The organism is Leifsonia tongyongensis (assembly GCF_010686705.1).
Taxonomy (GTDB): Bacteria; Actinomycetota; Actinomycetes; order Actinomycetales; family Microbacteriaceae; genus Diaminobutyricibacter; species Diaminobutyricibacter tongyongensis.
Map to the genome: position 1 here is coordinate 221639 of NZ_JAAGWY010000001.1, position 55924 is coordinate 277562.

Consider the following 55924-nt stretch of genomic DNA (forward strand, 5'->3'; position numbering starts at 1 on the left):
CCCTTTGCGCTGACACGGTAGTTGAAGACGGGCGGCGCCTCGTGCATGCTCCGGCCGATGCCATGGCCGACATAGTCGGTCAGGATGCCGTAGTCGCCTCGCGAGACGATGTAGTCCTCGATCGCTTCGCCGACCTCATTCAGGTGACGGGCGCTGACGAGCCGCGCGATGCCCCGCCAGAGCGACTGCTCGGTGACCTCCGAAAGAGTTCTGCGTTCGTCGAACACGTCCGGGCGCGACGGATCGGGCAGGACGAACGTGCGCGCGGCATCCCCGTTCCATCCGTCCACGACGGCGCCGCTGTCAACGGACAGGATGTCACCCGGCTGCAGGATTCGCTCACCAGGGATTCCGTGCACGACCTCGTCGTTGACCGACGTGCAGATCGTGTGGTGGTACCCGGGCTCGAGCTTGAAGTTGGAACGGCCACCGCGCTCGACGATGGCGTTCTCAGCCAGAACATCGAGGGCGATCGTGCTGACTCCCGGCGCGACCGCTCCGGCCACGACGTCGAGGGACGCGGCCGTCGCACGACCAGGCTGGACCATGAGCCGCAGCTGGGCAGGCGACTTGTAGATCGACCGTCGGAAGACCATCGGATGCGCTGGCTACGCGACCGACTCGGAGTCGCGCTCCGAGGCCGGAAGGATTCCGCGGCCGGCGAGAGCCTGCGTGATACGCGAACCGACCTCGTCGACGCCGCCCAGGCCGTCGACCTCGATCAGGAGGCCACGGTCGCGGTAGACGTCTATCAGCGGTGAGGTCTCGCGGAGGTAGACCTCCTGGCGGTGGCGGATCGCCTCCTCCGAGTCGTCGACACGACCCTGCTCCTGCGCGCGCTTCGTCAGCCGGGCGACGACCTCGTCACGGTCGGCCACCAGCTGGATGACGCCGTCGAGACTCTGGCCCTTCTCCGTGAGCAGGTCATCGAGAGAGGAGACCTGTTCGAGCGTGCGCGGGTAGCCGTCGAGGAGGAAGCCGTTTCGCGCGTCATCCTCTTCGAGCCTTTCAGCGACAAGCGCGTTGGTCAGGCTGTCGGGAACGTAGTCGCCCGCGTCGACGATCGATTTGACCTGGACACCGAGCGGCGTGCCGTTCTTGATGTTGGCGCGGAAGATGTCGCCGGTGGAGATGTCGGGGATGCCGTAGACCGAACTGATCCGTTTCGCCTGGGTTCCCTTGCCGGAGCCGGGGGGGCCCACGATCAGCAGGCGCGCCCCCTTCGCCGCAGAGGAGTCGTCAGCGGTACGGGTCATCGCAGCAGCCCTTCGTAGTGGCGCTGCTGGAGCTGCGAGTCGATCTGCTTGACCGTCTCCAGGCCCACGCCGACGATGATCAGGATGGACGTGCCACCGAACATGAAGTTCTGACTCGCCCCCAGCACCGAGAACGCTATGAGTGGGATCAGTGCGATCAACCCGAGGTAGATCGAGCCGGGAAGGGTCACACGGGTCAGCACGTAGTCGAGGTATTCGGCCGTGGGGCGCCCAGCACGGATGCCCGGGATGAACCCGCCGTACTTCTTCATGTTGTCGGCGACCTCTTCAGGGTTGAAGGTGATCGCGACGTAGAAGTAGGTGAACCCGACGATGAGCAGGAAGTACAGCAGCATGTAGAGCGGGTGGTCGCCCTTTGTCAGGTAGTTCGTGATCCAGACCACCCAGGGCGCCGGCGCCTGCCCGGCTTTGGGCTGATTGAACTGCGCGATGAGGGCAGGCAGGTACAGCAGCGACGAGGCGAAGATCACCGGAACGACACCGGCCATGTTCACCTTGATCGGGATGTACGTGTTGTTGCCGCCGTAGGTGCGACGGCCGACCATCCGCTTCGCGTACTGCACAGGGATGCGCCGCTGCGACTGCTCGACGAACACGACCGCCGCAACGATCAGCAGGCCGATGGCGAGCACGATGAGCAGGACCTCGACGCTCTGCGACTGCGCGATGGCGATCAGCGACGGCGGGAACTGCGCCGCGATCGAGGTGAAGATGAGCAGCGACATTCCGTTGCCGATGCCGCGCTCGGTCACGAGCTCGCCCATCCACATGATGAGGCCGGTGCCTGCGGTCATCGTCAGGACCATCAGCAGGATCGCGTACCACGAGTCATCCGTGATGAGCTGCGTGCACTGCGAGACGCTGGTGGTACCGAAGAGGGCGCCGCTGCGAGCCACCGTGATCAGCGTCGTCGACTGGAGGACGCCGAGCGCGATCGTCAGGTAACGCGTGTACTGCGTGAGCTTGCTCTGGCCGGCCTGGCCCTCCTTGTAGAGGGTCTCGAAGTGAGGGATGACCACGCGCAGCAGCTGCACGATGATCGACGCGGTGATGTACGGCATGATGCCGAGCGCGAAGATCGAGAGTTTGAGGAGCGCGCCACCACTGAAGAGGTTGACGAGCGAGTACAGCCCGGACGTGTCCTGGTTGGCTGCGAGGCAGGTCTGCACGTTCCCGAAGTCCACGAAGGGCGCGGGAATGAACGAGCCCAACCGGAACAGGGCGATGATGCCCAGGGTGAAGGCGATCTTCTTTCGAAGGTCTGGCGTACGGAAGATCCGCGCGACGGCGCTAAACAAAGTGCGTCCTGCTTTCCTGTAAGGAGTCAGCCGGGTGACCAGGAGAACTGATCACCCGACTGCACTACTTTACGGGGTCGACCGGAACGCTGCGTCCGGTCGATCCGGGTGACTACTTGACAGAGCCACCAGCGGCGACGATCTTCTGCTCAGCAGAGCCGGAGACCTTGTCGACCGCAACGTTCAGCTTAACTGCAATGTCACCATTGCCGAGAACCTTGACCTTCTCGTTCTTGCGAACGGCGCCCTTGGCCACGAGGTCGGTGATGGTCACATCGCCGCCCGAGGGGTAGAGCTCGGCGAGCTTCTCCAGGTTCACGACCTGGTACTCGACGCGGAACGGGTTCTTGAAGCCGCGAAGCTTCGGAGCCCGCATGTGAAGCGGCAGCTGGCCACCCTGGAAGCCGGGGCGGACCTGGTAGCGGGCCTTCGTACCCTTGGTACCGCGGCCTGCGGTCTTACCCTTCGAACCCTCACCGCGTCCGACGCGGGTCTTGTCCTTCTTGGCTCCGGCGGCGGGGCGCAGGTGGTGGACCTTGAGCACGTGCTCGCGGTTCTCCGTCTGCGCTGCCTTGGCAGCAGGCTTCTCGGCCTTCGCCGCAGGCTTGTCGGCCTTCGCCGCAGGCTTGTCAGCGGAGGCTGCAGCAGCCTTCGTCGACGAAGCCCTGGCGGGAGCCTTCTTCTCGGCGGCCGGCTTGGCAGCCGAAGTCGAGGCGGCCTTCGCAGGCGCCTTCTTCTCCGCAGCCTTGGGAGCCGCGGCCTTCTTCTCAGCGGCGGGCTTGTCAGCAGCCTTGGCGGCCTTCGCGGCCGTGGTTGCTTCCTTCTCGTCAGCCATTAGTCAATCTCCTCGACCTTCACCAGGTGAGCGACGGTGTTGACGTATCCGCGGTTCTGCGGGGTGTCCTCACGGACGACGACGTCACCGATGCGCTTCAGACCCAGGCTGCGAAGCGTGTCGCGCTGGTTCTGCTTTTCACTTACTTTGGACTTGATCTGGGTAACCTTCAGACGCGCGGCCATCATGCACCTGCCTTGGCTGTTGCAGCGGCCTCGGCAAGCGCTGCCTCGGTGCGAAGCAGTCGAGCAGGGGCCACCTGGTCGTAGTCGAGCCCACGACGGGCTGCGACCGCGCGCGGCTCTTCAAGCTGCCTCAGCGCAGCGACGGTCGCGTGCACGATGTTGATCGTGTTCGACGAACCGAGGGACTTGCTGAGCACATCGTGAATGCCGGCGCACTCCAGGACGGCGCGGACCGGGCCACCGGCGATAACACCGGTACCGGCAGATGCCGGGCGCAGCAGGACCACGCCTGCGGCCGCCTCTCCCTGGACGGGGTGCGGGATGGTGACGCCGACGCGGGGAACGCGGAAGAAGTTCTTCTTCGCCTCCTCGACGCCCTTCGAGATCGCCAGCGGCACCTCGCGGGCCTTGCCGTAGCCGACACCGACCAGCCCGTTGCCGTCGCCGACGACGACGAGCGCGGTGAAGCTGAATCGGCGTCCGCCCTTGACGACCTTCGAGACGCGGTTGATGGTCACAACGCGCTCGAGGAACTGGCTCTTCTCGGAGTCGCGGCTGCCGCGATCACGGTTGGGGTTGCGCTCACGACCACCACGACGGGCCTCGCGAGGCTCGTTCTGGGTGGCGATCGTGGATGCGGCGGTTTCCACCGGCGCCTCTGCGGCCACGGTCTGCTCCTTGTTGGTTTCTTCAGTGCTCACAGGTTCAATCCACCCTCTCGAGCTCCCTCGGCGACAGCTGCGACGCGTCCTGCGTACTTGCTGCCACCACGGTCGAATACGACGGCTTCGATACCGGCGGTCTTTGCACGCTCGGCGACGAGTTCGCCGACCTTGCGGGCCTTCGCGGTCTTGTCACCGTCGAAGGTGCGCAGGTCAGCCTCGAGGGTCGATGCCGACGCGAGGGTGTGACCCTTGCTGTCGTCGACGACCTGCACGAAGACGTGACGTGCGGAACGGGTGACCACCAGGCGCGGACGAACCGCGGTTCCCTCGATCTTCTTGCGAAGACGGGTGTGACGGCGGTCACGCGCTGCGGACTTGCTCTTTCCTCTGGTTCCGAGAGCCATGGTTACTTACCAGCCTTTCCGGCCTTGCGGCGGACAACCTCGCCGGCGTAACGCACACCCTTGCCCTTGTAGGGCTCGGGCTTGCGAATCTTGCGGATGTTGGCGGCGACCTCGCCGACGGTCTGCTTGTCGATGCCGCTGACCGTGAGCTTGTTGTTGCCCTCGACCGTCAGGCTGATGCCCGCCGGCGGCTCGACCGTGACCGGGTGCGAGAAGCCGAGCGCGAACTCGACCGCGCTGCCCTTCTGCGCGACGCGGTAACCGGTACCGACGATCTCGAGTCCCTTGGTGTAACCCTGGGTGACGCCGATGATCTGGTTGTTGATCAGGGTGCGGGTCAGGCCGTGCAGCGAACGCGAGTTGCGCTCGTCGTCGGGACGGGTGACGAGCACCTGGCCCTCTTCCAGCTTGACCTCGATGGGGCTCGCGACGGTGAGTGAGAGTTCACCCTTCGGGCCCTTGACGGTGACGGCCTGGCCGTCGATCTTCACATCGACCCCGGCAGGGATGTCGATGGGCAGTCTTCCGATACGCGACATGTCGAACTACCACACGTAGGCGAGGACTTCCCCACCCACGCCCTTCTTCTCAGCCTGACGGTCAGTCAGAAGACCGGAGGAGGTGGACAGGATGGCGACGCCGAGCCCTCCGAGAACCTTGGGGATCTCCGTGGACTTCGCGTAGACGCGAAGGCCGGGCTTCGAGACGCGCTTGATACCGGCGATGGAACGCTCACGGTTCGGGCCGAACTTGAGGCTCAGGGTCAGCGTCTTGCCGACGCGCGCATCCGTGACCTCCCAGCCGGAGATGTAACCCTCGGCCTTGAGAATGTCGGCGATGTGCGCCTTGAGCTTCGAGTGCGGCATCGACACGGTGTCGTGGTGTGCCGAGTTCGCGTTACGCAGTCTGGTCAGCATGTCTGCGACCGGATCTGTCATTGTCATTTGGGTGTTTCCTTTTGTTCACCAGGTTTCGTTCAGCCGTACACGACTGACGACCTGTGGTGGTCGCGGTCCCTCCAGGCCGGAGGGACCATCGGGTGGAGCTAGTTCGACGTCTCGTTGGAACGGAACGGGAAGCCGAGCTGCTTGAGCAGCGCGCGGCCTTCGTCGTCGTTCTTGGCGGTGGTCACCACAGTGATGTCCATACCGCGGACGCGGTCGATCTTGTCCTGGTCGATCTCGTGGAACATGGACTGCTCCGTGAGGCCGAACGTGTAGTTTCCGCTGCCGTCGAACTGCTTGTCCGAGAGGCCGCGGAAGTCGCGGATGCGGGGAAGCGCGAGCGACAGGAGCCGGTCGAGGAACTCCCACATGCGGTCGCCACGAAGCGTGACGTGTGCACCGATGGGCTGGCCCTCACGCAGCTTGAACTGCGCGATGGACTTGCGCGCCTTGGTGACCTGCGGCTTCTGACCGGTGATCTTGGTCAGGTCGGCAACAGCACCGTCGATGATCTTGCCATCGCGTGCGGCCTCGCCGACGCCCATGTTGACGACGATCTTCACGAGACCCGGCACCTGGTGCGGGTTGGTGAAGCCGAGGTCCTTGCTCAGCGTCGCAGAGATCTCGTTCTTGTACTTCTCTTTAAGACGCGGCTGGATTTTGCCAGCCACCGCTGTGGTGTCGCTCATTACAGGTCCTTACCTGACTTCTTGGCGTAACGAACACGGACCGTCTTGGAGACGCCGTCCTTCGTCACGGTTTCGCTGCGGAAGCCGACGCGGGTCGGCTTCTTGGTCTCGGGGTCGATGAGCGCCACGTTCGACACGTGGATCGGAGCCTCGTGCGTCTCGATGCCGCCGGTCTTCGTGCCACGCTGCGTCTGTCCGACACGAACGTGCTTGGTGACGAAGTTGACGCCTTCGACGATGACGCGGTTCTTCTCGACCTGCACCTCGATGACGCGACCCTGCTTGCCCTTGTCGCCTCCACGAGCCTGGCTCGCGCCGGAGATGACCTGGACCAGGTCGCCCTTCTTGATGTTCTTCGCCATGATTTAGATAACCTCCGGTGCCAGCGAGATGATCTTCATGAACTTCTTGTCGCGAAGCTCGCGACCGACCGGTCCGAAGATACGGGTACCGCGGGGGTCGCCGTCGTTCTTCAGGATCACTGCAGCGTTCTCATCGAACTTGATGTACGAGCCATCCGCGCGGCGGGTCTGCTTGACCACGCGCACGATGACAGCCTTGACGACGTCGCCCTTCTTGACGTTGCCGCCGGGAATCGCGTCCTTGACCGTGGCGACGATGACATCGCCGAGGCCTGCGTAACGACGACCCGAACCACCCAGCACGCGGATGGTCAGCAGCTCCTTGGCGCCCGTGTTGTCGGCGACCTTGAGCCGGGACTCCTGCTGAATCACTTGGCCTTCTCCAAAATCTCAACGAGGCGCCAACGCTTCGAGGCGCTCAGGGGACGGGTCTCGCTGATCAGGACGAGGTCGCCGATGCCGGCGGAGTTCGCCTCATCGTGCGCCTTCACCTTCGAGGTGCGGCGGATGACCTTGCCGTACAGCGGGTGCTTCACGCGGTCTTCGACCTCGACGACGATGGTCTTGTCCATCTTGTCGCTGACGACGTAACCGCGACGGGCCTTGCGGTAGCCGCGGACGAGAGCCTCGGCGGCCACCGTCTCGTCGGCCTTGGCCTTGGTGGTCTGTGCCATTAGTTGGCCTCCTCGGTTTCTGCGGCCTCGGCAGCCACCGGAGCGGCTTCCTTCTTGGCCTTGGTCTTCTTGTCGGCCTTCGCCACAACCTCGACCGGGGCCGGGGTTGCACGGATGCCGAGCTCACGCTCACGGATGACCGTGTAGATGCGCGCGATGTCGCGCTTGACGGCACGAAGGCGGCCGTGGCTCTCGAGCTGACCGGTGGCCGACTGGAAGCGCAGGTTGAACAGCTCTTCCTTGGCCTTCTTCAGCTCGTCGACGAGTCGCTCGTCTTCAAAGGTGTCGAGCTCGGTGGATGCGAGCTCCTTGGATCCGATCGCCATTATGCGTCGCCCTCCTCGCGCTTGATGATGCGTGCCTTGAGGGGCAGCTTGTGGATTGCACGGGTCATGGCCTCACGGGCGATGGTCTCGTTGACACCGCTCAGCTCGAAGAGCACGCGACCCGGCTTGACGTTTGCGACCCACCACTCCGGCGAACCCTTACCGGAACCCATGCGGGTTTCGGCCGGCTTCTTCGTGAGCGGACGGTCGGGGTAGATGTTGATCCACACCTTTCCACCACGCTTGATGTGACGCGTCATCGCGATACGAGCGGACTCGATCTGACGGTTGGTCACGTACGCGGGGGTGAGGGCCTGGATGCCGTACTCGCCGAAGGAGACCTTCGTGCCACCGGTCGCCTGGCCGCTACGGCCGGGGTGGTGCTGCTTGCGGTGCTTGACTCTGCGTGGGATCAACATGGTTATGCCTCAACTCCTGCTGCGACGGGCGCTGCCTCGGGCGCGTTGGTACGCGCACCGCGACGGGGACGGTCGCTGTTCCGCTCGGGGCGGACCGACTTGGTGTTGGCCTGCTCGCGAGCGAGTTCCTTGTTCGTGATGTCGCCCTTGTAGATCCACACCTTGACACCGATACGACCGAAGGTGGTCTTCGCCTCGTAGAAGCCGTAGTCGATGTTCGCGCGGAGCGTGTGCAGTGGCACGCGACCCTCGCGGTAGAACTCGGAGCGGCTCATCTCGGCGCCGCCGAGACGGCCCGAGACCTGGATGCGGACACCTTTGGCGCCGGCGCGCTGTGCACCCTGCAGACCCTTGCGCATCGCGCGGCGGAAGGCCACACGTGCGGAGAGCTGCTCGGCGATGCCCTGGGCGACGAGCTGGGCGTCGGCCTCGGGGTTCTTCACCTCGAGGATGTTCAGCTGGATCTGCTTCTTCGTGAGCTTCTCGAGGTCGGCACGGATGCGCTCGGCCTCGGCGCCACGACGACCGATCACGATGCCCGGGCGGGCGGTGTGGATGTCGACGCGGACGCGGTCACGGGTGCGCTCGATCTCGATGCGCGAGACTCCCGCGCGGTCGAGCGACGTCTGCAGCAGACGACGGATCTTGACGTCCTCGGCGACGAAGTCGCTGTAACGCTGACCCGGCTTGGTGCTGTCCGAGAACCAGCGAGACACGTGGTCCGTGGTGATTCCCAGACGGAAGCCGTATGGATTGACTTTCTGACCCATTACTTGCTCGCCTTCTTCGAAGCGTTCGCGGCTTCAACCTCGTCCGGCGTCGCGAGGACGACCGTGATGTGGCTGGTGCGCTTGTTGATACGGAAGGCCCGGCCCTGAGCTCGCGGCTGGAAACGCTTGAGGGTGGTTCCCTCATCCACGAATGCGCGGCTCACGTACAGGTCCTGCTCGTCCAGGTAGGTGTTCGAAGCATCGGCCTTGACCCGCGCGTTGGCGATCGCCGAAGCGACGAGCTTGTACACCGGCTCGCTCGCACCCTGCGGTGCGAACTTCAGGATGGCCAGGGCCTCCTGTGCCTGCTTGCCGCGGATCAGGTTGACGACGCGACGAGCCTTCTGGGGGGTCACGCGGATGTGACGCACGCGTGCGATCGACTCCACCATTTCTCTCCTCCTTTACGCCCCCGCTTAGCGGCGGCGACCCTTCTTGTCGTCCTTCACGTGTCCACGGAAGGTACGGGTTGGTGCAAACTCGCCGAGCTTGTGCCCGACCATGGTCTCGGTGACGAACACCGGGATGTGCTTGCGACCGTCGTGCACCGCGATGGTGTGACCCAGCATGGCCGGGATGATCATCGAGCGGCGCGACCAGGTCTTGATCACGTTCTTGCTGTTGGCTTCGTTCGCCGAGACAACCTTGCGGAGCAGGTGGTCGTCAACGAAGGGGCCCTTCTTGAGACTGCGTGGCATCTTCTACAACTCCTACTTACGCTTCTTGCCGGCGGTACGGCGACGAACGATGAGCTTGTCGCTTTCCTTGTTGGGGTGACGCGTGCGGCCCTCTTTCTGGCCCCACGGGCTGACGGGGTGACGTCCACCTGAGGTCTTGCCCTCACCACCACCGTGAGGGTGGTCGATCGGGTTCATGGCGACACCACGCACGGTCGGGCGGACGCCCTTCCAGCGCATGCGGCCGGCCTTGCCCCAGTTGATGTTCGACTGCTCGGCGTTGCCGACCTCGCCGACGGTCGCGCGGCAGCGCGCGTCGACGTTGCGGATCTCGCCCGAGGGGAGACGCAGCTGGGCATAGGGGCCGTCCTTGGCGACGAGACGCACCGAGACACCGGCGGAACGGGCGAGCTTTGCGCCACCGCCCGGCTTGAGCTCGATCGCGTGCACGACGGTACCGGTCGGGATGTTGCGCAGCGGCAGGTTGTTGCCCGGCTTGATGTCCGCGCCGGCACCCGACTCGACGATGTCACCCTGCGACAGCTTGTTGGGCGCCAGGATGTAGCGCTTCGTGCCGTCGACATAGTGCAGGAGCGCGATGCGCGCCGTGCGGTTGGGGTCGTACTCGATGTGGGCGACCTTGGCGTTGACGCCGTCCTTGTCGTTGCGACGGAAGTCGATCACGCGGTACTGGCGCTTGTGGCCACCACCGATGTGACGGGTCGTGATGCGACCCTGGTTGTTGCGGCCACCGGTCTTGGAGAGCGGGCGCAGCAGCGACTTCTCGGGGGTCGAGCGCGTGATCTCCGCGAAGTCCGCGACGCTCGATCCACGACGACCAGGGGTCGTGGGCTTGTACTTACGAATAGCCATTGTCTGTTTTCCTCTAGATCCCGGCCTTAGCCAACTGCCGTGAAGATGTCGATGGAACCGGACTTGAGCGTGACGATCGCACGCTTCGTGTCCTTGCGCTTGCCGAGACCGAACTTGGTGCGACGCGTCTTGCCGGTGCGGTTCAGGGTGTTGATCGAAGCGACCTCCACCTTGAAGATCTTCTCGATGGCGAGCTTGATCTCGGTCTTGTTCGAGCGCGGGTCCACGATGAACGTGTACTTGCCTTCGTCGATCAGGCCGTAGCTCTTCTCGGAGACGACCGGAGCGATGATGATGTCGCGCGGGTCCTTGTTGATAGCGGTCATGCGCTGACCTCCTCAGCTTCCTTCTGGCTGGCGACGGCCTTGACCGACTTGCCCTTGGCGGGCCCGGCGACGAAAGCATCGAAAGCGCCCTTGGTGAAGACGATGTCGTCGGAGACGAGCACGTCGTAGGCGTTCAGCTGGTCGTAGGGCAGAACGTGAACGGTCGGGATGTTGCGGACGCTCTTGAGGCTGATCTCGTCGTTGCGCTCCAGAACGATCAGGACGTGCTTCGACGAGGCGATGCCCGCGAGCAGCTCGACGACGGCCTTGGTCGACGGCGCGTCGCCCAGGGCGAGCGACTCGACGACGTGCAGGCGGTCACCGCGAGCCCGGTCGGAGAGGGCGCCGAGGAGTGCCGCGGCGATCATCTTCTTGGGGGTGCGCTGCGCGTAGCTGCGAGGGGTCGGTCCGTGGACGATGCCACCACCGGTCATCTGGGGCGCGCGGATCGAGCCCTGGCGAGCGCGACCGGTTCCCTTCTGCTTGAACGGCTTGCGGCCTGCGCCGGAAACCTCGCCACGACCCTTGGTCTTGTGCGTGCCCTGGCGCGCTGCTGCGAGCTGGGCGACGACGACCTGGTGGATCAGCGGGATGTTGGTCTGGACGTCGAACAGGTCGGCGGGCAGCTCCACGGAGCCGGCCTTCTTACCCTTCACGTCGACGACGTCAATCGAGGTAGCCATAGGACTAGGCCCCCTTCACTGCGTTGCGAACGAATACGATGCGGCCGCGCGCGCCGGGAACGGCGCCCTTGACCAGCAGCAGGCCCTTCTCGGCGTCGACGGCCTGGACCTTGAGGTTCAGGACGGTCACGCGCTCGCCACCCATGCGACCAGCCATGCGCATGCCCTTGAAGACACGGCTCGGGGTCGAGGAGGCGCCGATGGAACCCGGCTTGCGGTGGTTGCGGTGCGAACCGTGCGAAGCGGAGACACCCTTGAAGTTGTGGCGCTTCATGACACCGGCGAAGCCCTTGCCCTTCGAGGTGCCGACGACGTCGACCAGCTGGCCGGCCTCGAAGGTTCCCTCGACGGTGAGCTCCTGGCCGGCGCTGAAGTCAGCTGCATCGGCGGTGCGGACCTCGGTGAGGTGACGACGCGGCGTGACGCCTGCCTTGTCGAAGTGGCCGGTGGCCGGCTTGTTCACCTTGCGGGGGTCGATCTGGCCATACGCGATCTGCACGGCGTTGTAGCCGTCGACCTCGGGGGTGCGGATCTGGGTCACGACGTTGGGCGTGATCTCGATGACGGTGACGGGGATGAGCTTCTTGTTCTCGTCCCACACCTGGGTCATTCCGAGCTTCTTGCCGAGCAGACCCTTCACGGTCTTGGTCTCAGTGTTAGACATGGAGTTCTTCGTCCCTATCCAGCTCAGAGCTTGATCTCGATGTTGACGTCTGCCGGCAGGTCGAGTCGCATGAGCGAGTCGACGGCCTTGGGCGTCGGGTCGATGATGTCGATCAGACGCTTGTGGGTGCGCATTTCGAAGTGCTCCCGGCTGTCCTTGTACTTGTGGGGCGAACGGATGACGCACACCACGTTCTTCTCGGTCGGAAGCGGCACGGGGCCGACGACGGTCGCGCCCGCACGGGTCACGGTGTCGACGATCTTGCGCGCCGAGGTGTCGATGACCTCGTGGTCATACGACTTAAGCCGAATGCGGATCTTCTGTCCCGCCATGTCTGACTCACTCTCTTTCAAGGCGTCTTACGACCTTTCGGTCGCATTGGACGCGGTTGCGTACGAAAACGCTGGGCACTACTGCTGCGGCACCACTGTTCTTCTGTCAATTCCCCCGGCGCGACGAGAAACCGTGCGGTTTCGCGCCTCTCCGGGAGACCGACCCCCGCGCTCGGGCGTGTCGCCGAACCGAAGACATAGATGACCCATGTTTTCGTTGGAGGTCGATTAAGCTTTGTCCTGCTACCCGCGGCCTAACCTTCTCCCGCCGATCGAATGAACGACCTTGCGAGGGGCTATGCACTGCCTGGCAGTGATCCGTTCGGAGCGCGCGTTTGCACACTCGTCACGAAATGTTGAACTAGACGAGTTTGCCACAGTAACCCCCCACTCTGCAACCCGGGCGTGTCGCGCCCGGCGTGTCGCCCGCCCCGGTGGCGCGCCCGGCTCAGTCGCAGTCCGCTCAGCGGCCGCCCGCAGCCCGCCGGCGCTTGTCCCCGCCCCCTCCCTGCGTGTGCCCGCCAGCTGGGTACGTCCCCGCCACCTCGACATGGCGGGCACGTACCGAACTGGCGGACTCACCGCTTGGAGTGGCTCGGGAGACCGGCAGCGGACAGACGCGCGACGAGAAGGCGTGGCCTCATCGTTTCACGCCACCCCCAGCGCACGACCCGGTAGCCGAGGGCGCGGATGCGATCCTCCCGGTACTTCTCGTCGATCACGACCTGCTCAGCGCTACGGCCACTACGCAGCGCAGCGTCGAGATACTTGAGTTCGCCGTCAGCCTCGCCTACGACGCCGAGTTCGGGCCATGCGAAGTCGACTTCGCCTATGAGTCCGTCGACGTCTGAGAGTGCCAATTGCAGCGTCGGCGGAGGGAACCCGGCCTGATGGATTAGCAAGCGGCTGACGGACTCCAACGGACTCTCTGCGCGCGTATCGGCGAACTCGATAACCTCCCGAGCGCGGGCGTGACCACGGAATGGGAGCATGCGCTCCCAGACAGCGAAGAGTTCGTTCTTCGTCGTCAGAGGCGTCTGCGATCCGAAGCGATGGATACGGATCGCAGCGTCGGCGGCAGCCACGGCTACCTGAGGCGATCGCGTCGCAGCGAGATCCACCACGGTTCGGCTGACGGCCGTAGCGAGAAGGCCCCTGGACCGGACGACATCACCGGCGCGCGGTCGCTCGTGCTCGACGACTCCATTTCGCGACCGTCCCGACGCGCCTTCTGCGGCAAGCACGTGGACGAACACGGGCTCCTCGTGGAGAAGCGGCAGCCCGTGGATGACCGCCGCAGAGGAATGCGAGAAGACCGGGCTCGTTCCGCCTCGTCATCGCGACGGCGAGCACACGCTGGAGGTGCTGCTCCCTGGCACTCAGCGCGGCCCAGTCCTGTTCCGCGACGTAGATCCCGCGATGCAGCCGCCGCAAAGTGCCGGCGCGAACCGCGCGTGCAAAGTCGTGCCGCGATGGGCCGATCGATGCGAGTCCCGACACCGAGATGAGGTCGGTGCTGGCCCTGATGTCGTCTGGACTGGTCTTGTTCATCCCTCGAGAATGCCGTCGGCGACAGCACCCGGCGTGCGCGAGCATCCGTTCTCTGGATGAATTCGCGGAGGCGGCTCTTGTGAAGGGATGGCGTGCCCGCCCGATCAGGACAAGCCCGCCAGCTCGACGTGGCGGGATAAGCGCTAGCTGGCGGGAACTTCGTGGACTGGTGCGGGCGGGGGCATGAAGAACGGGGCCGGGCGATGCCCGACCCCGTCAGCTCCAGCGACCCCTCGCGCGGCCGCGAGCATTTCAATTAGTGCCGACGGACTGAACAGACGCTCTCGCGTACGCCATCGACAGGTCTACGAACGTGTCGCCCGAGAGACCTAGTCTTGTGCGCCCGACGCGGGGCTGAGGGATGATCCACTCGTGCCCTCCGCGTTATCGCTGCTGAAGTCCTTGGCCTGGTTTGCGAGGTAATCGGTACCCATACGCACTCCTCTCGTCGGCGACACCGTTCGATTGAGACGGTTCCCTACATTGTGCGACCATCACGGCGCAGGGTAAAGGGATCCGACGAAGTCACAGGAACAGTGTGCGCAGCCACAACGACGAAGGAGGGGCCGAGCCTTTCGGCTCGACCCCTCCCGATCAGTAAGCGGACTTACTTGATGATCTTCGTCACCGTACCGGCGCCGACCGTGCGGCCACCCTCACGGATCGCGAAGCCGAGGCCCTCTTCGAGAGCGATCGGCTGGATGAGCGCCACAGTCATGTCCGTGGTGTCGCCGGGCATGACCATCTCGGTGCCCTCAGGCAGCGTGATGACGCCGGTGACGTCCGTGGTACGGAAGTAGAACTGCGGACGGTAGTTCGCGTAGAACGGGTTGTGACGGCCACCCTCATCCTTGGACAGGATGTAGGCGGTGCCCTCGAAGTCGGTGTGCGGCGTAACCGAACCCGGCTTCACGACAACCTGGCCGCGCTCGACGTCTTCGCGCTTGGTGCCACGGAGGAGCAGACCACAGTTCTCGCCGGCCCATGCCTCGTCGAGCTGCTTGTGGAACATCTCGATACCCGTGACCGTGGTCTTCTGCGTCGGGCGGATGCCGACGATCTCGACCTCGGAGTTGATGGCGAGGGTTCCACGCTCGGCGCGGCCCGTGACGACGGTTCCACGACCGGTGATCGTGAAGACGTCTTCGATCGGCATCAGGAACGGCTTGTCCTTGTCGCGGATCGGGTCGGGGATGGACTCGTCGACGGCCTCCATGAGGTCGAGGATGCTCTGCGTCCACTTCTCGTCGCCCTCGAGAGCCTTGAGGCCCGAGACGCGCACGACGGGGGCGTTGTCGCCGTCGAAGTCCTGGCTGGAGAGCAGCTCGCGGACCTCGAGCTCGACGAGCTCCAGGATCTCCTCGTCGTCGACCATGTCGGCCTTGTTCAGCGCGACGAGCAGGTAGGGAACGCCGACCTGCTTGGCGAGCAGAACGTGCTCACGGGTCTGTGCCATCGGGCCGTCGGTGGCGGCGACCACGAGGATCGCGCCGTCCATCTGAGCGGCACCGGTGATCATGTTCTTGATGTAGTCGGCGTGCCCAGGGGCGTCAACGTGCGCGTAGTGGCGCTTCGGGGTCTCGTACTCGACGTGCGAGATGTTGATCGTGATACCGCGCTGACGCTCTTCCGGCGCGGAGTCGATCGACGCGAAGTCGCGCTGCACGTTGGTCTTCGACGGGTACTTGTCAGCAAGCACCTTCGAGATCGCCGCGGTGAGCGTGGTCTTGCCGTGGTCGACGTGACCGATCGTTCCGATGTTGACGTGCGGCTTGGTCCGCTCGAACTTGGCCTTAGCCACTGGGTCCTCCTCAGGACTCTCATGTAGAAACCCCGGTCGACGGTTTTCGACCGGCAGCGCTACGGGATTGTTTACCTATGTTACTTGGTTGATTTGTGGATTTGGCACGCGGGTGTGCCGCGCACCGAATCCCCAGATCAGAGGGTTATTCGCCCTTGTTCTTCTGGACGATCTCGTCGGCTACAGCCTTCGGGACCTCCGCGTAGCTCTCGAACGTCATCGAGTACACCGCACGACCGGAGGTCTTCGACCTCAGGTCACCGATGTAGCCGAACATCTCCGACAGCGGGACGTGAGCACGGATCACCTTGACACCGCTCGCATCCTCCATGGACTGGATCTGACCGCGGCGCGAGTTCAGGTCGCCGATGACGTCACCCATGTATTCCTCAGGGGTACGGACCTCGACGGACATGAGCGGCTCGAGCAGAACCGGGTTCGCCTTGCGAGCGGCCTCTTTGAAGCCCATCGATCCAGCGATCTTGAACGCCATCTCCGAAGAGTCGACGTCGTGCGAAGCACCATCGAGCAGGGTGGCCTTGACGCCCACCATCGGGTAGCCCGCGAGGACACCCACCTGGAGCGCATCCTGGATACCCGCGTCGACCGACGGGATGTACTCGCGCGGAACGCGACCACCGGTGACCTTGTTCTCGAACTCGTATGACTTCTCAGCCGTGACCTCCATCGGCTCGATGGAGATCTGGATCTTCGCGAACTGGCCGGAACCACCCGTCTGCTTCTTGTGCGTGTAGTCGTGCTTCTCGACGGCGCGGCGAATCGTCTCGCGGTAAGCCACCTGCGGCTTGCCGACGTTCGCCTCGACGTTGAACTCGCGCTTCATGCGGTCGACGAGGATGTCGAGGTGGAGCTCGCCCATTCCCTTGATGACCGTCTGGCCGGTCTCCTGGTTCTGCTCGGTGCGGAACGTCGGGTCCTCTTCGGCCAGCTTCTGGATCGCGGTGCCCAGCTTCTCCTGGTCGGCCTTCGTCTTCGGCTCGATTGCGACCTCGATGACGGGCTCGGGGAACGTCATCGACTCGAGGACGACCTGGTTGCTCGGGTCGCACAGCGTGTCACCCGTGGTCGTGTCCTTGAGCCCGATGACCGCGTAGATGTGGCCGGCGGTCACGGACTCGACCGGGTTCTCCTTGTTGGCGTGCATCTGGAAGATCTTGCCGATGCGCTCCTTCTTGCCCTTGGTCGAGTTGATGACCTGGGCACCCGAGTCGAGGTGACCCGAGTAGACGCGCACGTAGGTGAGGCGACCGAAGAACGGGTGCACCGCGACCTTGAACGCCAGGGCCGCGAACGGCTCGGTGGCGTCGGCGTGACGGAGGATGATCTTCTCTTCGTCGCGGACGTCGTGCGCCTCGATGGCGGGAACGTCGAGCGGCGACGGCAGGTAGTCGATGACCGCGTCGAGCATGGGCTGGACACCACGGTTCTTGAACGCGGAACCGCAGAGCACCGGGTAGAGCTCGCTGTTGACGGTCATCTTGCGGATGGCGCCCTTGATCTCTGCGACCGTGAGCTCCTCGCCCGAGAAGTACTTCTCGAGCAGCACGTCGTCGGACTCGGCGACGGTCTCGAGCAGCTTGTGGCGGTACTCCTCAGCCTTTTCGAGCATGTCGGCCGGGATCTCTTCGATGTCGTACTTGGCGCCCATCTGGACGTCACCCTTTGCGTCACCGCGCCAGGTCAGCGCACGCATCTCGACGAGGTCGACGACGCCCTCGAACGACGACTCGGCGCCGATCGGGAGCTGGATGACCAGCGGCTTCGCGCCGAGGCGGTTGATGATCGTGTCGACGGTGAAGTAGAAGTCGGCGCCCAGTTTGTCCATCTTGTTGACGAAGCAGATGCGGGGCACGTCGTACTTGTCGGCCTGACGCCAGACGGTCTCGGACTGGGGCTCGACGCCCTCCTTGCCGTCGAAGACGGCGACGGCACCGTCGAGGACGCGGAGCGAACGCTCCACCTCGACCGTGAAGTCGACGTGTCCGGGGGTGTCGATGATGTTGATCTGGTTCTTGTTCCAGAAACAGGTGGTCGCAGCAGACGTGATCGTGATGCCGCGCTCCTGCTCCTGCGCCATCCAGTCCATCGTCGCAGCGCCGTCGTGGACCTCACCGATCTTGTGGGTGATACCCGTGTAGAACAGGATGCGCTCTGTCGTGGTGGTCTTGCCGGCATCGATGTGCGCCATGATGCCGATGTTGCGGACCTTGTTCAGGTCGGTGAGCACGTCCTGTGCCACAGGTTTCCTCCGAAAAATAGATATTGGTACATGGCCGGCCGGATGGCGCGGAGCGAGTGCCCCGCACCATCCGATCGGTACGAGCTGCTACCAGCGGTAGTGCGCGAACGCCTTGTTCGACTCGGCCATCTTGTGCGTGTCTTCACGACGCTTGACGGCCGCACCGAGACCGTTGGACGCATCCAGGATCTCGTTGGTGAGGCGTTCGGTCATCGTCTTCTCACGACGGCCCTTGGCGTAGCTGGTCAGCCAGCGGAGCGCGAGGGTGTTGGCGCGGTGAGGCTTGACCTCGACCGGCACCTGGTAGGTCGAACCGCCGACGCGGCGGCTGCGGACCTCGAGGGTGGGGCGCACGTTGTCGAGCGCCTTCTTGAGCGTGGCGACCGCATCCTGACCGTTCTTGGCGGCAACGCCTTCGAGCGCGTCGTAGACGATGCGCTCAGCGAGGCCCTTCTTGCCGTCGAGCAGGATCTTGTTGACCAGCTGGCTGACGATCGGGGCGCCGTAGACGGGGTCGGCGACAACGGGACGCTTCGGGGCTGGACCCTTGCGAGGCATTACTTCTTCTCCATCTTCGCGCCGTAACGGCTGCGAGCCTGCTTGCGGTTCTTGACGGCCTGGGTGTCCAGCGCGCCACGGACGATCTTGTAACGAACACCCGGGAGGTCCTTCACACGACCGCCACGGACGAGCACCATCGAGTGCTCCTGCAGGTTGTGGCCCTCGCCCGGGATGTAGGCGGTGACCTCGGTGCCGTTGGACAGCTTCACACGGGCCACCTTGCGCAGAGCCGAGTTCGGCTTCTTCGGGGTGGTGGTGTACACGCGGGTGCACACGCCGCGCTGCTGGGGGTTGGACTTCAGGGCGGGAGCCTTGGTCTTTGTGACCTTGGGGCTGCGGCCCTTCCGAACCAACTGCTGAATGGTTGGCACTACGTTCTCCTTGTATATGAACTGCACGGTGACAGCTGTTGCTTTACTGCTTCGAACGACTTCACGCCGATGTTCTGGCGTGTCGGGGTTCTGTGGTCACCAACCGGCGGCGCAGAATGAATTCTGGTTCGGGGTTGATATGCCGTGGGGGCTTGATGTAGCCCAACATGGATGAGCACGAGCCAACCGCTCGGGGTTTCCGTCTCACCCGGTTCAGGACCGGATGTTTTCGGGCACCACACGAGCGCGTGACAAAGCACACACCCGAAAAATACTAGCTTGCGGGCGGGTCCCCGGTCAAATGACGGGCACCTCTGGGAACAACGCACAGGGGTCTCACGGCATTCCCGCGATGGGCGTTTTCACGCGCATCCGCCGCCTGCTACTCCTTGTCCTCGTCGTCGCGCTCCCACGGCCAGCGCGGCCGGCCCTTCTGCTGGAACCGGCCGACCAGGACCAGCTGGTAGACGAACGCCACCACCGCGGCGGCGATTCCGGTGGCCAGTGAGAACCACGACGCGAACATGTGGAAGGAGAAGGTGAGGAAGCCCAGGGGTTCGTCCCCGCCGATCGCGTAGGCGATCCCGCCGCTGAGCACGAAGACGACATAGGCGATCACGCCGATGAGGAGGGCGGCCAGCGGGGCGATGCGCTGCTCATCCGCCGGGACGCTCCGGCCGCGAACGACCAGGCTGACGAGGACCGCAACGGTCGCGCATCCGACCATCACCGGACCGACGAGAGGACCCGCGTCGGCGACGTCGATCACCTCGATGTTCGAATACAGGCTGATCAGGCCGAACGCCGCGACCAGGATGGCGAGGTACAGGAACGACGCGAAGAAGGCGACGACGGTCGCGTAGTTCCGGTCCTCACGCATGGCGCGCCGACATCATGGTGCTCAGGCTCCCGGCGCGTAACCGTTCTGCGTGCCTCGCGGACCGGCGGCGATCGCGCGGTCGTACTCGGCCTGGGCTTCGGCGTTCTTGACCCGCAGCCTGCGGCCACGGACGGCCAGCCAGAGCCCGGTCCAGATGGAGACCTCGCGGGCGACGACACCCGCCCAGATCGCGGGAGCCGTGAGCCAGATCACGTTCAGCAGCCGGCCCACCTCCTGCGGGGTGTGAGCCCAGGCCTGGACCTGCAGCAGCACTCCCCCGGCGTACGAGAAGTAGACGACCGCGGCCACGACGAAACCGCCGATGATGTACGCCCACCAGCCGGCGCGGTTGAGGATCTGGACCAGGATCACCATGGCGATGAAGAAGAAGATGACCGGGATCCAGAACACCCAGACGCCGAGGAACGACTTGACGAACTCGTCGAAGAAGCGCGCGGCCGGGTAGCCGATCGCCGCGATGACGGCGACGACGGCGGCGTAGACGAGCGCGAACACGACGGTTCCGGCGAGGGCGATCAGGATGCCGAAGCCGCGGTTGCTCTTCTTCCTGGGCGGATGCGGGGCCTGGACGTAGATCGGCGTGACCGTCTGGCCGGCCTGGCCGTACGGTGCGGCGGTCGTGGCGCCGGCGACTGCGGCGCCGCCGACGACGGGGGCCGCCGCTGCGGGTGCGGTGGTGTAGGCAGCGGTTGCTGCGGTGTCGTAGTGTTCGACGTTCTCGTCGGCGACGACGTTCTCGTCGCCGACGTTGCCGGTGTCGGCGGTGTCGGCTGTGTCGGCGGTGGAGCGGGCTACGGCGGCGCGGACGTCCTCGTCGCTCGCTGCGGCGGCGGGCTCAGGCTCGGAGACCGGGGCGGATGCGGATGCGGGCGGTGCGGCTTCAGCGGATGCGGGCTCCGCGCCCGGCACACTGCCGGCGGCCTCGGATTCGGGGACGTTCACGTGACCGCGTGCGGGGACCGGCTCGGACGGCGGGTTAGCGATGTCCGCGTCGCTGCCGTTCCGCTCGGCGGCGGCGATATCGCCGCCCTCCGGTTCAGCGGCATTCGGTGACTCAGGGGTCGTGTTGCTCATGGTGTGTCACTCCTCGATCAGCCCACCCGGGCATCCGTCACTCTGGTGCAACCATAGCAACGGGGTGCCCGGATGGGCCGGAGGGCCGTCCGTATGAGGCAAATGGAGATGCTGGTTCGGGGTTTATGGCTTCGGGGTCGAGGTCGGGGTGGGTGTTGAGGTGGGCGTGGAACTTGAGGCTGCAGCGCCCGGGGAGACCGTGCCCGCGTCGGTCGAGGCAAGCACATAGACATAGCCCCCGATCGTGTACAGCGACGCTGCGTTGCCGACTCCCGTGGGGGCGGTCGCTCCCCCGCCGTCGAAGCTCGTCACCAGGAACAGCCGCGAAGCCTTCTGGAGCTTTGCGAGAAAGGCGAGAGCGGTCGTGTCATTACCCTGGATTCCGAGCTTCACCGGGATCGCAACGAAATTCTGCGCGGTGACCAACGGGTCTGACTTCATGGTCGGTGCCACAGGCGCTGCCGGCGCGGCGGGTGCCGCACTCGGGGCAGGTGTAGGCGTTGGAGCCGGCGTCGCAGTCCCGGATGTCGCGCCGCTCGCCGGCGGTGCCGCAGCGGGAGCAGCCGGTGGCAGGTAAGCCACGGCGTCGCTCGGGGTGAAGGAGACCACGGTCGTACCCGTCGATGAGGCGAGCACATAGACATCGTCGAGGAAGGCGTCGAGCGCAGGCGACGACGGGACTGATGTCTGCAGTGTGGCCAATTGCCCTTTGAGTGTGTCCAGCTTCCCGTAATCGCTCTTGAGCTTGGCGATCGCCACCTCTGTGCTGGCGTTCTGATCGGCAATGGCGGATCGCTCCTGATCGGCGGCCGATGCCGTCGCGAGTTGCGGCTGCACGCCGAGAACATATCCGACGGCGGCGACGACGACTATCGCCAGGATCACTCCGATCATCAGGAGTCGGTTCTTGTCCACGTTACTTGCCTTCCTTCGTGTTGAACCGGTTGTCGAACGCACTCTCGTTGAGGTGGATCGTCGCCGTCGCTGTGTACTTCCCACCCTCTGAGAGGGTCACCGTGCCGGGCGCGGTGTCTGCGACACCCGGGAGCTTTGCCAGTGCCCTCAACCACAGGGGAAGGTCGGGCAGCGTTGCACTCGTCACGTTCAGCGTCACGGCGGCAACCCGCGTGCCCTGCAGCGGGACGGTGGACTGCTGGTAGGGAGCGAGCGGGGAGGCAGAGTCGATACTGATGGCGGTCAGAGTCACCCCGGGCGGCAGGGTCGCCTTCGCTTTGGCGAGGAACAGGTTCCAGTCGATCTCGGTCGACGCGCCGACCTGCTCGGCCGCCTGCGTCAGCTGGATCTGGCTCTGCACCTGCTTGACCACGCCGTACTTCTGCTGTTGTTGGGCGAGCTCAAGGGTCCGGGCCTGCTCGGCTGCGAGAGCCTGCTGTGACTGGATAGCCAGGAGTGAGCTCCCCCCGATGGCGGCGAGAATCAACACGATCACAACGACCAGGATGACCAGAAGTCGCCGGACCAAGGCGTCGCGTTTGCGGCTTGCACGGACCTCTGGAGGGAGAAGATCTACCCGCGGCTCGATACCGACGATGAGGGGTCCCATGGGTGTCGCGTCGACATCGGAGCCCTTGCGCGATGCAGCGCCTTTCGGCCGGAGTGAGCGTCCTTTGCGCTCTGCGCCTTCTTCATCGACGGCGCCTCGGCGTCCTGTGATAGTAGTCATGCTGACACGCTCCTCATCGCTAGTCCGAGTGCAACGGCTATTGAGGTTTGACGACCTCGGAGGTCGTCGGCGCTGAGGTTTCGAGATATGGCGACAGCACCGAACGGATCGCCCAAGTTCACAGGAATCCGCGTGAATTCGGCCAGGACGTTCGTGAATCCCGGCAGAAGGGACCCTCGGCCCGTGACGACGATATGAGTCACTGGATCAGTTGGCCGGGTATTGGAAAAGTACGAGATCGTGTTGCGGAGGCTGGTGAGCAGTTCACTGACGACCTCGTAGATCGTGGAGACGACGCGCTGCTCCTCCGCATTGGACACTGTGGTCGCAAGACCATACGCGCGCTTGAGCTTCTCGGCATCTTCGAAGGGAACCTCGAGTCGCGCAGCGAGTGCAGATGTGACTTCGGCACCGCCGGTCGGAATAATACGCACGAATTGGGGAATGCCGTTGCTGGCGACGATCACGCTCGTCGTGTTCGCGCCGACATCGACGAGGGCCACAGTGCCGCGAGACTTCGTGCGGCTAAGCAACACGCGGTCGAGAGCGAAGGGGATCAGGTCGACGTCGACCGGCGTGAGTCCGGCAAGCTGCGCGGCGCGCACATTCCCGAGGACGGCATCCTTGACTGCAGCGATCAGGAGTCCGTTCGTCATCGGGCCATGCTCGCCGATAGTTTCGGAAATGGGGTAGAAGTCGAGCAGCGCATCCTGCACGGGAACCGGCAGCATGTCCTGCACGATGAACGGAAGCGATTCGCGGATGCGTTCGCGAGGAGCGGAAGGAACGCTCAGGTCACGGGCGAGCACCCGCTGGTTGCCCATCCCCAGCACGACGCGCTTGCTCTTGAATCCCCCCGCGGACCAGAGCTGCTTCAGGAGGGTACCGACGGTATTGGGCTCGAGGACCTCACCTCGGCTGACTGCGCCGTCCGGCACATCGAGCTCGTGGTAGCGCAGGAGCGTGGGTCGAGCCTTGTCGGCGTCTGCGACCTCGACGGCGCGTAGTGTCGAGCTGCCGATGTCGACTCCGACGATTGTCTTCGCCATGGTCATTCTCCTTTCGCCAGTGCCGCGCTCATGCGACGCCGATCAGATTGAGGTAGGCCGACCACGCGGCGTTACCGAAAAAGATGCCGAACCAGGCGCCGGCGAGCATCCACGGTCCGAAGGGGATGCCGCCTGAGCGGTTCACACGTCGAGCCGCGAGCAGAACGAGCCCGTAGACACCGCCGAAAAGGAACGCGGCAAAGGCCCCGACGACGAGCGGGCCCCAACCCAGCCAGCCGAGGTAGAGCCCGAGCAGGCCGGCCAGCTTGACGTCCCCCATCCCCATTCCGCCAGGGCGTAGGAACGCGAGCAGGAAATAGAACGCGAAGAGTGTGGCGCCGCCGATGGCGGCCGAGGTGAGTTGCTGCCAATTCCCGACGAGGACTGACGACCCACCCAGCAACAAAGCGGCGACAAGGTAGCTCGGCAGGACGATCCGGTCGGGGAGTCGGTGGGTGTCGACATCGATGAGGCCGAGTGCGACACTTACCGCGGCGAAGTAGAGGAAGGCGCATAGCGCCAGCGCCGCCGAGACGATCGCTCCGGTCTGCTCACCTGCCAGGGCGTTGACGAACGGCACCAGGAAGACGGCAGCCACGACGGCGAACAGCAACGCGGTGCCGAACTCGACTAACGGGTAACGCACGGAGATTCGTGTCCCGCAGTCACGGCAGCGGCCCCGAAGCACAAGCCACGACAGTATCGGGATGTTGTCGTATGGGCGGATGTGCGCGTGGCACACGGGGCACGCGCTTGGCGGACTCACGATCGAGATACCCGCGGGCACGCGGTACACGACTACGTTGAGGAAGGAGCCGACGAGCGACCCGAACACTGCAGCGACAGCGACCATGGTGCCGATCCCTAGCCCGAGATGTTCCGGGTGGAGAAGAGGGTGCTGAGCTTGCCGGGCGTCGGAGGGGGCGGCGGAGTATACGTTCCATTGTCGAAGTTCACGCCGGGCAGGCCCATCTGCACGAAGTCCAGGACGAACGCGTTGTTAAACGTGATCGACGAGGTATACAGCTGACCCCACAGCTCACTGCCGGAGTTGGAGAGTCCGCAAGGCGTATAGATGAAGACGGCGACCGACTTGTCGAACTGCACTTGGTTGTCGATCTGCGACTGACTCTCAGGACTGTTGCACGTGGGCTGTCCGTCGGCGAGGACATCGGGAGTGATGATCCATAGCCGGCGCTGAGGACCCGACAGCCCGGCCGCCGACGTGATCGTCATGTTCTTGAGTTCAAAGCTGTTGGCTACGAGGACGGTGTCGGCCTGCAGGGAGAGAGTCGTGCCGGTCAGGTTGACCTGCCCCCCGCCGCACGGAGACGTGAGCGTGTTGACGATGGTCTCGGCAGCGGTGTTCAGGGCTGCCGCGATGGCCGCCGCAGTACATGTCGTCGGTTTGACCTCGACGAAAGGCACTCCGTTACCGTCGACCCAATCGGTTTTGACGTAATTGAAGTCGACCCAGCTCGGAACCGTGGGTGCGGTGGGCGCAGTGATACCGGTCTTGTTCTGGGTGATCCCGCCGGCGACGCTTCCGCCATTCGAGACCTTGACCGTTCCAGCTGAAACGACGGATCCGCCGACCGTCGCCGTGATGTTCGACTGCCCGCCGGTCGGGCCGGTGATGATGTTGCCGCCCACATTGCCGCCGATGCTGACAGGGCCCGCCGAATAGATGTTGCCGTTCACGGCAGCACCGCCCGCCACTGAAACGGTCGGATTCGCGGTTCCGGCTGCGTGAACACTCCCCGTGATGATGCTGTTGTTGCCGATCGCAACCGTCTGGGAGGCCCAGAGGTCACCATTGATCGTGCATCCGCTCGGTGAGTTGTACGCGCCGTTCCCGAGGATGACGTCGCCCTCGATGACACCACCGGTCTGGCACTTGGCGTTACCGGATTTGAACTCGATGCCGGGCTTGTCCGCCGAGCCCTGCTGGGTGATTTTCAGGTTGGTAATGGTTCCGTCAAGCTCGTTGTAGCCGTAGATCGCGGAACCGCTGGTCGTGATTCCCGGCGGTGTGACGGCGGGAATGTAGTTAAAGATGGACTCGACGGTTTTCTTCACAGGCTGGAACGCCGTTCCGGTACCAACCGCGACGATCTTTACCTTGGTTACGTCGGGTGCTGTCGACGGGCATCCGGGGATCCAAGTGGTCCCGCTCGCCGTGCGCTGATACGAGACGGTCACGCTGTAGACCGGTGTGGTGCTGTGGGTGTATGGAAGGGCGCACGTGCTCTTTGTCAGATCTGCCGCCACCACGGCGATCCCTGCCTGACCGGCAGCCTGTGCCTGGACGCTAGCTCGGGTGGTATCGCTGAAATGCAGGGCGCCGACGATAAGGGAGCCGGTGACCCCGACGAAGATCATGATGACGGCGGCGAGGCCGATGACTACGATCAGGGCTGCGCCATCGTCGTGTGTTTTTTTTGGCTTCAGAAACATGGTGCACTCACAGTCGTTGTGTTCGGGATGTGCGTTGTGGTTTCGATGTGTACCGGGCTATTGGTGCCGTTGGTCACGTCGAATTTGAGGTCGACGCGGGTACCGGATGGGGTGGCGAAGATCGCGGACGATGGTGATGCGCCGACCTTCACGCCGAGGCCATTGCCGATCAGAATCCACGAGTTATCCGGGACCCCGGTCGGCATCGGAATGGCGGCCGCCGGCGTGACCGTTTTCACATAAATCGCGCCGCCGGTCGCCGGCGAGTAGTACCACGCCTGACAGGAGACGCCTGAGGCCAAGCCCTGGGTCGGGTCGTTCGTCGGGCTCATGCTGTACACACGTGCCCTCAACATCTCGGCACCGGTGACGGAATCGGTGAGAACCGAGAGCGCCGTGGCATTGTTCGCGCCCTGGCTGACGGAACGGGCGATGAGCTGGCCGAGGTCTGCTGCTTGGGTGCTCGTGCGTACGGAGGTCTGGGTGCGTGCGGCACTCGCGAACAGCCCGGCGATGACGCCCATGACGATCAATCCGAGGAGCACAGCGATGAGCATCTCAACGAGGGTGAACCCGCCCTCGGCATCTCTCTCTGGCGTTCGTGGGGTGATCATGATGCCGCGGAGACGAAGATATAGGTGGTCGCCGAGGCGATTTTGAAGGTGCTGCCCGTCTTCGTGACGTAGACGTTGATCGTCACGACGCCAGGGTATGAGGGAGGGCACACGACGGTGGTCCTCTTCGGCTGGAGGCTGACTCCCCGGGCGTCCACGACCGGCGCGATCGTCTCGGCCTGGTATGCCTGGAGGGCAGTACACGTGGCCGCTCGGGATCGGGCATCATCGAGTTGCTGGCCGACGAGCTGGCTGGCTGTCGCGATTGTGGAGTTCAGTGCCGACATTTTAAGTGCGCCCACCAAGCCCGGGATGAGGCCAAGCGCGATGATGGCAAGGAGGAACATCGCGACGATGACCTCGATGAGGGTGAAGCCTTCGTCGCCTTCGCGAGCGCGACGCGCTGAGAGCTGGTCGTCCACTGTTCCACCTCCCGTTCGGGGTCTGGGTCGGCTGGGTGATACGAGTTGTGGGGCGCCGGCTAGCCGACGCCCCACTTGATCGCTGGAGCTAGTTAGCCGGCGGTCGAGGAGCAGGCACCTGAGGCGACGCCGCTGGAGGCGGAAATGTGGAAGGCGGTGCCGGTATCTGCGCTCTTTGCGTCGATGCAGAAGGTTGTCGTGTTCGAGCCCGTGAACGCGGTCGGTGCCTGACCGCCCGTGCCGTAGTTAGCGCTCGAGGTCGCGCCGAGAGATCCCAGGGTCGTCGCGGGCGTCGTCGTTGAGTCGACAACCGTGGCGGGTGCGAGCGCCGAGCCGGTGGGAAGCGTCCACGTGTTGTTGTTGGTGTAGGCCGCGACGACAGCGGTCTTGACGTTGGTCAGGTCGGACTTGACCGCACTGTCCTTCGCGTTGTTGCTGATGCCGATGTAGATCGGGATGGCGATCGCGGCGAGGATGCCGATGATGATCACGACGACGAGGAGCTCGATGAGGGTGAATCCCTTTTCTGCCTCTTCGCCCTGGAGAATAGCCTGACGGCGAGCGTTCAGCTTGCCCATGAGTCGGAAGTACATTGCAGTGTCCATTCGGTCGGGTGGATCGGTCGGTCGAACGGCTGAAGTTCCCGTCCGGTGGGTTGATGCTATTTGCCAGCAGATTCTCGGCAGAATCCCACGAGTGGGGGGTTTTTCGTTCAGGTGCTACCCCAGTTAGAGGGAGTCAACTGTCGACATACCCCCAGCTTTGGGGACTGCCTATTTGACGAGAGTGGCGATCTGGAAGATGGGCATGTAAAGGGCAACGACCATTCCGCCGATGACCACGCCGAGGAAACCGATAAGCAGCGGCTCGATGAGCGACGTCAGCGATTCAGTCATCGCCTCGACCTCCTGGTCGTAGAACGCGCCGATCTTCTCGAGCATCGTCTCAAGGGAGCCGGCGTCCTCACCGACTGCGATCATCTGCACGACCATCGGCGGGAACACAGCCTGCTCTGCCATCGGCTTGGCGATCGACTCGCCACGCCGAACCGATTCGCCGACGTCGTTCAGCGCGTTCTCGATCACCCAGTTGCCGGAGGTCTCCCCCACTATTCGAAGCGCCTGGAGGATCGGCACACCGGCGCCGATCATGTTCGAGAAGTTGCGCGCGAAACGAGCGATGGCGATCTTCTTCATGAGCGTGCCGAAGACAGGCAGACGGAACTTCCAGGGGTCGACGAACTTCCTGACCCGCTCTGTGTTCTTGTTCGTGCGCCACCACAGCCAGAAGCCGATGATCAGCACGGCCAGCAATGGCCCGAGCCACACCATCGAATGCGACACGTTGACCAAGATCTGGGTGGGCACCGGGAGTGAGCCACCCAGCCCCTCGAACATCTTCTGGAAGATCGGCACAATGAACACGAGCATGATGATCACAGCAAGGAGCGACATGATCAGCACCGCGATCGGGTAGGTCATCGCCGACTTGATCGTGGATCGGAGCTTGTTCTCCTTCTCGAAGTTCGTCGCGATCGCCTCGAGCGCGCTGTCGAGGAAGCCGCCGGTCTCACCTGCCCGGATCATGCTGATCATCAGTGGCGGGAAGTCGACAGGATGCTTCGCCATAGCGACGGAGAGCGACGTGCCGTCTTCGACGTCGTCACGCACGGCTTTCATGATCTCCGCGAGCTTCTTGCTCTCCGTCTGCTCGGAGAGGATATTGAGCGTGCGCAGCAACGAGAGACCAGACCCGATCATGGTCGCCATCTGGCGAGTCATGATGGACAGGTCCTTCAGCTTCACGACCTTCTGGAATCCGGGGATGCTCAGCTCGCGGTTCAACCCAGTTCCGGCGTTCGCCTGATCGATCGCGATCGGCGTCAGCCCCATCGTGCGAAGTCGGGAGACGACGGCGCCCTCGCTGGGCGCATCCAGCTGCCCCTTGACGACCTTCCCCGCTGAGGTGCGGCCAGAGTACGCGTAGGTCATCACGCCGGCCATCAGCGCACCTGACCAGAGTAGGAGTCACCGAAGTCGATGCCGCTCTCGGCGATCGCACGCGCCGACGCCTCGGTCGGCGATTCGACACGCTGCACGAGCCGGCCGAACCCTTCGGGATCATGGACTTTCTCCATCGCCGCCTTATGGGTAATACGGCCGCTGTTGACCAGGTCGGCCAGGTGCTGGTCCATCGTGTGCATGCCCTGGTCGCGGCCCGCCTGCATCATGGAGGCGATCTGGTAGGTCTTGCCTTCGCGGATGAGGTTGGCGATAGCCGGGGTCATGATGAGCACCTCGGTCGCGACGGCACGGCCGTTTCCGCTCGCCTTCTTGACGAGGGTCTGGCAGACGACGCCCTGGAGGGTAGCAGCGAGCTGTGCGCGCACCTGCCCCTGCTGGTGCGGGGGGAAGACGTCGATCACACGGTCGATGGTCTGGGGCGCATCCTGGGTGTGCAGCGTGGCGAACACGAGGTGGCCGGTCTCGGCAGCGGTCAGCGCGACCGAGATCGTCTCGAGGTCGCGGAGCTCACCGATGAGGATGACATCCGGGTCCTGGCGGAGGACGTGCTTGAGCGCGGCGCCGAAGCTGTGCGTGTCGTGGCCGACTTCGCGCTGGTTGACGATCGCCATCTTGTGGGTGTGCATGAACTCGATCGGGTCCTCGACCGTCACGATGTGGTCGGCACGCGTCGTGTTGACGAGGTCGATCATCGCGGCGAGGGTGGTCGACTTGCCCGAACCGGTCGGACCGGTCACGAGCACGAGGCCACGGGGCAGCTTGGAGAAGTTGCCCACGCTCTCGGGCACGCCCAGCTCTTTGAGCTGCTTGATCTCGGTCGGGATGAGACGGAAGGCGGCGCCGACCGACCCGCGCTGCTGGTAGAAGTTCACGCGGAAACGGGCGTTCGCGGAGATCGTGAAGGCGAAGTCGAGCTCGAGCTCCCGCTCGAACTGCTCGCGCTGGTTCGGCGTCAGGAGGCTCATGAGCGCCGACAGGACGTGCTCGCGATCCCAGGGGGTGGCGTCGCCGACGGGGCGGAGACCACCGTCGACGCGGACCATGGGTGCCGCGTTCACGGTCAGGTGAAGGTCGGATGCGCGCTGCAGGACGACCTGGTGGAGGGCGGCGACGAGATCGGGGTCCGCGTGGCGGAGGGCCTCGCGCTCCACCTCGGTGAGGGTTTCGGTGTCGGAGACCCCCGCGGTCGGGCCGGTGGTGGCCGCGCGGGCGGCTGCCGCTCGGCGGCCTTCGGGCACGACATCAGCGGGGACAGCGGGCGTGGGGGTTGTCGGGGGCTCGAGGGGCTGCACGATCGGCACGGTCCTGGTAGGGCCAGCCGGCGCGGGGAGCTGCGACAGGCCGGGAGCCGCGAATTTGGCCGACGCCGCGAGGGGCTCCGTGGTCGGAGCGGGAAGGCTCGCGGCGAGCGGCTCTGTTGTCGGAGCGGGAAGGCTCGCAGCTAACGGCTCCGTTGTCGGGGCAGAAAGGCTCGCAGCGAACGGCTCCGTCAGCGGGGCAGGAAGAGTCTCGGCGAAGGGATCGGTCGTCGGCGCAGGAACAGTCGAAGCGATAGGCGCCACAGGGGCGGGATAAACCGGTGCCGGCACCTGGGCTGCCGGCGCAGCATCGACGAACGGCACCACAGAGGGCGCGACGTAGGCGTCCGCGGGTGGAGCAGCCGGCGTAAGCGGCGGAGCCGTCGGTGCCGGGAATGGCGAAGGCACAGGCGCCCCCGCGTACGTCGTATCCACCGGCTCACCGAACGGCGCTGGCGCCGACAGCAGCGCGTCGAACGAGGGTAGCGCAGGCTCAGCACCCGGCACCGGGTTCCCGGGGTGCCATCCGTCGGCGTTCGAGCCGGGCGGCGTTACCGGAATCTCGTAGATCGGGTTACTCATGCGATCTCCCCACTCTGCTTGCGCGTCGGACATGTCAGGCCACCACTCTCAGAATCTCGTCGACGGAGGTGAGCCCGAGTTTCGCCTTCTCCCAGCCGTCTTCCCTCAGGGTGAGCATCCCCTGTTCGCGCGCGGCGCGGCCGATCTCGACACTGGATGCGCGCGCGACAGCCAACCGTTCGATCTCTTCGCTGACCGCCATCACCTCGTGAACAGCGATGCGACCGCGGTAGCCGGTGTTCGAGCAGCTTCCGCACCCGACCGGCGCGAAGACCTCGGGGAGCGGCCGGTCGGGGTCGAGCCCGAACCGGAGCCGCTGCAGGTCGTCGACGCTGTATTCGGCGGGCTGCTTGCACCGGTCGCAGAGGCGGCGCGCGAGACGCTGGGCGACCACGCAGTCGAGCGCCGAGCCGACGAGGAACGGCTCGATGTCCATCTCGGTGAGGCGGGTGACGGCGCTGGGCGCGTCGTTGGTGTGCAGTGTCGACAGCACGAGGTGACCGGTCAGCGAGGCCTCGATGGCGATCTGCGCGGTCTCGTGGTCACGGATCTCACCCAGCAGCACCACATCCGGGTCGCTTCGCAGAATGGAACGGAGCGCGCTCGCGAACGTCAGGCCGGCTTTCGGATTCACCTGCACCTGGTTGATGCCCTGCATGCGGTATTCGACGGGGTCTTCGACGGTGATGACGTTGATCTCGGGGCGGGCGACCGCGTTCAGCGTCGTGTAGAGGGTCGTCGACTTGCCCGAGCCAGTCGGACCGGTGACGAGGATCATCCCGTACGGCTTCGAATACGAGGTCTTGTACGTCTCGAAGTTGCGCTCCAGCAGGTTCAGGTCGCGCAGGGTCATGCCGGTGTTCGTGTTGTCGAGGATTCGCATGACGACCTTCTCGCCCCACACGGTGGGGAGGGTCGCGACGCGGAGGTCGATCTGGCGTCCGCCGTGGTTCACCGACATGCGGCCGTCCTGCGGCTTCCGCCGCTCGGCGATGTCGATATCGCTCATGATCTTGAGCCGCGAGATGACACCGTTCTGGATGCTCTTGGGCGCGCTCTGCATGGCATGAAGCACGCCGTCGATGCGGTACCGCACCCGCACATCGTGCTCAGCCGGCTCGATGTGGATGTCCGAGGCGTGGTCCTGGATGGCCTGGCTGACCAGCAGGTTGACGAAACGCACGATCGGCGCGTCGTCATCCCCCGCATCCGCGATGCTGAGCGTGCCCGTGTCCTCGGGCTGGGTCTCCTCTTCGAGGGTGTTCGTCAGGTCGCTGAGCTCGTCATCCGCGCGGATGAAACGGTCGATCGCGTTCTGCAGGTCGCCCGGCTCGGCCACGGCGACCTCGACCTGCATGCGGGCTGCGGCTCGGACGTCGTCGATGGCGAAGACGTTGCCGGGGTCGGCCATCGCCAACAGTACCGTGCCCTCGCTGATGGCGATCGGCAGCACCGAGTGCCGTCGGCAGATCGCACCGTTGACCAATGAGACGGCCGTCCGGTCGACGGGGTAGTCGAGGAGTTCGACGAACGGAACATTCGCCTGGGCGGCTCGGGCGCGCGCCAGCTGCACGTCGCTGATCGCCCCGCGCGCGAGAAGGTCCTGCACGGCGATCTCGTCTGCGGTCGGCTCCGAGGTCACACTGTCGAGGTACTCGATCGGCAGATGGCCGTGAAGGATCAGGATCTCTGTCATGGACGCCACGTGTACCTCCTTTAAAAGGACGATGCCGGGCGGGTCGGGAGTCTCGGCAGGGTGCGGGCGGATCGCGAGGGTAGAGCTTTGCCACCATATTCGGCGCGCCGACACGCACAACAGCCCCGCGATGTGGGGGTAGTGAGACGCGTGCGACTCGCGATACACGGGAGGGCGCGGATGTGGGCCTCGCGGCGCTCCGTGCAACGCCCCGAACTGGGGGCGGCTCAGCCCTGCCGGAACTCAGCGGGGCGGGCTCAGCGGGGCGGGCTCAGCGGGGCGGGCTCAGCGGTGGCGCTGGTCGGCGCGGCGGCTGGCGCCGTACACGAGAACGCCGGCGGCGACAGCGCAGACCATCGTCGTGATCCAGAACGGGAGGGTGGTGGATGCGAAACCGGTGGATGCGCGGATCACCCCGTACACGAACGACACCACCGCGATCGCGAGTAGGGTCCCGGCGACGGCGACCATCGTGCGGCCGACCTGGTCGGTGTGTTCAAGGAGTTGGCGCCACATGCTTCTATCCTCGCGCATCCGCGGTTCCTGCTTCGCCGAGATGACCTGTTCGCGCCGAGATGACCCGCTGCAACGGGTCACCTCGGCTGGACGGGTGACTCTCGGCGGACCGGGGAACGAGGAAGGGCCTCGGCGCATCGCGCCGAGGCCCTTCCTGGTACCGAGACCTAGTTGTAGGTGCCGGGGGTGTAGTCGTCCGAGCTGAAGCTGTCGAAGTCGACGAAGCTCAGGTCGTTCTCGCTGAACGACGAGTCGTCGGCGAAGATGCGGTTCGGGTAACGCTCCGCCTTCGCCTCCTCGGTGGCCTCGACCGTGACGTTGCGGTAGCGAGCCAGACCGGTACCGGCCGGGATCAGCTTTCCGATGATCACGTTCTCCTTGAGGCCGATCAGCGGGTCGGACTTGCCTTCCATGGCCGCCTGGGTCAGAACCCGGGTGGTCTCCTGGAACGACGCGGCCGACAGCCACGACTCGGTCGCGAGCGAGGCCTTGGTGATACCCATGACCTCCTGGCGAGCAGAAGCCGTCTTCTTGCCGGCGGTGAGCGCGGCACGGTTCAGCTCGTTGTACTTCGACCGGTCGACCAGCTCACCGGGCAGCAGGTCGGTGTCGCCGTGCTCGACGACGGTGACCTTGCGCAGCATCTGCCGCACGATGACCTCGATGTGCTTGTCGTGGATCGGAACACCCTGCGACCGGTACACACCCTGCACGCCACCGACGAGGTGCTTCTGCACCTCACGGACACCCTTGACGCGAAGAACTTCCTTCGGGTCGACGGTGCCGACGATGATCTGCTGGCCCAGCTCGACGTGCTGACCGTCCTCGACGAGGAGGGTCGAACGCTTGAGCACGGGGTAGATGTGAGCCTCGTCACCGCTGTCCGGGGTCAGGATGACCTTACGGCTGCGGTCCGTGTCCTCGATGGTGATGCGTCCGGCAGCTTCGGCGATCGGGGATGCACCCTTGGGGGTACGAGCCTCGAACAGCTCCTGCACGCGGGGAAGACCCTGCGTGATGTCGTCTGCGGATGCGGAACCACCGGTGTGGAAGGTACGCATGGTCAGCTGGGTTCCCGGCTCACCGATCGACTGGGCCGCGATGATGCCGACGGCCTCGCCGATGTCGACGAGCTTTCCGGTAGCGAGCGAGCGGCCATAGCAGGCTGCACACACACCGACGGCCGACTCGCAGGTGAGCACGGAGCGCACCTTGATGTCGGTGACGCCGGCAGCGACCAGGCGGTCGATGAGCACGTCTCCCACGTCTTCGCCGGCCTTCGCCACGACGGTGCCGTCAGCGGACACTGCCTCGGAGGCGAGGGTACGGGCGAACACCGAGTTCTCGACGTTGGCGTCGCGGACGAGCACACCGTCTGCACCCGGGGCTGCGATCGGAAGCTCGAGGCCCTTGGTGGTGCCGCAGTCGTCCTCACGGATGATGACGTCCTGCGACACGTCGACGAGACGACGGGTCAGGTAGCCCGAGTCGGCCGTACGGAGAGCCGTGTCGGCCAGACCCTTGCGGGCACCGTGCGTCGCGATGAAGTACTCCGCCACCGACAGCCCCTCGCGGTACGAGGAGATGATCGGACGAGGGATGATCTCACCCTTCGGGTTGTTCACCAGACCACGCATACCCGCGATGTTGCGGACCTGCAGCCAGTTACCACGGGCGCCCGACGTGACCATGCGGTTGATGGTGTTGTCGGCCGGGAAGTTGGCGCGCATGGCCTCGGCGACCTCGTTGGTCGCTTCGGTCCAGATCTTCACCAGTTCCTGGCGACGCTCGAGGTCGGTCGTGAGACCCTTCTCGAACTCGGCGGTGACCTTGGCGGCCTTCTTCTCGTAGCCGGCCACGATCTGCGGCTTGTTCGGCGGGGTGAGGATGTCGCTCAGCGCCACCGTCACACCGGAACGCGTCGCCCAGTAGAAGCCGGCGTCCTTGATGCGGTCGAGTGCTGCTGCGACCTCCACCTTCGGGTACCGCTCCGCCAGGGCGTTGACGATGCCCGAGATGACGCCCTTGTCGGCGACTTCCTCCACGTAGGGGTAGTCGGCCGGGAGCGTCTCGTTGAACAGCGCGCGACCCAGGGTGGTCTCGACGATCGCCGTCACTCCGACGACGCCCTTGTCTGCAGCGTCGCTCGGAACGTAGTCGTTGAGACGGATGCGGACCTTGGCGTTCAGGTCGAGCGAGTGCTGGTCCTTCGCGAGGATCGCCTCGGCGACGGATGAGAACGCACGGCCTTCGCCGACGGCGCCTTCCCTGAGCGTGGTCAGGTGGTGCAGACCGATGATCATGTCCTGCGAGGGCAGGGTCACCGGGCGGCCGTCCGACGGCTTCAGGATGTTGTTCGAGGCGAGCATCAGGATGCGGGCCTCGGCCTGGGCCTCGACCGACAGCGGAAGATGCACGGCCATCTGGTCACCGTCGAAGTCGGCGTTGAACGCCGCACACACGAGCGGGTGGAGCTGGATGGCCTTGCCCTCGACGAGCTGAGGCTCGAAGGCCTGGATGCCGAGGCGGTGCAGCGTCGGTGCGCGGTTCAGCAGCACGGGGCGCTCGCGGATGATCTCCTCGAGCACGTCCCAGACCTGCGGACGGCTGCGCTCGACCATGCGCTTCGCGGCCTTGATGTTCTGAGCGTGGCTCAGGTCGATCAGGCGCTTGATCACGAACGGCTTGAAGAGCTCCAGCGCCATCTGCTTGGGCAGACCACACTGGTGCAGCTTCAGCTGCGGACCGACGATGATGACCGAACGACCGGAGTAGTCGACGCGCTTTCCGAGCAGGTTCTGGCGGAAACGACCCTGCTTTCCCTTGAGCATGTCGCTCAGGGACTTCAGGGCGCGGTTGCCGGTGCCCGTGACGGGACGACCGCGGCGGCCGTTGTCGAACAGTGCGTCGACGGCCTCCTGCAGCATGCGCTTCTCGTTGTTCACGATGATCTCGGGAGCACCGAGGTCGAGCAGGCGACGCAGGCGGTTGTTGCGGTTGATGACGCGGCGGTACAGGTCGTTCAGGTCGCTGGTGGCGAAACGGCCACCGTCGAGCTGGACCATCGGGCGCAGCTCCGGCGGGATCACCGGGACGACGTCGAGGACCATCGCGGCCGGCGAGTTGCCGGTCGCCAGGAACGAGCTGACCACGCGCAGGCGCTTGATCGCACGGATCTTCTTCTGGCCCTTGCCATTGGCGATCTGGTCGCGGAGAAGCTCGGCTTCTGCGGCCAGGTCGAACGCCAGCAGGCGACGCTTGATCGCCTCGGCGCCCATGTAGGCCTCGAAGTACAGACCGAAGCGGTCCATGAGCTCGTTGAAGTCGGCGTCCTCAGGCTTGAGGTCGCCCACCTTGAGGTTGCGGAAGCTGTCCCACACGCGCTCCAGACGAGCGATGTCCTCGTCGTAGCCCTTGCGGATCTGGCCCATCTCCTTCTCGGCGGTGTCCTTGACGCGACGCTTCTGGTCGGCCTTGGCACCCTCCTCCTCCAGCGCGGCGAGGTCGACCTCGAGGCGCTGCAGACGGTCGGCGATGCGCGAGTCGCGCTGGTCGGACAGGGTCTTGATCTCGAGGCGGAGCTCGTTCTCAAGTCCGGGCATGTCGGCGTGACGGCCCTCTTCGTCGACCTCGATCACCATGTAGGCGGCGAAGTAGATGACCTTCTCGAGGTCCTTCGGAGCCATGTCGAGCAGGTAGCCGAGACGGCTCGGGACACCCTTGAAGTACCAGATGTGGGTCACGGGAGCGGCGAGCTCGATGTGGCCCATGCGCTCACGGCGCACGGACGACTTCGTGACCTCGACACCACAGCGCTCACACACGATGCCCTTGAAGCGGACACGCTTGTACTTACCGCACGAGCATTCCCAGTCGCGGCTCGGGCCGAAGATCTGCTCACCGAACAGACCATCCTTCTCGGGCTTCAGGGTGCGGTAGTTGATGGTTTCGGGCTTCTTGACCTCACCATGCGACCAGCGACGGATGTCGTCGGCGGTGGCCAGGCCAATGCGCAGCTCGTCAAAAGTTGTTGCGTCGAGCAATTTTCCTTCTCTCCTGGAAAAAGTGTTTCGTCAGTTGGGTCTTGGCCGGCTTCAGATCTCGTCGATCGACGAAGATTCGAAGCGGGAGGAAATGTTGATGCCGAGCTCTTCGGCGGCACGGAACGCTTCGTCGTCCGTGTCGCGCAGGCTGACCGCCGTGCCGTCGGCCGAGAGCACCTCGACGTTCAGGCAGAGCGACTGCATTTCCTTGATGAGGACCTTGAAGGACTCCGGGATGCCCGGCTCCTGGATGTTCTCACCCTTGACGATGGCCTCGTAGACCTTGACACGGCCGAGGATGTCATCCGACTTGATGGTCAGGAGCTCCTGCAGGGCGTACGCGGCACCGTATGCCTCGAGCGCCCACACCTCCATCTCACCGAATCGCTGTCCACCGAACTGCGCCTTACCACCGAGCGGCTGCTGGGTGATCATCGAGTACGGACCGGTCGAACGCGCGTGGATCTTGTCGTCGACCAGGTGGTGCAGCTTCAGGATGTACATGTAGCCGACCGACACGGGCTCCGGGTACGGCTCGCCGGAGCGGCCGTCGAAGAGCTGCGTCTTGCCGGAGGAGCCGATCAGGCGCTCTCCGTCACGCGTGGGAAGCGTCGAGTCGAGCAGACCTGCGATCTCCTCCTCCAGCGCACCGTCGAACACGGGGGTCGCGACCTTGGTGTTCGGAGCGGCGCTGTGCGCTGCCTCGGGAAGGCGTCCAGCCCACTTCGGCTTGCCCTTGACTTCCCAGCCCTGCTTGGCCACCCATCCGAGGTGGGTCTCCAGGACCTGGCCGAAGTTCATTCGACCGGGGATGCCGAGCGGGTTGAGGATGATGTCGACGGGCGTTCCGTCGGCGAGGAACGGCATGTCCTCGACCGGGAGGATCTTCGAGATGACGCCCTTGTTGCCGTGACGGCCGGCGAGCTTGTCACCTTCGGTGATCTTGCGCTTCTGGGCGATGTAGACCACGACGCGCTGGTTGACGCCGGAGCCGAGCTCGTCGTCGCCGTCCTGCGAGTCGAAGACCTTGACGCCGATGATCGTTCCCTCTTCACCGTGGGGCACCTTGAGGCTGGTGTCGCGCACCTCGCGGCTCTTCTCGTTGAAGATCGCGCGGAGCAGGCGCTCCTCGGCCGAGAGCTCGGTCTCGCCCTTCGGCGTGACCTTTCCGACGAGGATGTCGCCGGGGCGCACCTCAGCACCGATGCGGATGATGCCGCGCTCGTCGAGATCGGCCAGGAGGTCCGGGCTGACGTTCGGCAGGTCGCGGGTGATCTCTTCTTTACCCAGCTTGGTGTCGCGGGCGTCGACCTCGTACTCCTCGATGTGGATCGAGGAGAGCACGTCGTCCTTCACCAGGTTCTGGCTGAGGATGATCGCGTCTTCGAAGTTGTGGCCCTCCCACGGCATGAACGCGACGAGCAGGTTCTTGCCGAGCGCGAGCTCGCCGTTCTCGGTGGCGGGGCCGTCGGCGATGACCTCGCCGGCTTCGATCCGCTCGCCCTCGTTGACGATCACGCGGTGGTTGTACGACGTGCCCTGGTTGGAGCGGTCGAACTTGCGCAGGTAGTAGGTCTGCGTGCCACCCTCGTCGAGCTGGACGGTCACGGCGTCGGCGGACACCTCGGTGACCACACCGGCCTTGTCGTTGATGAGCACGTCACCGGCGTCGATGGCTGCGTAGCCCTCCATACCGGTTCCGACCAGCGGGCTCTCGCTGCGGACGAGCGGCACCGCCTGGCGCTGCATGTTCGCACCCATGAGCGCGCGGTTCGCGTCGTCGTGCTCGAGGAACGGGATGAGCGACGTCGCGACCGACACCATCTGGCGCGGGGAGACATCCATGTAGCCGATCTCATCGGCGGGGATCAGGTCGACCTCGCCGCCCTTCTTACGTGCGAGGACGCGGTCCTCGGCGAAGTGGGAGTCGGCGGTCAGCGGAGCGTTCGCCTGGGCGACGATGAAGTCGTCCTCTTCGCTTGCGGTCAGGTAGTCGATCGTCTCGGTGACCTTGCCGCCGACGACGCGACGGTAAGGGGTCTCGATGAAACCGAACGAGTTGATCCGCGCGAACGATGCGAGCGAACCGATCAGGCCGATGTTCGGGCCTTCCGGGGTCTCGATCGGGCACATGCGGCCGTAGTGCGACGGGTGGACGTCACGGACCTCGACGCCTGCGCGCTCACGGGACAGACCACCGGGGCCGAGGGCCGAGAGGCGGCGCTTGTGGGTCAGGCCCGCGAGCGGGTTGTTCTGGTCCATGAACTGCGACAGCTGGCTCGTTCCGAAGAACTCCTTGATCGCGGCGACGACGGGGCGCACGTTGATCAGGGTCTGCGGCGTGATGGCCTCGATGTCCTGCGTGGTCATGCGCTCGCGGACGACGCGCTCCATGCGGGACAGACCGGTGCGGACCTGGTTCTGGATGAGCTCGCCGACAGCGCGGATACGACGGTTGCCGAAGTGGTCGATGTCGTCGACGTCGAGACGGATCTCGACGGGCTTGCCGTCGCGCACACCGTTGAACGTGGTCTGGTTGTCGTGCAGTGCGACCAGGTACTTGATGGTGGCGATGATGTCCTGGACGGTGAGCACCGAGTCGGACAGCGGAGCGTCGATACCGAGCTTGCGGTTGATCTTGTACCGACCGACCTTCGCCAGGTCGTAGCGCTTCGGGTTGAAGTAGAAGTTGTCGAGGAGCGCGCGTGCGGCCTCGGCTGCGACCTGCTCACCCGGGCGGAGCTTGCGGTAGATGTCCTTGAGGGCCTCCTCCTTGGTGAGGATGGCGTCCTTCTCGAGGGTCAGCTCGATGGACTGGTATCCCTTGAACTCCGAGAGGATCTCGTCGCTGCTGAGGCCGAGGGCCTTGAGGAAGACCGTGACCGACTGCTTGCGCTTGCGGTCGATGCGGACACCGACCTGGTCGCGCTTGTCGATCTCGAACTCGAGCCATGCACCGCGGCTCGGGATGATGCGTGCGGAGTAGATGTCCTTGTCGGACGTCTTCTCCTGGGCACGCTCGAAGTACACGCCGGGCGAGCGCACCAGCTGCGACACGACGACACGCTCGGTGCCGTTGATGACGAAGGTGCCCTTCTCGGTCATGAGGGGGAAGTCGCCCATGAAGACGGTCTGCGTCTTGATCTCACCGGTGAGGTGGTTCATGAACTCGGCCTCGACGTAGAGAGGAGCGGAGTAGGTCTTGCCCTTCTCCTTGCACTCGTCGATCGAGTACTTCTTCTCTTCGAGGAAGGGGTTCGTGAACGAGAGCTGCATGGTCTCGCCGAGGTCTTCGATCGGGGAGATCTCCTCGAAGATCTCTTCCAGACCGGTGTGGCTGGGCAGATCCTGTCGACCCTGCGCCTCAGCCTCCGCGACGCGCGTCTTCCACGCGTCGTTTCCGACGAGCCAGTCGAAGCTCTCGGTCTGCAGTGCCAGCAGGTCCGGGACGGTGAGGGTGTCTGTGATCTTTGCGAACGAGAGACGAGATGCGTTTCGTCCGTTCTTGGGTGATGAATTCGTGGTGGTTGCGTTGCGCGCAGCAGCCAAGGAAATAACCTCCGTGGGCCCCGTCGGGCCTCAGTTACTGTCGGTCAGGTGTGTGGTGTTGTGGACGAGAACTCCCAGGACATCTGTATGCTGGTGCCGATATCTGACCTGTGGTCACAGGCCCGGGCACACGAACAAAATTCGGAGCCGACCGCAATATGAAGGCAGATTTCTGTCTGGGAGCGCAAAGAACAACTATATGTCAAATTGACGCGCCGTGTCCACTTAATTCTTGACCGGTTGTCGATTCTCCGGTATAACCCCGGACGCGTACTAGATGTAACGCCTCGTACTCCCTTGTATTCCCGCGGGTTTGCGAGGATTCTCGCGGTGGCGGGCGATCTCAGGAGCGCACAAGAGCGATGGCCTGTGCCCGGTCTCGCACGGCCAATTTGGCGAAGATCGCATTGATGTGGGTCTTCACTGTCGCGATGCTGACGAAGAGCCGAGCTGCTATTTCCCCGTTGCTCAGGCCGTCCGCGATGAGGGCGAGGACATCGGCTTCGCGAGCGGTGAGCGACGGGAACCGCGTGAGCACCGCATCCGCCGACGTCGCGCCGCCGCCCGGCACAGCAGGCGCCGCAGAAGCACCGGTCAGCGTGCTCACGAGGAGCGCGCCCACGGCCGGCGCGAAGGTCGACTGGCCGCGGGCGACGGCACGGATGGCCGCGGCCACCTCCGCGCGCCCCGCATCCTTGGTGAGGTAGCCTTTCGCGCCCGCCCGGAGCGCCGCCAGGATCGAGTCGTCGTCCGCGAACGTCGTCAGCACGATGATCGCCGAGCCGGGGACCTCGCGCACGATGCGCTCGGTTGCGCCGACGCCGTCGAGGACGGGCATCCGGAGATCCATGAGCACGACGTCCGGATGCCACTCGACGGCCAGCCGGGCCGCCTGCTCGCCGTCGGCGGCCTCTCCGACGATCTCGACATCGGGAAGGAGCGACAGGACGGTCACGAGCCCGTCGCGGATGATCGCCTGGTCGTCGGCGACGAGCACGCGGATGACGTCATGCGCGGGCACGGCCCCTGAACCGACCGCATCCGTCATGCGAGGCGCGCCTCTGCGGTCACGATGAAACGGCCGTCGTCGACTCCGGCGGTCGCGCGGCCGCCCGCCGGAAGGGCGGCGAACCGCTCACGCATGCCCTCGAGTCCATGGCTGCCGCCCGACCGGGCGAGGAACCCCCGCGAGCCGTCGGAATCCGGATGCGCGCCCAGCGGGTTGGACACGGTCAGTCGCACCCCGTGATCCGACCAGGCGAGGACGGCCTGGACGGGCTCCCCCGGTGCGTGCTTGCGCGCATTGCTCAACGCCTCCTGGAGCGCTCGCTCGAGTGCGCCGGCCAGGTCCGCGTCCAGTTTCCCCGGCGTTCCCGACGTGATCAGCTCGGCCGCGCCGCCGAGTGACCGGTGGGCGGCGAGCAGGTCGGAGATGGCGTCGTCGAAGGAGCCGTCGCCGGGGTGGTCGGCCCGTTGCGCATCCGGATCGCGAAGAGCATCGACCGCACGCCTGGCCTCACCCAGTCCGTCGGCCGCGAGGGCGCGGGCGTCGGCCACCCGGGACCGCGCCCCGCCGACATCGCCCGTCTCGAGGAGTGCTTCGACAGCATCGAGCTGGATGACGAGGCCGCCCAGGCTGTGGGCGAGCACGTCATGGATGTCGCGGGCCACGCTCTGGCGCTGGGCGAGCAGTTCGACCTGCGCCCTCTCTTCGCGTACGGCCAGCTCGCGTTCGCGCAGCAAGGCCGCCTGTGCCTCCGACTCGCGGAACTGGCGACGGCTGATGCCGGCGAGCACGGCGATGGCGATGCCAGCGACGAGCCCGAGCTCTGCGACGACCGCGGTGTCGAACGGAACGGCGCCGAGCACCACGAGCAGGACACTGATAACGGCCACGGCCAGCCCGAGCCGGATCGGCCAGGACGGGTCAGAGACCACCAGCATCACGCCCACGATGACAGGGACGATCCCGACGCCGTTCGTAGAGCCGGCGACGATCGAACCGGCGAACGCCATCACCATCGCGAGGGCGAGACCGACAGCGGCCGGGACGGTACGGAATGCCAGGATCAGGCGCACCAGCCAGGCGGCGAGCGCCGTGAGCGCCAGCACCAGCACCCAGGTCGGCCGCTGCGCCGAGTGCGAAGTCACGATCGAATACCCGACCACGGCGATGCCGAACAGGTTGAGCCCGAAGCTCAGCCAGGTCGGCCGCCTCAACGTATCCGTCACGAGACCATCATGCTGCGACAGCGGGCATCCGATCGAGACGGTAGGCGAACACGGCGGTTCGGGCGGCCCGGTTCGCAGCGACCAGCAGCACGATGATGCCTGTGGAGGTGGCGAGGTGCGAGCCCGCCCGGGCTGCGATCACGTCGATGCCGATCCGGATGACGATGACCAGCACCCACAGGGCGAGCCCCCACCAGCCCGTGCGACTTTCCACGCTGGAGCTGTGAAGGATCGCATCGGGATCTTCGCGTGGACCACTCAGAGGCCGGAACACCGCGATTGCGCCCATCCAGGCGCCGATGCCGAGCGAGACCGCGATCTCGACCAGCAGCACGGCGAAATCGAGAGCGGTCAGGTGGGTCGCATCCGTCGCCTGCACCAGCAGGACCACGCCGACGATCGCCATGATCGCGGGCACGCGCCACATACGCGCGATGGAGACCGGGCGCCAGGTCAGCTGGCGGAAGCCGATCCAGCCGATGAGGACGACGATGAGAAGGGCGTTGCCGATGGTCTGGAGTGTCATGGATCCAGCGTCGCGGGGTTCGTCGCGCCGGGACACCATCCCTGGGTGGAGGTTCGGGTGGAGAAATCGTGGCGTTATGGTTGACGCGTGCCCGAGAACCCCTCTGTGATCCTGAAGGAGAGCGGCTACCGGGCGGTCATCGAGGCCGATCGCTTCGTGCCCGGCTCCTACCAGCTCGTGGTCGACGGAACCCCGCAGTCGCACGTCAACCTGGACGACCCGACCCAGCTCTTCTTCGAATACGTGCAGCGGATGGGCAACGTCATCGACCTGATCGGCGAGCCGGGCCAGCCCATCACGGCTGTCCACCTCGGCGCCGGGGCGCTGACGCTCCCCCGCTACATCGCGTACACCCGGCCGGGATCACGGCAGCAGGTCGTCGAACTGGAGAGCAACCTCGTCGACCTCGTGCGCGAACACCTGCCGCTGCCGCGCTATGCGCAGATCCGCGTGCGGCACGGTGACGCCCGCGAGGTCGTCGCGAAGCTCCCGGGCGGCCTGCGCGGCGCGGTCGACCTGCTGGTCATCGACATCTTCAGTGGCGCCCGCACACCGGCGCACGTCACGAGCCTCGAGTTCTACCGTTCGGCTGTCGAGCTTCTCGCACCGGCCGGCATCGTGCTGGTGAATGTCGCCGACGGGCCCCCGCTGGCGTTCGCGCGCAGTCAGGTCGCGACGCTCGGCGCCGCCGTGGCGAATGTCGCCGCGCTCGCCGAGACCCAGGTGCTCAAGGGACGCCGGTTCGGCAACGTCGTGCTGGTGGGCTCGAATGCCCCGCTCCCGCTGGACTGGCTGCCGCGCCTGCTCGCCAGCGGACCGCATCCGGCCAAAGCGGTGGCCGGCGCCGAGCTGGCCGCGTTCGCCGCCGGTGCGCCCGTGGTGACGGATGCGACGAGCGTGCCGTCGCCGCCTCCAGCACGCAGCATCTTCCAGACCGGCACGCGGCGCAGCTGACCGCGTCCGCCGCTCACGCGTGGCGGAACTGCACGCGCTGGCCGGGACGCAGCTGCGCGAACACATCCAGCGAGCGGTCGGCGACCACGGCGATCACCGGGTAGCCGCCGGTCACCGGATGGTCGGCGAGCAGCACGGTCGGCGTCCCGTCGGGCGACACCTGCACCGCGCCCGCCACCATCGGCTCGCTCGGCAGCTCGTCGCCCACACGGCGCTCGAGGACGACGCGCGGTTCGGGCGGCCGCCCCTTGACGTGGGCCGCACCACGGACGGGCTCGAGCCGCGTTCCGATGCGATTGGATGCGATGCTCACCGACCACTCCCGTTCGTAGAACGCGTCCACTGCGCCGGGGGTGAACCAGTCGGCCCGCGGCCCAGGATGCGCGCGCACGGTCACCAGGTCGTCGTCGGGAAGTTCAACGGGCACGAAGTCGAGCAGAGGAATCGGATGCGCCGGCTCCCCGAGCTGCAGCACGTCGCCCGACATGACGGGTGCGGGGCCGAGCGACGAGAGCAGGTCGGTCGAGCGGGAGCCGAGGACCGCATCCGCTGCCACGCCTCCGCGCAGGGAGAGGTAGAAGCGCACGCCGCGCATGGCCGAAGCGATCCTCAGGACGGAACCCGCCCGTGCCGCCGTCGCCGTGTTCGGATCGACCTCGTCGTCGCCGAGGGTGAGCGCGCCCCACGCACCGGTGACGGCGAACCAGCAGCTGGTCGTGAACCGTGCCGTGAAGTCCCCGAACAGGATCTCGAGACCCGCAGCGCGTTCGTTGTTCCCCACGAGCCGGTTGGCGAGCCGCAGCGCTGCGCGATCGAGTGCGCCGCTCGAGGAGACACCGAGATGCGCGAAGCCGGGGCGGCCCAGATCTTCGACGAGAGTCAGGGGGCCCGGCTCGAGCACCTCGAGCGCGCCGCTCACCGCTGCTCCACGAAGCGCACGCGGGTGCCGGGGGCGAGGAGTGCCGGGCGCTCGGCCGACGCATCCCAGAGCACCGCATCCGTTGAACCGATCAGCTGCCACCCGCCCGGGCTCGACCGCGGGTACACACCGCTGAACTCGCCGGCGAGGCCCACCGAGCCCGCGGGCACCGACGGGCGGGGCGTATCACGGCGCGGCACCCGCAGCCGGTCGTGGTCGGTCGCCAGGTAGGCGAAGCCCGGGGCGAACCCGCAGAAGGCGACGCGCCAGTCGGATGCGGTGTGCAGCGCGACCAGTTCGGCGCGCGTCAGGCCCAGGAGACCCGCGACCTCATCCAGATCCTCTCCGTCGTACCGCACCGGGATCTCGATCGACTGCGATTCGGAGCCGCTCAGGTCGGCCGGCGCGGTCTCCGACACCCAGGCTGCCGCGACGGAGAGCGGGAGGCGCACCGGGTCGACGATGACGCCGATCGTGCGCGCGGCCGGCACGAGGTCGACAAGGCCCTCAGGTCTCGTGACATCGAGGGCCGCGTACAGGCCGATCACGTCGTCCAGCGACTCCACCTCGATGAGGATGCCGTGGTCGCCGAGCGGCAGCACCCGTCTGCCCGCGCGGACGGTCATGGGGCGAACGGTCATGGGGCGAAAGCCTCGATCCGGATGCCCGCAGCCGTCAGCGCGGACCGCACGGCCCGCGCCATCCCGACCGCTCCGGGTGTGTCGCCGTGCACGCAGAGCGAATCCACCGCGACGTCGATTACCGTGCCGTCCGCGGTTGCCACCCGGCCATCGATCACGAGTCCGACGGCGCGTGCCGCGATTGCGTCGACATCGGTGAGCAGATCTCCGGGCCATCCACGCGGGACGAGCGAACCGTCGGCGAGGTAGCCCCGGTCGACGAACGCCTCGTGCACGAAAGAGAGGCCGCGGTCGCGTGCCCTGCGGGCGATCGACGAACCGGCGAGACCGAGCAGCGGAAGCGCAAGGTCGAAGTCGGCGACGGCGCGGGCCACGGCATCCGCCTGCTCCTCGTCGGAGACGATCCTGTTGTACAGGGCGCCGTGCGGTTTCACGTAGGCGACGCGGGTGCCCGCGACCCGGGCGATGCCGTCGAGGGCGGCGAGCTGGTAGAGCACGTCCGCATACAGTTCGGACGACGGCACATCCATCGCACGCCTGCCGAACCCGGCGAGATCGCGGTAGGAGACGTGGGCGCCAACGGCGACACCGTTACGGGCCGCTGTCGTGCAGGAGGAAAGCATGACGGATGCGTCACCCGCGTGGAAGCCGCAGGCGATGTTCGCGCTCGACACGAGTTCGAGCATCGCCTCGTCGTCGCCCATGCGCCACGCCCCGAACGACTCCCCGAGGTCGCTGTTGAGGTCGATCGTGCGCTTCACGAACCCCATTGTCGCGGTCGTGCGCCCGCGAGGCATAGCGCCTTGCCGGGGGAAAGCTGCAGACTGGGAGGGACATGGGGTCGACACGGTGAGCCCGACAGGACGCGACCGGACGCCGAAGAGGGCGGGAGCGAGGGTCGTCGCGGTCGTCTCGGTCGCGGCCCTGCTGGCGGGCTGCACGTCGCTCTTTCCGCAGCCGACGGTGACCGTCACCTCGACGGCCGCACCGAGCCCGTCGGGTACAGGGACCCCGACGACGACCCCCGACCACACCATCCCCTGGCGACCGAACACCACCTCGGTGCTCGAGACCGGGCTCCAGGTGCCGTGGTCGGTCGTCCCGCTCCCCAGCGGGTCAGCGCTCATCAGCGAACGGGACAGCGCGACCATCCTCGAGCGGCTGCCCCAGGGCGGTCTGCGCACCGTCGGCACCGTGCCGGGTGTCGCCGCAGCCGGAGAAGGCGGGCTGCTCGGGCTTGCGGTACCGATACAGCCCGCGACGGCCTTCAGCTGGCTGTACGTCTACCTGACGACGGACACCGACAACCGGGTCATCCGGATGCCCCTCAACGGCGTGAGCGGACGATACAGCCTCGGCGAAGCGCAGAACGTGATCACCGGCATCCCCAAGGCGGGCAACCACGACGGCGGACGGCTCGCCTTCGGCCCCGACGGGATGCTCTACATCACCACCGGCGACGCGGGCAACGGCGCCAACGCCCAGAACCTGTCGTCGCTGGGCGGCAAGATCCTGCGGATCACCCCCGACGGTGACATCCCCGCGGACAACCCCTTCCCCGGCTCGCCGGTCTGGTCGTACGGCCACCGCAACGTGCAGGGTCTGGCGTGGGATTCGCACGGAACGATGTGGGCCAGCGAATTCGGCGCGAACACCTGGGACGAGCTCAACATCATCACGCCGGGCGACGACTACGGCTGGCCCGTCGTCGAAGGGATCGCCCACGATTCCCGCTTCACCGATCCCGTCTACCAGTGGCGCACCGACCAGGCCAGCCCGAGCGGCATCGCGATCGTCGGCGACACGATCTTCATGGCGGCCCTGCGCGGCGAACGACTGTGGACCATCTGGTCGACCGACGGCCACGCCCCCGTCACGGTCGCACCGTTCTTCGCCGGGACGTTCGGCCGGCTGCGCGCCGTCGTCCCGTCGGGCTCCGGGCTCTGGATGCTCACCAACAACACCGACGGGCGGGGAACCCCGCGCGCCGGCGACGACAAGCTGATCGCCGTCACCCTCGTGCCTACGGGCGGAAACAAATGACCGGGTTAGTCTGGAATGGACACGGTCTGGAGCATCATCCTGAGCATCATCCTCGGTTACGACCCTTCCACCCTTCGCGAGCGCGTCGACCTGCTCGCGGCAGGGTCGCGTCTCGACGAGCTCGGGGAACTGCGCAGCCTCAGCGCCCTCAACGAGAAGGGGGTGCTCCTGCGGCTCGTCGGCCGGCTCGACGAAGCATGGCAGGTCGCCAACGAGGCCCTTCGGCAGGCGCGCTTCACCGGTGACCGCGAGCAGGTGCTCGGGGCGCGCATCCGACGTGCGCAGGTGCTGCAGTACCAGGGCAAGCTCGACGAGGCCGTGACAGAGCTGTCGGGCTGCGTCGACGAGGCCAGGACTCATGAGTGGACGGCGCTCGAAGCCTTCGCGGTGCAGAACCGCGGCAAGACCCACTTCGACCAGAAGGACTACGAGGCGGCACTCTCGGACTTCACTGCGGCGGTGTTCCTCCGTGAGAGGCTCGGCGCCTCGAAAGCCGACCTCGAGAGTTCGCTCATCGCCGTCGCGGTCGCGGAATCGTTCCTCGATGAGCAGCGTGGTCCGCGTGGAGCTGTGGATTGATCTGGATGCGCGTCGGCGGCGACGCGTAGGATTCGGGTCATGAAAGTCGGGTCCAGCCACCATCAGCCGCCCGGGGGCCGCTGATGGCAGACCTCGACCGCGTGCGCCGTTGGGCGAACGCCCTCATCGCGCTCCACCTCGATCCTGCGGTGTGGTCGTTCGACTTCGACAACGCAAAGACCAGGGCAGGGCTGTGCAACTACACGGCCAAGCGGATCACCGTCTCGCGGTACCTCGCGTCGCGGTACGACGACGATGAGATCCACCAGATCCTGTTGCACGAGGTCGCCCACGCGATGGCCGGTTCGCGGGCAGGGCACGGCCCGCGCTGGCGCGGCATCGCGGTCGGGCTGGGCTATGAGGGCAAACGCCTGCACGGCGGCGCGATCGCCGACGACCTGGCGCCCTGGGTGGGAACCTGCCCCAAAGGGCACACCCACTACCGGTATCGCAAGCCCGCGCGGGCGTTGGCGTGCGGTGCGTGCTCACGGCGATTCGACGCGGCGAACCTGATCAGCTGGCAGCACCGTGAGGTGACGCAGGCGCAGCGAAGGATGGCCGCGTCAGCGGCGAGCGAACTCGCCGACTGAGGCGGCCATGTGCACTAGCGCGGGACCCGACGTCAGTCGGCTACGACCTGGACGTCCTTCCAGAACGCCACGTAGTTGCTGTAGTCCTTGCCGACCCGGTCGAATGAGCTCGGGTACGGGGTCGGGTAGCTCCAGGCGCGATCCTGAAGCACGCCGGTGCCGTTCTTCACGCTGAAGTACTGAGCTTCACCCTTCCACGGGCACGTGTACGGAGTGTCGCTCGCGACGAGGTGCTCGGTGTTCACGCTCGCGGGCGGGAAATACCAGTTGCCTTCGATGCGGATGAGCTCGGCCTCGTCGGCCTGAGCGATGGTGGTGCCGTTCAGAACTGCTTTCACGATAAATCCTCCTGCACGGGGGCAACGTTGCAGCAGTGCAGATCATTCCGGGGCGATTGCGGGCCTCAGGACTGTCACAGTTTCGACGGTGTCGAGGCGTCCCGCCGCGGCGATGTCGGCGGGTCGCACGCCTGCCGCGACGGCGGCCTGGCCGGTGGCGGATGCGGTGAGCAGGTGAGCGACCGCCCCGCGCAGTCCGGTGAACGCTGCGCACGCAGCAGCAGCTTCAGGCGAGGTGTAGTCGATCCCCAACGCGCCGAGGGCGTCGATGATCGCGCCCGCCGCCAGCAGGTCCTCGACCGCGAATCGCGTCGCTCCCCCAGCTCGCGGTTCTCCTGCAGCGATGATCGAGACCATGGCCCGTCGGCCGAGGCGGAGCTGCTCGTCGAGGATCCAGCGCGCGGTTGCGCCCGCTGTGGTGAGACCGCCCTGGATGATGGCCGCTCCTGCGGGAACGGATGCGGCGAGCGCGGTGACGACCGCCGGCTCGTCCTCGGCGGGCGCGGCGAGCGGCGGAAGCGCATCCACCCAGACCACCACATCGGCATCCGACGCGACGACGTGGGCGCCCGCGAATCCCCAGTCGAAACGAAGCTGATACTTGGCCTGCCCGAACGGATCGGCGGCGGTCGGCTCGGCGCGGGTCGGCTCGGCGGGGGTGGGCTCGCTCACCGGGACATCGTAGCCCGCACCCGCCGGTGTTCATCGGGCGACGGCCGGCGCATCTGGGCGCGGATGACCTCGAAGTCGTGACGCGAGAGTTCGATCAGGCCGCGGCGCAGCTGGTAACCCCAGTTCGGGTTCTGCCGGGTGAACTCGAGCACGGGAAGCAAGGGGCGGATCGGCGCGGGAACGGCCGCGTGGTCGAAGTCGACGCGCCGGCGCCAGGGGTGGAAGTCGCCGTTCTGGCCGGTCATCATCGGGCCGTCGCTCGGCTGGTAGACCTCGCCGTCGGCGATGCGCCCGATCGCCGTGAACTCCCGGAGCGGTTCGCCGTCAGGGTACGACTCCCTCGGCGAGTAGTAGACGAAGCCGTCAGCCTCGTTCATCCGCACAAGTGGAGCCTTCGCGCCATGGTTGACCTGCGCGATGCCCTGCGCGACACCCCGCAGGACGTGGTCGCGCTGCACGACACCCAGCCAGTAGCGGATCGTCATGCTCCAGTTGTAGCGCATCCGGGCGACAGTCGCGGCAGACTGGAGGGGGACGCCGTGCCACGACCATGTCGATTCCGGACTCCGCCGTTCGACGTGTTGGTGAAGGGCATTCCCGCCCGATCGCGACAAGGAGACGAGACGACCGTGAAATACATGATGATCCTGAACTCGGACCCGCAGACGGAATCGACTGCAGAGCCCGACGAAGAGAGCCTGAACGCCATGGGGCGATACAACGACGAACTGATCAAGGCGGGTGTCCTGCTCGCAGGCGAGGGACTGCACCCCACCTCGGAGGGCGCGCGCGTCGAATACTCCGGCGAGGACCGCACCATCGTCGATGGTCCGTTCACCGAGACGAAAGAGCTGATCGCCGGCTTCTGGATCATCCAGGCCGCGAACAAAGCCGAGGCGCTCGAATGGGCGCGTCGCATCCCGCTGAAATCCGGCAGAGTCGAGGTGCGGCGGGTCTTCGACGTCTCAGAGTTCCCGCAGGACAACGAATACGTGCAGAAGGAAGTGCAATGGCGCGAAGAACACGGCGAGTCCCGTACCGCGTGAGGCAGACCAGGTGACCGACGGCGGCGAGGCACGGCGTGCCGTCGAGGCGGTGTGGCGGATCGAGTCGGCGAAGCTCATCGCGGTGCTCGCACGCATGGTGGGCGATGTCGGTCTCGCCGAGGAGCTCGCACAGGATGCGCTGGTCGCCGCCCTCGAGCAGTGGCCGGCGAGCGGCATCCCGCGCAACCCCGCCGCCTGGCTGACCTCGGTGGCGAAACGCCGGGCGATCGACGGCTGGCGCCGCCAGGAGCGGCTGGGTGACAAATACGCGCAGCTCGCCCGCGACCTGGAGACGGAGGACGGGCTGGGCGACCCGGCCCTCCTCGCCGAGGACGTCATCGAGGACGACCTCCTGCGCCTCGTCTTCGTCGCGTGTCACCCGGTGCTCACGAAGCCGTCGCGCGTCGCGCTGACGCTCAAACTGCTCGGCGGCCTGTCGACAGACGAGATCGCACGGGCGTTCCTCGCACCCAGTTCGACGATCGCCCAGCGGATCGTCCGCGCCAAACGCACACTGTCGGCTGCGCGGGTGCCGTTCGAGGTTCCCGACCCGCGCGAATTCCCGCAGCGACTCGGCTCGGTGCTCGAAGTCATCTACCTCATCTTCAACGAGGGCTACTCGGCGACCATCGGCGACGACTGGATGCGCCCCTCGCTCTGCCAGGAGGCGCTGCGGCTCGGCCGCGTCCTGGCCGAGCTCATGCCACGGGAGCCCGAGGTGCACGGACTCGTCGCCCTCATGGAGTTTCAGGCCTCGCGGCTCGGCGCACGCACCACAGCGACCGGGGAGCCCGTGCTGCTGCAGGACCAGGACCGCGCGCGCTGGGACCGCATCCTGATCCGGCGCGGCGTCGCTGCGCTGGAACGCTCCGAGCAGCTGGCGCGCGGTCGCGGACCGTATGCGCTGCAAGCGGCAATCGCGGCCTGCCACGCGACAGCGCCCACCGCCGCCGACACCGACTGGGAGGAGATCGTCGCGCTGTACAGTGCCCTCGCCCAGCTCACGCCGTCTGCTGTCATCGAGCTCAACCGCGCTGTCGCGCTGTCGATGGCGTACGGGCCGGAGGCAGGGCTCGAAGTCGTCGACCGCCTCGCCGTCGAGGGCGCACTCTCGTCGTATCACCTGCTGCCGAGCGTGCGCGCCGACCTGCTGGCACGTCTCGGCCGCAGTGCCGAGGCGCGGCTCGAGTTCGAGCGTGCAGCCGCCCTCACCGGCAACGAGCGCGAACGGGCGCTGCTGCTCGGTCGCGCAGCGCAGCAGTAGGGTCCGCCGGCAGGGATGCGGCTGAGCGCCACCTGCCGGTGCGCTGCGAATCGTGGCAGACCTGCGCATCCGGAGCGAGACTGGTTGGATGCGCGTGCTGCTGAAGCTCATCCTGGACTGCGACCCGGACGCCGCCTGGCGTGCATTGCAGAGTCCGACCTCGTTTCGCGAGGTCTCGTTCCCGTGGGCCGATTTCTCCTCACTCGAACCGGGCGGCTTCCCGACGGTCTGGAGCGCGGGTGCGCATCCGGTCACGGTGCGGGCGCTGCGCGCGGTCAGTATCGGCGCGCAGCAGATCGACATCAGCTTTCCGGGTTCGCCGGCTCCGGGCGTGCGGGTGCTGCGCGACTCGGGCGGCGGCCGCAGCGGCATCCTGGGCGTCATCCCGAAACTCGACCACCGGATGGCCGTCTCGGCCGACCCCGCCGGTCCCGACTCCGAGGGGCGTGTCCGCACGCTCTATCGCGACCAGCTGATCGTCAAAGCTGGCCTTCTCACCCCCGCCGCGTGGTACTCGCTCTGGGCATTCTGGCAGTGGCGCGGCCTGCGCCTGCGCCAACTCGCGCCCACCTGGGCGTACGATCCGGAAGCATCATGAGCGAATCAGTCATCGCGTTCAGCGGGACCAGCGACCCCGACCCGGGCCCATCCGCGCGCGCCGTCACAGCTGTTCAGATCGCCGACTGGCGCAGCCGCGTCTTCGCGATGTACGCCTCGGTCCGGCGGATCGCCGCAACCGACCCGGTCGCCGCGCACGCGTACTGGCGTTCGACGCGCGACGACCTGTTCGGATCGCATCCGGCGACACCGCTGCTCCCCGAGGACCGCGCGGACTTCACCGGGCTGCCGATCACCGCCTACGACCCGGAGTGGAGATTCGACCTGGAGATCCATCCCGCTCCCGAACCACGTCGGATGGATGTGGAGACCGGCACCGACGGAATCGTCCCGTTCGAACTCCTCGGCACAGTACGCGTGCCCTTCGCGGGTTCGCTCGACGTCTGGCGCCTCACGTCGTACGGTGGCGGGCTCTTCGTTCCCGTCAAGGATGCGCTGGCCGGACGCCCCGGCGGCACCTACGGCGGCGGCCGCTACCTGATCGACACGATCAAGGGTGCCGACCTGGGAACGGATGCGTCGGATGGCGAAGCCACCCTGGTGCTCGACTTCAACTTCGCCTACAACCCGAGCTGCGCCTACGACCCGGCCTGGGCGTGCCCGCTCGCGCAGGCCGGCAACACGCTCGCGGCCGAGGTTCCCGTCGGCGAGCGCTACCCGTAGCCTCCGGTGTGTATCACGGGTGATACACTCTACATATGGAGAAGGTGACAGTGCGCGAGTTGCGCAATCATGGCGGAGAGATTCTCAACCGTGTTCAACGCGGAGAGCATCTGACCGTCACACGCGACGGCGCGGAAATCGCCGAACTCGTGCCCCTCGGACGGCCGCCGCAGCAGATTTCGGTGCTGATCAATCGGCGGCGCCTGATCCCGCGCGTGGATCCGGTCGCGCTGCGCGCGGACATCGACACCGTGATCGACCAGAGCATCTGAGCATGCCGACCGTCGGACTGCTCGATACTTCGACTCTCATCCTGCTCGCGCACGTCGCGGATCCGTCGTCTCTTCCTGACGAGCCCACGATCAGCACGATCACACTCGCTGAACTGTCGGTGGGACCCGTCGTCGCCGCGACGGATGACGATCGCGTCGCCCGCCTCGCTCACCTCCAACTAGCCGAGTCGGACTTCGACCCCATCCCGTTCGATGCTGCGGCCGCTCGCGCGTTCGCACTTGTCTCCAGCTCATTGCGCTCTGCCGGCCGAAAGCCCGACGCCCGGGCCTTCGACGCCTTGATCGCCTCCGTCGCGATCTCTCGCGGAATCCCCCTGTACACGTGCAATCCATCGGATTTCACGGGCATCTCGGGCCTCGACCTCCGTCCAGTCGCTGTCGACCTCTAGAGGGCACCCTGGCCGGCGCTCGCGGTCGGGCGAACCATTGTGAGCCGCTGTGTCGGCCGGGTCATCGCGACATAGAGCGCCGCGGCGCCCCGGGGCGACTCGGCGACGAGCCCATCCGGGTCGGCGAGCACCACGGCATCGAACTCCAGCCCCTTGGCCTCGAACGCCGTGAGCACCGCGATCGGCTTGAGGAGCCCCGCCGCGCCGCGCCCGGCGAAACCGTCGAACCGTCGCGTCAGTTCGGCGGACACCTCGTCGACGATCGCCCGCGGTGCGATGACGGCCAGCGTTCCCGCCGCGTCCACCCCGCGATCGCGTGCCACCGCATCCGCTACGGCCTTCGCGAGGGCGCGTGCCGCATCCGATGTGCCGCTCGCCGCCTCGAGCGTGAGGATCGGCCAGTCGCCCTCGCGGACGGCCCGTGCCCGCGTGATCGGAAGACCGTGCTCGACGGCGAACCGTTCCGCCTCGCGGGCGATCTGCGCCGGAGTGCGGTAGTTGACGGTGAGCTCTTCGAGACGCCAGTTCTCGCGGAAATGCGGGCTGAGGGCCGACTCCCAGCTCGTCGCCCCGGCAGCTGAGCCGACCTGGGCGACGTCTCCGACAATCGTGAACGAGCGCATCGGGCAGCGCCGGACGAGCAATCGCCATTGCATCGGCGACAACTCCTGTGCCTCGTCGACGACCACATGCCCGTAGGCCCAGGTGCGGTCGGCCGCGGCCCGCTCGGCCGTCGTGCCGCGGTCCTCCTGCTCGGCGAAACCGTCTGCGAGCTGCTCCGCGGTGACCAGGCCCTCGACGCCCATGTTGCGGATCGCGGCGCGCGCGTTCTCGAGGTCGCGCTTGCGCTGGCGATCTCGTTCTCGCGCCCCCGCATCCGGTTTACCCGGAAAGGCGCCGAGCAGTTCGGCGGCCTCGTCGAGCAGCGGCACGTCGCTGACGGTGAACGGAGCGGTGCGCTCGCGGAGCAGCAGAGCGCGTTGCGCAACCGTCCAGCGTGACGTCAACTCGGCCAGCCAGGCCGGGCGCGCGAAGAGGTCCTGGATGAGCTTCTCGGCCGTGAGCGGCAGCCATGCGGTGTTGAGGAGCACACGGACGTCATAGGACGTGCGCAGGTCTTCCCGCAGCGCCGCGACATCGTCGTCGTCGATCGTCGCCCCGTCTGCGCGTAGCTGTGCGACGAGCTGGTCGGTGAGCTCGCCGAGCGCATGCTTGACGAACGTGACGCGCGCGATGTTGTGCGGCTTCCCGCCCCGCTGCGCCCGGGCGATCGCACGTGCGATCAGCTCCGGCTGCACCTC

65 protein-coding genes (2 of these 65 cut by a window edge) are annotated in these 55924 nt (G+C 66.0%); 10 read left to right on the forward strand and 55 right to left on the reverse strand.

What is annotated here, in order from left to right:
- The 48 genes from map to G3T36_RS01375 form a co-directional block, all read right to left on the reverse strand.
- On the reverse strand, nt 1–596 hold the 5' portion of the coding sequence (gene map / locus G3T36_RS01145) for a type I methionyl aminopeptidase (RefSeq protein WP_163287587.1). Its footprint begins 235 nt before the window's first position; only the first 596 of its 831 coding nucleotides appear in the window; it begins with the start codon at nt 594–596; its stop codon lies beyond the left edge, outside the window.
- 12 nt (nt 597–608) lie between these two features.
- The gene (locus G3T36_RS01150; protein WP_193570839.1) at nt 609–1256 is read right to left on the reverse strand and encodes an adenylate kinase; all 648 of its coding nucleotides are present in this window, start codon (nt 1254–1256) and stop codon (nt 609–611) included.
- Nucleotides 1253–2575 (reverse strand): preprotein translocase subunit SecY, encoded by a 1323-nt coding sequence (secY, locus tag G3T36_RS01155; RefSeq protein WP_163287588.1) that lies wholly within the window; start codon nt 2573–2575, stop codon nt 1253–1255. Before secY ends, G3T36_RS01150 begins: the two co-directional genes overlap by 4 nt.
- A gap of 112 nt (nt 2576–2687) precedes the next feature.
- A complete protein-coding gene (rplO, locus tag G3T36_RS01160) occupies nt 2688–3410 on the reverse strand; it encodes a 50S ribosomal protein L15 (RefSeq protein ID WP_163287589.1) in 723 nt (240 codons plus the stop codon).
- The gene (rpmD, locus tag G3T36_RS01165; RefSeq protein ID WP_163289005.1) at nt 3410–3595 is read right to left on the reverse strand and encodes a 50S ribosomal protein L30; all 186 of its coding nucleotides are present in this window, start codon (nt 3593–3595) and stop codon (nt 3410–3412) included. Before rpmD ends, rplO begins: the two co-directional genes overlap by 1 nt.
- Nucleotides 3595–4263 (reverse strand): 30S ribosomal protein S5, encoded by a 669-nt coding sequence (gene rpsE / locus G3T36_RS01170; protein ID WP_338031506.1) that lies wholly within the window; start codon nt 4261–4263, stop codon nt 3595–3597. The genes rpmD and rpsE overlap by 1 nt, the downstream gene beginning before the upstream one ends.
- Nucleotides 4264–4292: 29 nt before the next feature.
- A complete protein-coding gene (rplR, locus tag G3T36_RS01175; protein ID WP_163287591.1) occupies nt 4293–4664 on the reverse strand; it encodes a 50S ribosomal protein L18 in 372 nt (123 codons plus the stop codon).
- 2 nt (nt 4665–4666) lie between these two features.
- Nucleotides 4667–5203 (reverse strand): 50S ribosomal protein L6, encoded by a 537-nt coding sequence (gene rplF / locus G3T36_RS01180; protein ID WP_163287592.1) that lies wholly within the window; start codon nt 5201–5203, stop codon nt 4667–4669.
- A gap of 6 nt (nt 5204–5209) precedes the next feature.
- Nucleotides 5210–5608, reverse strand: coding sequence for a 30S ribosomal protein S8 (rpsH, locus tag G3T36_RS01185; protein ID WP_163287593.1), 399 nt, complete (start codon nt 5606–5608; stop codon nt 5210–5212).
- Nucleotides 5609–5709: 101 nt separating this feature from the next.
- Nucleotides 5710–6297: a 50S ribosomal protein L5 gene (rplE, locus tag G3T36_RS01190; RefSeq protein ID WP_163287594.1), complete on the reverse strand. Its 588-nt coding sequence runs from the start codon at nt 6295–6297 to the stop codon at nt 5710–5712.
- Entirely contained in the window at nt 6297–6659 is a 363-nt protein-coding gene (rplX, locus tag G3T36_RS01195; protein WP_163287595.1) for a 50S ribosomal protein L24, read from the reverse strand. The genes rplE and rplX overlap by 1 nt, the downstream gene beginning before the upstream one ends.
- Nucleotides 6660–6662: 3 nt before the next feature.
- The gene (gene rplN, locus G3T36_RS01200; protein WP_163287596.1) at nt 6663–7031 is read right to left on the reverse strand and encodes a 50S ribosomal protein L14; all 369 of its coding nucleotides are present in this window, start codon (nt 7029–7031) and stop codon (nt 6663–6665) included.
- Complete coding sequence (rpsQ, locus tag G3T36_RS01205; RefSeq protein WP_163287597.1) at nt 7028–7333, reverse strand: 30S ribosomal protein S17; 306 nt, start codon at nt 7331–7333, stop codon at nt 7028–7030. Before rpsQ ends, rplN begins: the two co-directional genes overlap by 4 nt.
- Nucleotides 7333–7659 carry a 50S ribosomal protein L29 gene (rpmC, locus tag G3T36_RS19925; RefSeq protein WP_163287598.1) on the reverse strand — a complete coding sequence of 109 codons (327 nt, stop codon included), beginning with the start codon at nt 7657–7659 and terminating at the stop codon, nt 7333–7335. The genes rpsQ and rpmC overlap by 1 nt, the downstream gene beginning before the upstream one ends.
- Entirely contained in the window at nt 7659–8078 is a 420-nt protein-coding gene (gene rplP, locus G3T36_RS01215) for a 50S ribosomal protein L16 (protein ID WP_163287599.1), read from the reverse strand. Before rplP ends, rpmC begins: the two co-directional genes overlap by 1 nt.
- 2 nt (nt 8079–8080) lie before the next feature.
- Nucleotides 8081–8848, reverse strand: coding sequence for a 30S ribosomal protein S3 (gene rpsC, locus G3T36_RS01220; protein ID WP_163287600.1), 768 nt, complete (start codon nt 8846–8848; stop codon nt 8081–8083).
- The gene (gene rplV / locus G3T36_RS01225; RefSeq protein WP_163287601.1) at nt 8848–9240 is read right to left on the reverse strand and encodes a 50S ribosomal protein L22; all 393 of its coding nucleotides are present in this window, start codon (nt 9238–9240) and stop codon (nt 8848–8850) included. Before rplV ends, rpsC begins: the two co-directional genes overlap by 1 nt.
- Nucleotides 9241–9264: 24 nt before the next feature.
- Nucleotides 9265–9546 (reverse strand): 30S ribosomal protein S19, encoded by a 282-nt coding sequence (gene rpsS / locus G3T36_RS01230; protein ID WP_163287602.1) that lies wholly within the window; start codon nt 9544–9546, stop codon nt 9265–9267.
- 12 nt (nt 9547–9558) lie between these two features.
- Nucleotides 9559–10398 carry a 50S ribosomal protein L2 gene (rplB, locus tag G3T36_RS01235; protein WP_163287603.1) on the reverse strand — a complete coding sequence of 280 codons (840 nt, stop codon included), beginning with the start codon at nt 10396–10398 and terminating at the stop codon, nt 9559–9561.
- Between the two features lie 26 nt (nt 10399–10424).
- Nucleotides 10425–10724 carry a 50S ribosomal protein L23 gene (gene rplW, locus G3T36_RS01240; RefSeq protein ID WP_163287604.1) on the reverse strand — a complete coding sequence of 100 codons (300 nt, stop codon included), beginning with the start codon at nt 10722–10724 and terminating at the stop codon, nt 10425–10427.
- Nucleotides 10721–11407 carry a 50S ribosomal protein L4 gene (gene rplD, locus G3T36_RS01245; RefSeq protein ID WP_163287605.1) on the reverse strand — a complete coding sequence of 229 codons (687 nt, stop codon included), beginning with the start codon at nt 11405–11407 and terminating at the stop codon, nt 10721–10723. The genes rplW and rplD overlap by 4 nt, the downstream gene beginning before the upstream one ends.
- A gap of 4 nt (nt 11408–11411) precedes the next feature.
- Nucleotides 11412–12071, reverse strand: coding sequence for a 50S ribosomal protein L3 (gene rplC, locus G3T36_RS01250; RefSeq protein WP_163287606.1), 660 nt, complete (start codon nt 12069–12071; stop codon nt 11412–11414).
- A gap of 23 nt (nt 12072–12094) precedes the next feature.
- A complete protein-coding gene (rpsJ, locus tag G3T36_RS01255) occupies nt 12095–12403 on the reverse strand; it encodes a 30S ribosomal protein S10 (RefSeq protein WP_005050520.1) in 309 nt (102 codons plus the stop codon).
- 578 nt (nt 12404–12981) lie between these two features.
- Nucleotides 12982–13488 carry a hypothetical protein gene (locus G3T36_RS01260; protein ID WP_163287607.1) on the reverse strand — a complete coding sequence of 169 codons (507 nt, stop codon included), beginning with the start codon at nt 13486–13488 and terminating at the stop codon, nt 12982–12984.
- An 85-nt stretch (nt 13489–13573) separates the two neighbouring features.
- Nucleotides 13574–13999, reverse strand: coding sequence for a type IV toxin-antitoxin system AbiEi family antitoxin domain-containing protein (locus G3T36_RS20290; protein ID WP_491047479.1), 426 nt, complete (start codon nt 13997–13999; stop codon nt 13574–13576).
- A 562-nt stretch (nt 14000–14561) separates the two neighbouring features.
- Nucleotides 14562–15755, reverse strand: coding sequence for an elongation factor Tu (tuf, locus tag G3T36_RS01265; protein ID WP_163287608.1), 1194 nt, complete (start codon nt 15753–15755; stop codon nt 14562–14564).
- Between the two features lie 145 nt (nt 15756–15900).
- On the reverse strand, nt 15901–18015 hold the full coding sequence (gene fusA / locus G3T36_RS01270; RefSeq protein WP_163287609.1) for an elongation factor G: 2115 nt from the start codon (nt 18013–18015) through the stop codon (nt 15901–15903).
- Nucleotides 18016–18102: 87 nt separating this feature from the next.
- Nucleotides 18103–18573, reverse strand: coding sequence for a 30S ribosomal protein S7 (gene rpsG, locus G3T36_RS01275; RefSeq protein ID WP_163287610.1), 471 nt, complete (start codon nt 18571–18573; stop codon nt 18103–18105).
- Nucleotides 18573–18947: a 30S ribosomal protein S12 gene (gene rpsL / locus G3T36_RS01280; protein WP_055811472.1), complete on the reverse strand. Its 375-nt coding sequence runs from the start codon at nt 18945–18947 to the stop codon at nt 18573–18575. The genes rpsG and rpsL overlap by 1 nt, the downstream gene beginning before the upstream one ends.
- 382 nt (nt 18948–19329) lie before the next feature.
- Complete coding sequence (locus tag G3T36_RS01285; protein WP_163287611.1) at nt 19330–19827, reverse strand: DUF6121 family protein; 498 nt, start codon at nt 19825–19827, stop codon at nt 19330–19332.
- A gap of 21 nt (nt 19828–19848) precedes the next feature.
- Nucleotides 19849–20922: a hypothetical protein gene (locus G3T36_RS01290; protein WP_163287612.1), complete on the reverse strand. Its 1074-nt coding sequence runs from the start codon at nt 20920–20922 to the stop codon at nt 19849–19851.
- A gap of 123 nt (nt 20923–21045) precedes the next feature.
- Nucleotides 21046–21837 (reverse strand): hypothetical protein, encoded by a 792-nt coding sequence (locus G3T36_RS01295; protein WP_163287613.1) that lies wholly within the window; start codon nt 21835–21837, stop codon nt 21046–21048.
- Nucleotide 21838: 1 nt separating this feature from the next.
- On the reverse strand, nt 21839–22606 hold the full coding sequence (locus G3T36_RS01300; protein ID WP_163287614.1) for a hypothetical protein: 768 nt from the start codon (nt 22604–22606) through the stop codon (nt 21839–21841).
- On the reverse strand, nt 22603–23655 hold the full coding sequence (gene pilM / locus G3T36_RS01305) for a type IV pilus assembly protein PilM (protein WP_163287615.1): 1053 nt from the start codon (nt 23653–23655) through the stop codon (nt 22603–22605). The genes G3T36_RS01300 and pilM overlap by 4 nt, the downstream gene beginning before the upstream one ends.
- Before the next feature lie 28 nt (nt 23656–23683).
- The gene (locus G3T36_RS01310; protein ID WP_163287616.1) at nt 23684–24508 is read right to left on the reverse strand and encodes a prepilin peptidase; all 825 of its coding nucleotides are present in this window, start codon (nt 24506–24508) and stop codon (nt 23684–23686) included.
- Between the two features lie 11 nt (nt 24509–24519).
- On the reverse strand, nt 24520–26112 hold the full coding sequence (locus G3T36_RS01315) for a bactofilin family protein (RefSeq protein ID WP_163287617.1): 1593 nt from the start codon (nt 26110–26112) through the stop codon (nt 24520–24522).
- Nucleotides 26103–26726 (reverse strand): PulJ/GspJ family protein, encoded by a 624-nt coding sequence (locus G3T36_RS01320; protein ID WP_163287618.1) that lies wholly within the window; start codon nt 26724–26726, stop codon nt 26103–26105. The genes G3T36_RS01315 and G3T36_RS01320 overlap by 10 nt, the downstream gene beginning before the upstream one ends.
- Complete coding sequence (locus G3T36_RS01325; RefSeq protein WP_163287619.1) at nt 26723–27148, reverse strand: type IV pilus modification PilV family protein; 426 nt, start codon at nt 27146–27148, stop codon at nt 26723–26725. Before G3T36_RS01325 ends, G3T36_RS01320 begins: the two co-directional genes overlap by 4 nt.
- Before the next feature lie 92 nt (nt 27149–27240).
- Entirely contained in the window at nt 27241–27753 is a 513-nt protein-coding gene (locus tag G3T36_RS19640; protein ID WP_240148217.1) for a type II secretion system protein, read from the reverse strand.
- Nucleotides 27754–27921: 168 nt separating this feature from the next.
- Nucleotides 27922–29151, reverse strand: a complete 1230-nt coding sequence (locus G3T36_RS01335) for a type II secretion system F family protein (RefSeq protein WP_163287620.1) — start codon at nt 29149–29151, stop codon at nt 27922–27924.
- On the reverse strand, nt 29151–31052 hold the full coding sequence (locus G3T36_RS19930; protein WP_275689958.1) for a type IV pilus twitching motility protein PilT: 1902 nt from the start codon (nt 31050–31052) through the stop codon (nt 29151–29153). Before G3T36_RS19930 ends, G3T36_RS01335 begins: the two co-directional genes overlap by 1 nt.
- A gap of 34 nt (nt 31053–31086) precedes the next feature.
- Nucleotides 31087–32757, reverse strand: coding sequence for an ATPase, T2SS/T4P/T4SS family (locus G3T36_RS01345; protein ID WP_163287621.1), 1671 nt, complete (start codon nt 32755–32757; stop codon nt 31087–31089).
- A 276-nt stretch (nt 32758–33033) separates the two neighbouring features.
- Entirely contained in the window at nt 33034–33282 is a 249-nt protein-coding gene (locus G3T36_RS01350; protein WP_240148218.1) for a hypothetical protein, read from the reverse strand.
- Between the two features lie 149 nt (nt 33283–33431).
- Entirely contained in the window at nt 33432–37307 is a 3876-nt protein-coding gene (locus G3T36_RS01355) for a DNA-directed RNA polymerase subunit beta' (RefSeq protein WP_163287622.1), read from the reverse strand.
- 51 nt (nt 37308–37358) lie between these two features.
- The gene (rpoB, locus tag G3T36_RS01360) at nt 37359–40856 is read right to left on the reverse strand and encodes a DNA-directed RNA polymerase subunit beta (protein ID WP_163287623.1); all 3498 of its coding nucleotides are present in this window, start codon (nt 40854–40856) and stop codon (nt 37359–37361) included.
- 343 nt (nt 40857–41199) lie between these two features.
- A complete protein-coding gene (locus tag G3T36_RS01365) occupies nt 41200–41904 on the reverse strand; it encodes a response regulator (RefSeq protein WP_163287624.1) in 705 nt (234 codons plus the stop codon).
- Nucleotides 41901–43088, reverse strand: a complete 1188-nt coding sequence (locus tag G3T36_RS01370) for a sensor histidine kinase (protein WP_338031418.1) — start codon at nt 43086–43088, stop codon at nt 41901–41903. Before G3T36_RS01370 ends, G3T36_RS01365 begins: the two co-directional genes overlap by 4 nt.
- Before the next feature lie 7 nt (nt 43089–43095).
- Nucleotides 43096–43614, reverse strand: coding sequence for a hypothetical protein (locus G3T36_RS01375; protein WP_163287625.1), 519 nt, complete (start codon nt 43612–43614; stop codon nt 43096–43098).
- Nucleotides 43615–43701: 87 nt separating this feature from the next.
- Here G3T36_RS01375 and G3T36_RS01380 point away from each other — a divergent pair, with 87 nt between their 5' ends.
- Nucleotides 43702–44568, forward strand: a complete 867-nt coding sequence (locus tag G3T36_RS01380) for a fused MFS/spermidine synthase (protein ID WP_163287626.1) — start codon at nt 43702–43704, stop codon at nt 44566–44568.
- Nucleotides 44569–44581: 13 nt separating this feature from the next.
- Here G3T36_RS01380 and G3T36_RS01385 read toward each other — a convergent pair whose 3' ends face one another.
- From G3T36_RS01385 to G3T36_RS01395, 3 genes are read right to left on the reverse strand one after another with little or no spacing between them, the layout of a single operon-like run.
- On the reverse strand, nt 44582–45487 hold the full coding sequence (locus G3T36_RS01385) for a 5-oxoprolinase/urea amidolyase family protein (RefSeq protein ID WP_163287627.1): 906 nt from the start codon (nt 45485–45487) through the stop codon (nt 44582–44584).
- On the reverse strand, nt 45484–46128 hold the full coding sequence (gene pxpB, locus G3T36_RS01390) for a 5-oxoprolinase subunit PxpB (protein ID WP_240148219.1): 645 nt from the start codon (nt 46126–46128) through the stop codon (nt 45484–45486). The genes G3T36_RS01385 and pxpB overlap by 4 nt, the downstream gene beginning before the upstream one ends.
- Nucleotides 46125–46898: a LamB/YcsF family protein gene (locus tag G3T36_RS01395; RefSeq protein ID WP_193570840.1), complete on the reverse strand. Its 774-nt coding sequence runs from the start codon at nt 46896–46898 to the stop codon at nt 46125–46127. The genes pxpB and G3T36_RS01395 overlap by 4 nt, the downstream gene beginning before the upstream one ends.
- 79 nt (nt 46899–46977) lie before the next feature.
- Here G3T36_RS01395 and G3T36_RS01400 point away from each other — a divergent pair, with 79 nt between their 5' ends.
- The 3 genes from G3T36_RS01400 (at nt 46978) to G3T36_RS01410 (ending at nt 49340) form a co-directional block, all read left to right on the forward strand.
- Nucleotides 46978–48171: a PQQ-dependent sugar dehydrogenase gene (locus G3T36_RS01400; protein WP_338031419.1), complete on the forward strand. Its 1194-nt coding sequence runs from the start codon at nt 46978–46980 to the stop codon at nt 48169–48171.
- Between the two features lie 15 nt (nt 48172–48186).
- Nucleotides 48187–48750 carry a hypothetical protein gene (locus G3T36_RS01405; RefSeq protein ID WP_240148220.1) on the forward strand — a complete coding sequence of 188 codons (564 nt, stop codon included), beginning with the start codon at nt 48187–48189 and terminating at the stop codon, nt 48748–48750.
- 83 nt (nt 48751–48833) lie between these two features.
- On the forward strand, nt 48834–49340 hold the full coding sequence (locus G3T36_RS01410) for a SprT-like domain-containing protein (RefSeq protein ID WP_163287630.1): 507 nt from the start codon (nt 48834–48836) through the stop codon (nt 49338–49340).
- Between the two features lie 32 nt (nt 49341–49372).
- Here G3T36_RS01410 and G3T36_RS01415 read toward each other — a convergent pair whose 3' ends face one another.
- Genes G3T36_RS01415 through G3T36_RS01425 form a run of 3 tightly spaced genes read right to left on the reverse strand, consistent with a single transcriptional unit; the run spans nt 49373 to nt 50835 of the window.
- Nucleotides 49373–49678, reverse strand: a complete 306-nt coding sequence (locus tag G3T36_RS01415; protein ID WP_163287631.1) for a DUF427 domain-containing protein — start codon at nt 49676–49678, stop codon at nt 49373–49375.
- 42 nt (nt 49679–49720) lie between these two features.
- Nucleotides 49721–50350, reverse strand: a complete 630-nt coding sequence (locus G3T36_RS20065; protein WP_163287632.1) for a 2-phosphosulfolactate phosphatase — start codon at nt 50348–50350, stop codon at nt 49721–49723.
- Nucleotides 50347–50835 (reverse strand): EVE domain-containing protein, encoded by a 489-nt coding sequence (locus tag G3T36_RS01425; RefSeq protein ID WP_240148221.1) that lies wholly within the window; start codon nt 50833–50835, stop codon nt 50347–50349. Before G3T36_RS01425 ends, G3T36_RS20065 begins: the two co-directional genes overlap by 4 nt.
- A 153-nt stretch (nt 50836–50988) precedes the next feature.
- Here G3T36_RS01425 and G3T36_RS01430 point away from each other — a divergent pair, with 153 nt between their 5' ends.
- Genes G3T36_RS01430 through G3T36_RS01455 form a run of 6 tightly spaced genes read left to right on the forward strand, consistent with a single transcriptional unit; the run spans nt 50989 to nt 54623 of the window.
- Nucleotides 50989–51396, forward strand: coding sequence for a YciI family protein (locus G3T36_RS01430; RefSeq protein WP_193570929.1), 408 nt, complete (start codon nt 50989–50991; stop codon nt 51394–51396).
- Nucleotides 51397–51406: 10 nt separating this feature from the next.
- Nucleotides 51407–52660, forward strand: coding sequence for a sigma-70 family RNA polymerase sigma factor (locus G3T36_RS01435; protein ID WP_163287635.1), 1254 nt, complete (start codon nt 51407–51409; stop codon nt 52658–52660).
- A gap of 52 nt (nt 52661–52712) precedes the next feature.
- The gene (locus tag G3T36_RS01440; protein ID WP_338031420.1) at nt 52713–53258 is read left to right on the forward strand and encodes a hypothetical protein; all 546 of its coding nucleotides are present in this window, start codon (nt 52713–52715) and stop codon (nt 53256–53258) included.
- Entirely contained in the window at nt 53255–53941 is a 687-nt protein-coding gene (locus tag G3T36_RS01445; RefSeq protein ID WP_163287636.1) for a DUF1684 domain-containing protein, read from the forward strand. The genes G3T36_RS01440 and G3T36_RS01445 overlap by 4 nt, the downstream gene beginning before the upstream one ends.
- A gap of 35 nt (nt 53942–53976) precedes the next feature.
- Nucleotides 53977–54213, forward strand: a complete 237-nt coding sequence (locus G3T36_RS01450) for a type II toxin-antitoxin system Phd/YefM family antitoxin (protein WP_193570841.1) — start codon at nt 53977–53979, stop codon at nt 54211–54213.
- Between the two features lie 2 nt (nt 54214–54215).
- Nucleotides 54216–54623, forward strand: coding sequence for a type II toxin-antitoxin system VapC family toxin (locus G3T36_RS01455; RefSeq protein WP_163287637.1), 408 nt, complete (start codon nt 54216–54218; stop codon nt 54621–54623).
- On the opposite strand, the gene G3T36_RS01460 is transcribed toward G3T36_RS01455, so the two are convergent.
- On the reverse strand, nt 54620–55924 hold the 3' portion of the coding sequence (locus G3T36_RS01460) for a HelD family protein (protein WP_420811026.1). 987 nt of this gene lie beyond the right edge of the window; only the last 1305 of its 2292 coding nucleotides appear in the window; its start codon lies off the right edge, out of view; the stop codon is at nt 54620–54622. The genes G3T36_RS01455 and G3T36_RS01460 overlap by 4 nt on opposite strands.

Excerpts from the sequence above, each read along its gene's own strand:
- rplP (WP_163287599.1), bottom strand. The coding sequence starts at position 8,078 with ATGTTGATCCCACGCAGAGTCAAGCACCGCAAGCAGCACCACCCCGGC.
- G3T36_RS01455 (WP_163287637.1), top strand. The coding sequence starts at position 54,216 with ATGCCGACCGTCGGACTGCTCGATACTTCGACTCTCATCCTGCTCGCG.
- G3T36_RS01365 (WP_163287624.1), bottom strand. The coding sequence starts at position 41,904 with ATGACGGATGCGGTCGGTTCAGGGGCCGTGCCCGCGCATGACGTCATC.
- G3T36_RS20290 (WP_491047479.1), bottom strand. The coding sequence starts at position 13,999 with ATGCTCGCGCACGCCGGGTGCTGTCGCCGACGGCATTCTCGAGGGATG.
- rplV (WP_163287601.1), bottom strand. The coding sequence starts at position 9,240 with ATGGTGGAGTCGATCGCACGCGTGCGTCACATCCGCGTGACCCCCCAG.
- rplR (WP_163287591.1), bottom strand. The coding sequence starts at position 4,664 with ATGGCTCTCGGAACCAGAGGAAAGAGCAAGTCCGCAGCGCGTGACCGC.
- rpsS (WP_163287602.1), bottom strand. The coding sequence starts at position 9,546 with ATGCCACGCAGTCTCAAGAAGGGCCCCTTCGTTGACGACCACCTGCTC.
- G3T36_RS01290 (WP_163287612.1), bottom strand. The coding sequence starts at position 20,922 with ATGAGCAACACGACCCCTGAGTCACCGAATGCCGCTGAACCGGAGGGC.
- rplF (WP_163287592.1), bottom strand. The coding sequence starts at position 5,203 with ATGTCGCGTATCGGAAGACTGCCCATCGACATCCCTGCCGGGGTCGAT.
- G3T36_RS01300 (WP_163287614.1), bottom strand. The coding sequence starts at position 22,606 with ATGACTACTATCACAGGACGCCGAGGCGCCGTCGATGAAGAAGGCGCA.
- rpsH (WP_163287593.1), bottom strand. The coding sequence starts at position 5,608 with ATGACAATGACAGATCCGGTCGCAGACATGCTGACCAGACTGCGTAAC.
- rplE (WP_163287594.1), bottom strand. The coding sequence starts at position 6,297 with ATGAGCGACACCACAGCGGTGGCTGGCAAAATCCAGCCGCGTCTTAAA.
- G3T36_RS01150 (WP_193570839.1), bottom strand. The coding sequence starts at position 1,256 with ATGACCCGTACCGCTGACGACTCCTCTGCGGCGAAGGGGGCGCGCCTG.
- rplB (WP_163287603.1), bottom strand. The coding sequence starts at position 10,398 with ATGGCTATTCGTAAGTACAAGCCCACGACCCCTGGTCGTCGTGGATCG.
- rplD (WP_163287605.1), bottom strand. The coding sequence starts at position 11,407 with ATGGCTACCTCGATTGACGTCGTCGACGTGAAGGGTAAGAAGGCCGGC.
- rpsQ (WP_163287597.1), bottom strand. The coding sequence starts at position 7,333 with ATGGCACAGACCACCAAGGCCAAGGCCGACGAGACGGTGGCCGCCGAG.
- G3T36_RS01445 (WP_163287636.1), top strand. The coding sequence starts at position 53,255 with ATGAGCGAATCAGTCATCGCGTTCAGCGGGACCAGCGACCCCGACCCG.
- rpmD (WP_163289005.1), bottom strand. The coding sequence starts at position 3,595 with ATGGCCGCGCGTCTGAAGGTTACCCAGATCAAGTCCAAAGTAAGTGAA.
- rplO (WP_163287589.1), bottom strand. The coding sequence starts at position 3,410 with ATGGCTGACGAGAAGGAAGCAACCACGGCCGCGAAGGCCGCCAAGGCT.
- G3T36_RS01430 (WP_193570929.1), top strand. The coding sequence starts at position 50,989 with ATGATGATCCTGAACTCGGACCCGCAGACGGAATCGACTGCAGAGCCC.
- G3T36_RS19640 (WP_240148217.1), bottom strand. The coding sequence starts at position 27,753 with ATGGACACTGCAATGTACTTCCGACTCATGGGCAAGCTGAACGCTCGC.
- G3T36_RS01425 (WP_240148221.1), bottom strand. The coding sequence starts at position 50,835 with ATGACGATCCGCTACTGGCTGGGTGTCGTGCAGCGCGACCACGTCCTG.
- G3T36_RS19930 (WP_275689958.1), bottom strand. The coding sequence starts at position 31,052 with ATGAGTAACCCGATCTACGAGATTCCGGTAACGCCGCCCGGCTCGAAC.
- rpmC (WP_163287598.1), bottom strand. The coding sequence starts at position 7,659 with ATGGCGATCGGATCCAAGGAGCTCGCATCCACCGAGCTCGACACCTTT.
- rplC (WP_163287606.1), bottom strand. The coding sequence starts at position 12,071 with ATGTCTAACACTGAGACCAAGACCGTGAAGGGTCTGCTCGGCAAGAAG.
- G3T36_RS01395 (WP_193570840.1), bottom strand. The coding sequence starts at position 46,898 with ATGGGGTTCGTGAAGCGCACGATCGACCTCAACAGCGACCTCGGGGAG.
- pilM (WP_163287615.1), bottom strand. The coding sequence starts at position 23,655 with ATGGCGAAGACAATCGTCGGAGTCGACATCGGCAGCTCGACACTACGC.
- G3T36_RS01350 (WP_240148218.1), bottom strand. The coding sequence starts at position 33,282 with ATGCGCGAGGATAGAAGCATGTGGCGCCAACTCCTTGAACACACCGAC.
- G3T36_RS01310 (WP_163287616.1), bottom strand. The coding sequence starts at position 24,508 with ATGGTCGCTGTCGCTGCAGTGTTCGGGTCGCTCGTCGGCTCCTTCCTC.
- rpsJ (WP_005050520.1), bottom strand. The coding sequence starts at position 12,403 with ATGGCGGGACAGAAGATCCGCATTCGGCTTAAGTCGTATGACCACGAG.
- G3T36_RS01405 (WP_240148220.1), top strand. The coding sequence starts at position 48,187 with ATGGACACGGTCTGGAGCATCATCCTGAGCATCATCCTCGGTTACGAC.
- G3T36_RS01410 (WP_163287630.1), top strand. The coding sequence starts at position 48,834 with ATGGCAGACCTCGACCGCGTGCGCCGTTGGGCGAACGCCCTCATCGCG.
- G3T36_RS01285 (WP_163287611.1), bottom strand. The coding sequence starts at position 19,827 with ATGCGTGAGGACCGGAACTACGCGACCGTCGTCGCCTTCTTCGCGTCG.
- G3T36_RS01320 (WP_163287618.1), bottom strand. The coding sequence starts at position 26,726 with ATGATCACCCCACGAACGCCAGAGAGAGATGCCGAGGGCGGGTTCACC.
- G3T36_RS01375 (WP_163287625.1), bottom strand. The coding sequence starts at position 43,614 with ATGACACTCCAGACCATCGGCAACGCCCTTCTCATCGTCGTCCTCATC.
- G3T36_RS01335 (WP_163287620.1), bottom strand. The coding sequence starts at position 29,151 with ATGGCCGGCGTGATGACCTACGCGTACTCTGGCCGCACCTCAGCGGGG.
- pxpB (WP_240148219.1), bottom strand. The coding sequence starts at position 46,128 with ATGACCGTTCGCCCCATGACCGTCCGCGCGGGCAGACGGGTGCTGCCG.
- rplX (WP_163287595.1), bottom strand. The coding sequence starts at position 6,659 with ATGGCGAAGAACATCAAGAAGGGCGACCTGGTCCAGGTCATCTCCGGC.
- rpsC (WP_163287600.1), bottom strand. The coding sequence starts at position 8,848 with ATGGGTCAGAAAGTCAATCCATACGGCTTCCGTCTGGGAATCACCACG.
- G3T36_RS01315 (WP_163287617.1), bottom strand. The coding sequence starts at position 26,112 with ATGTTTCTGAAGCCAAAAAAAACACACGACGATGGCGCAGCCCTGATC.
- rplW (WP_163287604.1), bottom strand. The coding sequence starts at position 10,724 with ATGACCGCTATCAACAAGGACCCGCGCGACATCATCATCGCTCCGGTC.
- G3T36_RS01450 (WP_193570841.1), top strand. The coding sequence starts at position 53,977 with ATGGAGAAGGTGACAGTGCGCGAGTTGCGCAATCATGGCGGAGAGATT.
- rpsG (WP_163287610.1), bottom strand. The coding sequence starts at position 18,573 with ATGCCTCGCAAGGGTCCAGCCCCGAAGCGTCCCGTTGTCGCCGACCCC.